The sequence below is a fragment of the Marmoricola endophyticus genome (assembly GCF_014644415.1).
GTDB classification, from domain to species: domain Bacteria; phylum Actinomycetota; class Actinomycetes; order Propionibacteriales; family Nocardioidaceae; genus Marmoricola; species Marmoricola endophyticus.
Genome location: NZ_BMKQ01000001.1, coordinates 2,321,345 through 2,379,015, shown reverse-complemented (window position 1 = coordinate 2,379,015; position 57,671 = coordinate 2,321,345). Strand labels below are relative to the sequence as shown.

At 71.8% G+C, this 57,671-nt stretch carries 49 protein-coding genes and 3 tRNA genes (2 of these 52 running past the window's edge); 27 read left to right on the top strand and 25 right to left on the bottom strand.

The window, feature by feature from the left end:
* From IEX42_RS11645 to IEX42_RS11635, 3 genes are all read right to left on the bottom strand, one after another.
* On the bottom strand, positions 1-227 hold the start of the coding sequence (locus tag IEX42_RS11645) for a DUF433 domain-containing protein (RefSeq protein ID WP_188779915.1). The gene continues 391 nt to the left of window position 1, outside the view; the window shows 227 of its 618 coding nt (coding positions 1-227); its start codon is at positions 225-227; its stop codon lies beyond the left edge, outside the window.
* Between the two features lie 261 nt (positions 228-488).
* Complete coding sequence (locus IEX42_RS11640; RefSeq protein WP_188779914.1) at positions 489-2,663, bottom strand: AAA family ATPase; 2,175 nt, start codon at positions 2,661-2,663, stop codon at positions 489-491.
* Positions 2,664-3,684: 1,021 nt separating this feature from the next.
* Entirely contained in the window at positions 3,685-4,893 is a 1,209-nt protein-coding gene (locus IEX42_RS11635) for a hypothetical protein (protein ID WP_188779913.1), read from the bottom strand.
* Between the two features lie 436 nt (positions 4,894-5,329).
* On the opposite strand from IEX42_RS11635, the gene mobF reads away from it, so the two are divergent.
* Positions 5,330-8,281, top strand: coding sequence for a MobF family relaxase (gene mobF, locus IEX42_RS11630; protein WP_229660808.1), 2,952 nt, complete (start codon positions 5,330-5,332; stop codon positions 8,279-8,281).
* Between the two features lie 138 nt (positions 8,282-8,419).
* Entirely contained in the window at positions 8,420-8,653 is a 234-nt protein-coding gene (locus IEX42_RS11625) for a helix-turn-helix transcriptional regulator (protein WP_188779911.1), read from the top strand.
* A gap of 153 nt (positions 8,654-8,806) precedes the next feature.
* Here IEX42_RS11625 and IEX42_RS11620 read toward each other — a convergent pair whose 3' ends face one another.
* From IEX42_RS11620 to IEX42_RS11610, 3 genes are all read right to left on the bottom strand, one after another.
* The gene (locus IEX42_RS11620; RefSeq protein WP_268236442.1) at positions 8,807-9,940 is read right to left on the bottom strand and encodes a tyrosine-type recombinase/integrase; all 1,134 of its coding nucleotides are present in this window, start codon (positions 9,938-9,940) and stop codon (positions 8,807-8,809) included.
* 100 nt (positions 9,941-10,040) lie between these two features.
* Positions 10,041-10,307 (bottom strand): helix-turn-helix domain-containing protein, encoded by a 267-nt coding sequence (locus IEX42_RS11615; protein ID WP_188779909.1) that lies wholly within the window; start codon positions 10,305-10,307, stop codon positions 10,041-10,043.
* Between the two features lie 231 nt (positions 10,308-10,538).
* A tRNA-Arg gene (locus IEX42_RS11610) sits at positions 10,539-10,611 on the bottom strand.
* Between the two features lie 285 nt (positions 10,612-10,896).
* On the opposite strand from IEX42_RS11610, the gene IEX42_RS11605 reads away from it, so the two are divergent.
* The 3 genes from IEX42_RS11605 to IEX42_RS11595 all read left to right on the top strand — a co-directional run bounded on the left by IEX42_RS11605 (position 10,897) and on the right by IEX42_RS11595 (position 14,478).
* Positions 10,897-11,298, top strand: a complete 402-nt coding sequence (locus IEX42_RS11605; protein WP_188779908.1) for a hypothetical protein — start codon at positions 10,897-10,899, stop codon at positions 11,296-11,298.
* A 191-nt stretch (positions 11,299-11,489) separates the two neighbouring features.
* On the top strand, positions 11,490-13,322 hold the full coding sequence (locus tag IEX42_RS11600) for a phosphoenolpyruvate carboxykinase (GTP) (RefSeq protein ID WP_188779907.1): 1,833 nt from the start codon (positions 11,490-11,492) through the stop codon (positions 13,320-13,322).
* A gap of 130 nt (positions 13,323-13,452) precedes the next feature.
* On the top strand, positions 13,453-14,478 hold the full coding sequence (locus IEX42_RS11595) for a LuxR family transcriptional regulator (protein ID WP_229660806.1): 1,026 nt from the start codon (positions 13,453-13,455) through the stop codon (positions 14,476-14,478).
* Positions 14,479-14,531: 53 nt separating this feature from the next.
* Here the strand turns inward: IEX42_RS11595 and IEX42_RS11590 are convergent, their stop codons facing one another.
* The 6 genes from IEX42_RS11590 to IEX42_RS11565 form a co-directional block, all read right to left on the bottom strand.
* Complete coding sequence (locus tag IEX42_RS11590) at positions 14,532-14,720, bottom strand: hypothetical protein (protein ID WP_188779906.1); 189 nt, start codon at positions 14,718-14,720, stop codon at positions 14,532-14,534.
* Positions 14,721-14,889: 169 nt separating this feature from the next.
* Positions 14,890-14,982 (bottom strand) — tRNA-Ser (locus IEX42_RS11585).
* A 69-nt stretch (positions 14,983-15,051) separates the two neighbouring features.
* Complete coding sequence (locus IEX42_RS11580) at positions 15,052-15,519, bottom strand: hypothetical protein (protein WP_188779905.1); 468 nt, start codon at positions 15,517-15,519, stop codon at positions 15,052-15,054.
* A gap of 35 nt (positions 15,520-15,554) precedes the next feature.
* Positions 15,555-15,643 (bottom strand) — tRNA-Ser (locus tag IEX42_RS11575).
* Between the two features lie 89 nt (positions 15,644-15,732).
* A complete protein-coding gene (locus IEX42_RS11570; RefSeq protein ID WP_188779904.1) occupies positions 15,733-15,969 on the bottom strand; it encodes a biotin/lipoyl-binding carrier protein in 237 nt (78 codons plus the stop codon).
* 35 nt (positions 15,970-16,004) lie between these two features.
* Complete coding sequence (locus tag IEX42_RS11565; protein ID WP_188779903.1) at positions 16,005-16,982, bottom strand: hypothetical protein; 978 nt, start codon at positions 16,980-16,982, stop codon at positions 16,005-16,007.
* Between the two features lie 124 nt (positions 16,983-17,106).
* Here IEX42_RS11565 and mobA point away from each other — a divergent pair, with 124 nt between their 5' ends.
* From mobA to IEX42_RS11545, 4 genes are read left to right on the top strand one after another with little or no spacing between them, the layout of a single operon-like run.
* Positions 17,107-17,694 (top strand): molybdenum cofactor guanylyltransferase, encoded by a 588-nt coding sequence (gene mobA / locus IEX42_RS11560; protein ID WP_188779902.1) that lies wholly within the window; start codon positions 17,107-17,109, stop codon positions 17,692-17,694.
* Between the two features lie 42 nt (positions 17,695-17,736).
* Positions 17,737-18,711 (top strand): NAD(P)H-quinone oxidoreductase, encoded by a 975-nt coding sequence (locus tag IEX42_RS11555; RefSeq protein ID WP_188779901.1) that lies wholly within the window; start codon positions 17,737-17,739, stop codon positions 18,709-18,711.
* 48 nt (positions 18,712-18,759) lie between these two features.
* A complete protein-coding gene (locus IEX42_RS11550; protein ID WP_188779900.1) occupies positions 18,760-19,398 on the top strand; it encodes a bacterial proteasome activator family protein in 639 nt (212 codons plus the stop codon).
* The gene (locus tag IEX42_RS11545) at positions 19,395-20,102 is read left to right on the top strand and encodes a pirin family protein (protein ID WP_229660981.1); all 708 of its coding nucleotides are present in this window, start codon (positions 19,395-19,397) and stop codon (positions 20,100-20,102) included. Before IEX42_RS11550 ends, IEX42_RS11545 begins: the two co-directional genes overlap by 4 nt.
* Positions 20,103-20,164: 62 nt before the next feature.
* On the opposite strand, the gene IEX42_RS11540 is transcribed toward IEX42_RS11545, so the two are convergent.
* Both IEX42_RS11540 and ppdK read right to left on the bottom strand, forming a co-directional pair.
* On the bottom strand, positions 20,165-20,338 hold the full coding sequence (locus IEX42_RS11540; RefSeq protein ID WP_188779899.1) for a CsbD family protein: 174 nt from the start codon (positions 20,336-20,338) through the stop codon (positions 20,165-20,167).
* 60 nt (positions 20,339-20,398) lie between these two features.
* Positions 20,399-23,104, bottom strand: coding sequence for a pyruvate, phosphate dikinase (gene ppdK, locus IEX42_RS11535; protein ID WP_188779898.1), 2,706 nt, complete (start codon positions 23,102-23,104; stop codon positions 20,399-20,401).
* 152 nt (positions 23,105-23,256) lie between these two features.
* Here ppdK and IEX42_RS11530 point away from each other — a divergent pair, with 152 nt between their 5' ends.
* The gene (locus IEX42_RS11530) at positions 23,257-23,952 is read left to right on the top strand and encodes a hypothetical protein (protein ID WP_188779897.1); all 696 of its coding nucleotides are present in this window, start codon (positions 23,257-23,259) and stop codon (positions 23,950-23,952) included.
* A 119-nt stretch (positions 23,953-24,071) separates the two neighbouring features.
* A complete protein-coding gene (locus IEX42_RS11525) occupies positions 24,072-24,971 on the top strand; it encodes an NAD(P)H-binding protein (protein ID WP_188779896.1) in 900 nt (299 codons plus the stop codon).
* A gap of 11 nt (positions 24,972-24,982) precedes the next feature.
* Here IEX42_RS11525 and IEX42_RS11520 read toward each other — a convergent pair whose 3' ends face one another.
* Positions 24,983-25,591 carry a TetR/AcrR family transcriptional regulator gene (locus IEX42_RS11520; protein ID WP_188779895.1) on the bottom strand — a complete coding sequence of 203 codons (609 nt, stop codon included), beginning with the start codon at positions 25,589-25,591 and terminating at the stop codon, positions 24,983-24,985.
* Between the two features lie 60 nt (positions 25,592-25,651).
* Here IEX42_RS11520 and IEX42_RS11515 point away from each other — a divergent pair, with 60 nt between their 5' ends.
* The 7 genes from IEX42_RS11515 to IEX42_RS11485 all read left to right on the top strand — a co-directional run bounded on the left by IEX42_RS11515 (position 25,652) and on the right by IEX42_RS11485 (position 32,371).
* On the top strand, positions 25,652-26,707 hold the full coding sequence (locus IEX42_RS11515; RefSeq protein ID WP_188779894.1) for an NAD(P)-dependent alcohol dehydrogenase: 1,056 nt from the start codon (positions 25,652-25,654) through the stop codon (positions 26,705-26,707).
* 103 nt (positions 26,708-26,810) lie between these two features.
* Entirely contained in the window at positions 26,811-27,248 is a 438-nt protein-coding gene (locus IEX42_RS11510; protein ID WP_188779893.1) for a nitroreductase family deazaflavin-dependent oxidoreductase, read from the top strand.
* A 66-nt stretch (positions 27,249-27,314) separates the two neighbouring features.
* Complete coding sequence (locus IEX42_RS11505; protein ID WP_188779892.1) at positions 27,315-28,406, top strand: CE1758 family FMN-dependent luciferase-like monooxygenase; 1,092 nt, start codon at positions 27,315-27,317, stop codon at positions 28,404-28,406.
* Positions 28,407-28,468: 62 nt separating this feature from the next.
* Positions 28,469-29,071 carry a CE1759 family FMN reductase gene (locus IEX42_RS11500; protein WP_188779891.1) on the top strand — a complete coding sequence of 201 codons (603 nt, stop codon included), beginning with the start codon at positions 28,469-28,471 and terminating at the stop codon, positions 29,069-29,071.
* A gap of 90 nt (positions 29,072-29,161) precedes the next feature.
* Entirely contained in the window at positions 29,162-30,829 is a 1,668-nt protein-coding gene (locus IEX42_RS11495; protein WP_188779890.1) for a lipopolysaccharide biosynthesis protein, read from the top strand.
* Positions 30,826-31,569 carry a sulfotransferase family protein gene (locus tag IEX42_RS11490; protein WP_188779889.1) on the top strand — a complete coding sequence of 248 codons (744 nt, stop codon included), beginning with the start codon at positions 30,826-30,828 and terminating at the stop codon, positions 31,567-31,569. The genes IEX42_RS11495 and IEX42_RS11490 overlap by 4 nt, the downstream gene beginning before the upstream one ends.
* A gap of 1 nt (position 31,570) precedes the next feature.
* On the top strand, positions 31,571-32,371 hold the full coding sequence (locus IEX42_RS11485; protein WP_188779888.1) for a sulfotransferase family protein: 801 nt from the start codon (positions 31,571-31,573) through the stop codon (positions 32,369-32,371).
* Between the two features lie 3 nt (positions 32,372-32,374).
* Here IEX42_RS11485 and IEX42_RS11480 read toward each other — a convergent pair whose 3' ends face one another.
* Positions 32,375-33,616 (bottom strand): DUF222 domain-containing protein, encoded by a 1,242-nt coding sequence (locus tag IEX42_RS11480; RefSeq protein WP_229660805.1) that lies wholly within the window; start codon positions 33,614-33,616, stop codon positions 32,375-32,377.
* A 345-nt stretch (positions 33,617-33,961) separates the two neighbouring features.
* On the opposite strand from IEX42_RS11480, the gene IEX42_RS11475 reads away from it, so the two are divergent.
* The gene (locus tag IEX42_RS11475) at positions 33,962-34,558 is read left to right on the top strand and encodes a hypothetical protein (protein ID WP_188779886.1); all 597 of its coding nucleotides are present in this window, start codon (positions 33,962-33,964) and stop codon (positions 34,556-34,558) included.
* Between the two features lie 946 nt (positions 34,559-35,504).
* On the opposite strand, the gene IEX42_RS11470 is transcribed toward IEX42_RS11475, so the two are convergent.
* Positions 35,505-36,410: a sulfotransferase domain-containing protein gene (locus IEX42_RS11470; RefSeq protein WP_188779885.1), complete on the bottom strand. Its 906-nt coding sequence runs from the start codon at positions 36,408-36,410 to the stop codon at positions 35,505-35,507.
* Positions 36,411-36,496: 86 nt separating this feature from the next.
* On the opposite strand from IEX42_RS11470, the gene IEX42_RS11465 reads away from it, so the two are divergent.
* A complete protein-coding gene (locus IEX42_RS11465; protein ID WP_188779884.1) occupies positions 36,497-37,786 on the top strand; it encodes an O-antigen ligase family protein in 1,290 nt (429 codons plus the stop codon).
* Here IEX42_RS11465 and IEX42_RS11460 read toward each other — a convergent pair.
* The 3 genes from IEX42_RS11460 to IEX42_RS11450 all read right to left on the bottom strand — a co-directional run bounded on the left by IEX42_RS11460 (position 37,720) and on the right by IEX42_RS11450 (position 40,766).
* Positions 37,720-38,850, bottom strand: a complete 1,131-nt coding sequence (locus IEX42_RS11460) for a pectate lyase family protein (RefSeq protein ID WP_188779883.1) — start codon at positions 38,848-38,850, stop codon at positions 37,720-37,722. The two genes, IEX42_RS11465 and IEX42_RS11460, sit on opposite strands and share 67 nt — an antisense overlap.
* 11 nt (positions 38,851-38,861) lie before the next feature.
* Positions 38,862-39,770 carry a Wzz/FepE/Etk N-terminal domain-containing protein gene (locus IEX42_RS11455; protein ID WP_188779882.1) on the bottom strand — a complete coding sequence of 303 codons (909 nt, stop codon included), beginning with the start codon at positions 39,768-39,770 and terminating at the stop codon, positions 38,862-38,864.
* 111 nt (positions 39,771-39,881) lie between these two features.
* A complete protein-coding gene (locus IEX42_RS11450; RefSeq protein ID WP_188779881.1) occupies positions 39,882-40,766 on the bottom strand; it encodes a M15 family metallopeptidase in 885 nt (294 codons plus the stop codon).
* 24 nt (positions 40,767-40,790) lie between these two features.
* Between IEX42_RS11450 and thpR the strand changes: the two genes are divergently transcribed.
* Genes thpR through IEX42_RS11435 form a run of 3 tightly spaced genes read left to right on the top strand, consistent with a single transcriptional unit; the run spans position 40,791 to position 42,780 of the window.
* Positions 40,791-41,372: an RNA 2',3'-cyclic phosphodiesterase gene (gene thpR / locus IEX42_RS11445; protein ID WP_229660804.1), complete on the top strand. Its 582-nt coding sequence runs from the start codon at positions 40,791-40,793 to the stop codon at positions 41,370-41,372.
* A gap of 32 nt (positions 41,373-41,404) precedes the next feature.
* Entirely contained in the window at positions 41,405-42,139 is a 735-nt protein-coding gene (locus IEX42_RS11440; protein ID WP_188779879.1) for an MOSC domain-containing protein, read from the top strand.
* Complete coding sequence (locus IEX42_RS11435) at positions 42,139-42,780, top strand: ACT domain-containing protein (RefSeq protein ID WP_188779878.1); 642 nt, start codon at positions 42,139-42,141, stop codon at positions 42,778-42,780. The genes IEX42_RS11440 and IEX42_RS11435 overlap by 1 nt, the downstream gene beginning before the upstream one ends.
* 3 nt (positions 42,781-42,783) lie before the next feature.
* Here the strand turns inward: IEX42_RS11435 and recD are convergent, their stop codons facing one another.
* The 5 genes from recD to IEX42_RS11410 all read right to left on the bottom strand — a co-directional run bounded on the left by recD (position 42,784) and on the right by IEX42_RS11410 (position 53,005).
* Entirely contained in the window at positions 42,784-44,565 is a 1,782-nt protein-coding gene (recD, locus tag IEX42_RS11430; protein ID WP_188779877.1) for an exodeoxyribonuclease V subunit alpha, read from the bottom strand.
* Positions 44,562-47,858 carry a UvrD-helicase domain-containing protein gene (locus tag IEX42_RS11425; protein ID WP_188779876.1) on the bottom strand — a complete coding sequence of 1,099 codons (3,297 nt, stop codon included), beginning with the start codon at positions 47,856-47,858 and terminating at the stop codon, positions 44,562-44,564. Before IEX42_RS11425 ends, recD begins: the two co-directional genes overlap by 4 nt.
* Complete coding sequence (recC, locus tag IEX42_RS11420; protein ID WP_188779875.1) at positions 47,855-51,202, bottom strand: exodeoxyribonuclease V subunit gamma; 3,348 nt, start codon at positions 51,200-51,202, stop codon at positions 47,855-47,857. Before recC ends, IEX42_RS11425 begins: the two co-directional genes overlap by 4 nt.
* Before the next feature lie 67 nt (positions 51,203-51,269).
* Positions 51,270-52,097, bottom strand: a complete 828-nt coding sequence (locus tag IEX42_RS11415; protein WP_229660803.1) for an alpha/beta fold hydrolase — start codon at positions 52,095-52,097, stop codon at positions 51,270-51,272.
* Entirely contained in the window at positions 52,094-53,005 is a 912-nt protein-coding gene (locus IEX42_RS11410; RefSeq protein WP_188779874.1) for a MaoC/PaaZ C-terminal domain-containing protein, read from the bottom strand. Before IEX42_RS11410 ends, IEX42_RS11415 begins: the two co-directional genes overlap by 4 nt.
* 46 nt (positions 53,006-53,051) lie before the next feature.
* Here IEX42_RS11410 and IEX42_RS11405 point away from each other — a divergent pair, with 46 nt between their 5' ends.
* The 4 genes from IEX42_RS11405 to IEX42_RS11390 all read left to right on the top strand — a co-directional run.
* Positions 53,052-53,648 (top strand): TetR/AcrR family transcriptional regulator, encoded by a 597-nt coding sequence (locus IEX42_RS11405; protein ID WP_188779873.1) that lies wholly within the window; start codon positions 53,052-53,054, stop codon positions 53,646-53,648.
* 91 nt (positions 53,649-53,739) lie between these two features.
* The gene (locus tag IEX42_RS11400; RefSeq protein ID WP_188779872.1) at positions 53,740-55,122 is read left to right on the top strand and encodes an MFS transporter; all 1,383 of its coding nucleotides are present in this window, start codon (positions 53,740-53,742) and stop codon (positions 55,120-55,122) included.
* Between the two features lie 36 nt (positions 55,123-55,158).
* Entirely contained in the window at positions 55,159-56,832 is a 1,674-nt protein-coding gene (locus tag IEX42_RS11395; protein ID WP_188779871.1) for an AMP-binding protein, read from the top strand.
* 33 nt (positions 56,833-56,865) lie between these two features.
* Positions 56,866-57,671, top strand: partial view of an acetyl-CoA C-acetyltransferase gene (locus IEX42_RS11390; protein WP_229660802.1) — the 5' portion only. Its footprint extends 430 nt past the window's final position; only the first 806 of its 1,236 coding nucleotides appear in the window; the start codon lies at positions 56,866-56,868; its stop codon lies off the right edge, out of view.

Sequence of the window (57,671 nt, the reverse complement as noted above, 5' to 3'; positions counted from 1 at the left end):
CGCACGTGCTGCAGGCTCACGTTCTGTCGCAGTGACGCGAGCACCATCGCGGTCATGGCGTCGGTGAAGTCATACAGCCGGATGCGGCGCGAGCCCGACAGGCGGTCGTCGACAGTCGAGGCGACCAGACCCGTCTTCTCCCAATAGTCAAGGCGGCGCTCCGAGACGCCGCCGATTCGAGCAAGCCGCGGGCGGGTGAGCATGACGAGTTGTTCTTCAGACGCCATAGCGGTCACCTCGCGGGACAGGTGGGACGGGTGGGTCCAAGCAGCGTAGGCCGCCGGTGACCGATAACGCAGTTTATTGGTCAGGTGCGACAGGCCGTGGACCCGGCCACGAGGCCTCCCGGAGACGGTCCAACGCCTCAAGGGCGCGTAGACGGGTGCCGGTGCGGGATGCCGCTGCGGGGACAGGCAATGACGGGCGTGCGGACGTCCGCAGCGCAGTAGACGGTTCTTCAGTCGGTGCGCTTGTCGACGAAGCCGTTCTTAGAGGTTCTTAACCTGGGTGTAGATGTCCCGCAATGCCGCGTCGGACATGTCGATAATGGGCTCGTACATGAACGAATTCACGTGGATGTTTTCCGGCGTCATTAGCACCACGCCGTCGAGCGTTTCCACGGCCTCAGATGTGCCGATGCCGCGGCTCTTGAACGCCTGGAAAAGAATCTGCGTCTGGTTCGCCACAATTGCACCCGTGAAGTCTGGGTCCGTCAGTTTGTCAACCATGTACTTCTCCGCGAGCATCCGAGTGGCGATCGACAGCACAATTTTGTTCTCGAAGTTCACGCCCTCGGGCGCCTCAAGGGCAAGGTCAGCCTGCTCGATCACGAGGTCCACCACGGAATCGCCGGGTGACACCCAGGCCTTGCCCTGCTGACCAGCGAAGGTGGCGTTGAAGATCCGGTCAAGGTCAGCATTGGTGATCGAGGCCGAGTCGGACTTCCAGTGCAGGAGCGACGTCAGCGCGATGTAATCGGAGTCATCCTCGCCCTTCGTGTACTCAAGGATGTTCCGCACGAACGGGATCGACGCGACGCGCTGCATGCCGTCTGAGAAGAAGTTTTGCTTGAAGCCGCGGATGAACGGATTGTTGACGTGTTGAGCCTGGTTGAGAACGACTTTGGAGTCGCCCTTTTGTGCCATGAAGCAGCGGTTGTAGCCCACGACGCCGCGACTGACGAGGGTCCGGAAGAAGTCGAAGTTGTGCGTGAGCAGCAAGAGCTTAAAGTCGGTGTGCTCGGCCATTTCCTTGAGGTATTGAATGATGGCGTACTTGTTCTTGTAGTCGAACGAGTCGGCGAGGTCGTCGATGATGAAGAGAGTCTCGCGGCCCGCCGCCTTGCGCGTCTCCATTTCGAAGAGCACGTTAAGGATATAGAGGGCCTTCTTTTCGCCGTTGCTGAGCACAGAGAGCAGATCATCCCGCTCCACCCCTCTTGACTCGCCACCCTCCTCGAACTTGAAGACTAGTTTGAGAATGGTCTCCTGGCCGAGTGCGACCCTGTGCTTGTTCTCAGCGCTGAGGCGGAACGGCACGAAGAAGCGATCGTTGAAGATCCGAATGACCCTTTCCCACTGCGTGCTTTCTTCAGCGGCCTGCTTCTCGATCTCCTTTCTGCGTTCCTCCGTGTCCTTGAAGCACCTGAGGACGCGTTGGTACAGGTCCTCGTGAGCCTTGAGATACGCTTTCCAGACCTTCTGCTGGAAGGAGCCGACGTTCGTGAGCTCCGGTAGAAGCTCCTCCCGGTTCGCGATGAAATCGAAGAACTTGCGCGCGTCGACGTTTTTCTGTGTGGCTCGCTCGACCGACTCCAGCTTCTTACGGAGGGCTTCGTCGTCCGTGATCCGCTTCTTCTCTTCGGCGATCAGCGCCTTCAGGTCGGCGTCGCTGGTCACCGTGCGCGGGGTATCTCCGCCGTGGAGAAGCAGTGAATGATTCGCAGAGAAGAACCCGTTGTCGCCCAGGCTTTTAGTGACGTTTGACGCGTTGTAAAAGGTGAACGATGTGCGGTTAAAGAACGCGGACTCGTCCAGCAGTTCGTTGAGGCGGGTGACGTATTTAGCCAGCTCCGCCTGGACGCCGGGGGTGCGTAAGACAGCGTCGACCTTGTCGTTAAAAAGAACGTCGTACGGCAGGCCTGCGAACCCGGTGTCCTCAAGCTGACCGACCTCGTACTCGACACGTATCAGCGCCTCAAAGAACTTGTCGGCCTCTTGGGTGAACACCCTCGACACGGTGCCGAGGATGTCCTGCCTCGTTCCGGACTGGTCGCGCAGTGCAGCCACCAGTTCGTCGCGCGCCTCTACGAGGTCAACCTGAAGTCCTTCGTACTCCCGACGCAGCTCGGGGTTTACGAGCAGAGTCGAGGTGGACTCGGTGGGACCCAATTCCTCGTCGTAGGAGAGCACGACGACGACATCGTCCGGGTCAAGCTCGTCGCCGTTCTCGTCGCTGATGCGCCGCTCAGTCTCTCTCGTTGGGAACATGCGGTCGGACGACTCCTGGCGGCTGGCGAGGTCCTCGAAGGTCTGGGCGAACGACGTCTTCATCGTGCCGTTGGGCGCGTAGACCGCGATGGCGCTGCCCTTCGCGAAGTCGAATGCTGCATCCAGTTCCCGGATGCCGTGGCAGTTCTTCAGCTCGACGTTCAGCTTCTTCATAGTGAGCAACCTAGAGGCCACCAGGGACAGGTCGGGGTCAACGGCTGAAGTCGTCAGCAGGCGATCCCCTGTGGGACGCCGATCGACGTGGCGGCGCGCTTGGGAGCGACGCCGGTAGGGGTTCGTCCTACGGGCGTGACTGCTAGCGCGTAACCCTGCTGCCCATCTTTCGTTTGGGTTAGTAGGTCTTTGAAAGGAGCAACACAATGACGGCATATCTCGTCAGTTACGACCTCAAGGCGCCCGGTAAAAATTACGACAGCCTAATCAAATATCTGAAGTCGCATACGAACTGGTGGCACCATCTGGGTAGTACCTGGGTTATTGTCACAAATCTGTCCGCTACGCAACTACGCGACGGAATCGCCGAACACGCCGACGACAACGACAAATTCCTTGTTGTGAAGTCGGGAGGAATTGGCGCATGGTCCGGTTTTTCGACCGAGGGAAGCGAGTGGCTGCGGAAGCAGCTATAACTTGTATGCCGAGCTAGTCAGCACGGCACAATCATCGCCGCGCACTGCGGCTGGTGGCGGCGCGCCCACGCGGTTATAGGGACGCCCGCGCGCGAGAGTGGACCGCAACTCGGGGCTATCGCGCAGCACCGGACGTCTTCCAATCGGGCCAATAGTTCACTTTTGATCCTGCCGACCCGACCAGAGACGGATTCATGGAGAAGGCGAGGATTTCGCCACTAGACGCAACCCTGTCTTTAAACTTAGGAAAGGCGTGCTCTTGCTTGAGACAATTGGCATCGTAGACAGCAAAGATGGTCAATAGGACCCATCACCGTGACAAACCATTGCTGCTTCGTCACGGCGTATACGTAGTTCAGTGTCACGATGGGAAGAGCCAGGTCTTGGCAGAAGAAGATGCCTGGGGATATACGGGTAACGACCGCTTGTAAAAACGCGAGGTGTTGACGTCTGTCTTCCGGGTTGACCTCAGCTTGCCAGAGGGAGGACGGATTGGACGAGGGTGAGAGTCCGTTCCTGTGCTCTGGCGAAATTCCGGAAATTCGTTACTCGGGTACTTCATTCAGCCAGCGCTCGTCATGGTGGCGCGCGTCGAGTTGGCGCCGCACGATTTGGTCAATCTCGGTCGCTACGACCTCAGGGTCTGGAAGGTCGGGCGGGGCAGGCAAACCTAGTCGCGTTGCGATGCGGGCGAGCAGAGCTGCGAGGTCTTCTCTGGCCAGGGCGCGGTCGCGGTGGTTGCCGTGGAGGTCCTCGGGTCGTCGACGGGCAGTGGCGGTCACTTTGTCGCCGTTGAGGCGCACCGATCTGCCGGTGCGGTAGTAGTCGGAGACCCCAAGGTAGAGGTGGAGCACGTTCGGCTCCGCCGCCGCCCACCACCGGGCGCAGTGCTGGTTGATCCAGGTGGTGACGACGAAGTAGGCCGCCTGGTATTCGCTGTAATCACCGGGCGTATCCGAGGTGAACCCGCCCGACATGACCTTCGGCTCATCCGTGCCCTCTCCCCACCACGTCACGACCTCTACGTCGAGATTCGACCGCGCGGTCGCGTCTTCGGAGAGCGGCGTCAGCTGTGCCGGCTCAGACGGATCAGCCGGCGTGGGCGCCGGCGTCGCCTCGTCGACGTCGAACTCCCTCACGCTCTCGCTCCACTGACCCTGGCCGTAGAACTCGTGGCGCCGCACTGCGATCCGCCCTGGTCCCTGCCAGCGGCTGGCTTCGAACAATCGCTGGAGCCGCAGGCGCCGGTTCTCCATCACCCACGTAGAACGGGTCACCCCAATGTCCTCGCCGGTGCGCGCGTCGGCCACCTCGTAGTGCAGGCGGGTCAGACCGTCGTCGGCGATTTCCGCGACCGGACGAGCCCGCAGCTTCCTGCTTCGGTTCGTCTTCCACGGCCCCACCTGGGTGTAGCGGAGGTTGTGGCTCAGGGCGTCGTCACGGATGCCGCTGAGTTGCTCGACGTTCTCCCATCCACGGAGGTCTGCCAGCGCAGTAATCACCTTATCCGCGACGTTGAGGACCAGCACGCCGCGTTCCTGGGCGGACAGATCAGCCACCGCGTCAGGGACCAAGACGGTGGCGCTGTCCCAGCCCTCATCACGGGTGCCGTTGATCTTGACCAGCACGCGGTCGTCCTCGCTCCGCGCCGCGTGCAGCCGAACCTCCGAGTGAGGGGTCACGATGTGTCTGTCCGACAGCGACCGTTCGACCAGCTCACACACGCGGCGCGAGGACCGCACGAAGGCGTCCACCGCAGGCCCGTCGCCCCACTTCCCGTAGACAGCCCCGCTATCAGGCCACACCCAGAACAATCGCAACCGCGACACCGCACACCCCCAGTCACCATTTCGCCGGCGCGCTGCAACCACCACCATCGCAGCACGGGACAGACAGACACTCTGTGGTTCGCCGCTCAGCGGGTCCCCACCCCTTTGGCGACGGTAACGCTCAACATAGCCCTGTCGCTTTGAAGTGCCTGGAAGAAGATTTCAACGTCGCCCAATCCTATTCACGCAAAGATTTCGACCAGCATCGACGACCGTCCTGCACCAAGCATTTCACTGCGTTCACTTCTATCGGCACGCATGCTACGAATATCCGTAGATGGGCCGCCCCACTGGGCGGCCTTGCTGCATTTCTCGGACTGTTGCTGGAAACCGTTGGAGATGGTGAGTCGTGCACGGTGGGGTGAAGGTCTACCGGGGCAACCCCGCCGCGGCGCGTTCCTACGTCGAGGCCGACCGTGGCCGGGTCGACGACTACTACCTGGCCGAGGGCACCGGCCTGGCCCAGCGCCTCGCCGCCTCGCCGGCAACCGGGATTGAGCCGGCCTCGGTGGTGCGGCTGGCAGACATGGACGGTGACGCCTACGAGGCGTGGGTCGCGGGCCTTGACCCGGACACCGGCGCGCCGCGGGGTCGGTTGCGGACCGATGACTCGGCGGTGCGGTTCGTGGAGGTCGTGGTCAACGGGCCGAAGACGTGGTCGCTGGCCGCGACCTTGCATCCGGAGGTCGCGGCCGCCTATGACGCGGCGATGGACTCCGCCGCGGAGCAGATCGTGGGCTGGCTGTCCGAGCATGCGACCACTCGGGTCGGGCCGCGGGGGCGGCAGGTGCAGGTCGGGGTCGAGCAGCTCGAGGCGGCGGTGGTGCGGCACTACACCTCCCGGGCCGGGGACCCGCACCGTCACCTGCATCTGCAGATCAACGCCCGCGTGTTCGCCGACCGCAGGTGGCGGGGGCTGCACACCGTCGGGGTCCGCGACTCCCTCGCCGCCCTCAACGGCATCGGGCACGCCGCGGTCGCCACCGACCCCCGCTTCCGGACCTCCCTGGCCGAGCGGGGACTGACTCTCGATCCCGCGACTGGGGAGGTGAGCCAGCTGGCCGGCTACGTGGGTGCGTTCTCTTCCCGTGCCCGCCAGATCGGCGCGACCATCGACCGCTACGAAGCCGACTGGCGGGCCGCGCACCCCGACACCGAACCCGGACCCGCGCTGCGACGCTCGTGGGACGCCCGGGCGTGGGCTGAGGCCCGCCCCGACAAGGTTGTCCCTACTGACGGCGACGCCATGGTGCAGCGATGGCGAGACGAGCTCACCGACCTCGGCTACACACCACCACCCGCGCCGACCGTCGCTGACCGACGACTCCCGTCAACGGGGTACCCCCCTCTCGAGACGGGTACCCCCCGGGTTCCCTCCCCCACCGACACCGCCGGCACCGCCGGCACCGCCGAGAGCCCCCGGGTGGGGCAGCTCGACCGGGCTGCGGCTGTCGACACCGTGCTGGCCCGGCTGGGTGCCCGGCGCTCGGCATGGAACAGCGCCGACATCCGCGGCGAGGTCGAGCAGTGGATCGCCCGGACCGGACTCGTCGTCGACAAGATCACCCGGCTGGAGCTGGCCGAGGACCTCACCGCACGTGCTGTCGGCGCCTGCGTGCCGCTGCTGGGCCGCGACTATGTCCCCGCCCACGTCCGCGCCCTGACCTCACCGGCGGTGTTGGCTGTCGAGGCCGACATCCTGGCCCGTCTCGCCCACCGCAACAACACCCAACCCGACCACCAGCCCGACCACCAGCCCGACCAGCCGCCCGATCAGTCACCGCCGGTGGTGCCGGCCGGGTTCGAGGACCTCGACCCCGGCCAGCGTCGTGGCCTCGCGCTACTGACCGGCACTGCACCGCTGGTCGTCATCGAGGGGGCCGCCGGGACCGGGAAGACCAGCGCACTGACCTCCACCCGGATCGCGCTGGCCCGCACCAGCAGGCGCCTGGTGGTCACCACCCCCACACTCAAGGCCGCCCAGGTCGTTACCGAGGAGACCGGCGCGCCCGCCTACTCCGCGGCCTGGCTGGCCCACCACTACGGCTGGCGATGGGACGACGACGGCCGCTGGACCCACCACCCCGACCACGACCAGGAACAGCCGCAGCCAGGTCGCGGGACGTTGCCGCTGCTAAGGCCCGGAGACCTGCTCGTCGTCGACGAGGCCGGGATGCTCGACCAAGACACCGCACGTGCGCTACTCACCATCGCCGACCAGACCGGCGCCCGCCTCGCCCTCATCGGCGACCGACACCAACTCCCCGCCGTCGGCCGCGGCGGAGTCCTCGACCACGCCACCCGCTGGACCACCCCAGGCACCACCTGGACCGACCTCGACACCGTGCACCGCTTCACCGACCCCAACTACGCCACCCTCACCCTCGCCATGCGCACCGGAACCTGGCCGAACAACAGCAGCCCCGCGGCCGCAGCCCGGCCAGAACGCGCTCCGTCCGAGCCTGCCGGCGACGTCAGCGCTGCGGTGTTCGACCAGCTCTGGGACCGCGGGCAGATCCACCTCCACGCCACCGAGGCCGAGCGCACCCAGAGCCTCGCCGCCCAGGCCGCGACCGACCACCTGCACGGCAAAGGCAATGACGCGGTGGTGATGGCCTCGACCCGTGACCAGGTCGCAGACCTCAACGCCGCGATCCGCGACCGGCTCGTCGCCACCGGACACGTCCACGGCCGGGTGCAGGACGACGGCCCGCACCAGCCGACCGTGACCACCCGCGCTGGACAGCAACTCGGCGTCGGGGACCGGGTTGCCACCCGCCGCAACGACGCCGGCCTCGGGGTCGCCAACCGCGACACCTGGACCATCACCGCCATCGACGAGGACGGAGCACTCACGCTGGCCAGAAACACGCAAGCGAAGACCCAGGGTCAGCGGACGGTCCCGCGCACATACGCGATCGCGCACGTCGAGCTCGCTTACGCCACCACCGTGCACGGCGCTCAGGGCCAAACCAGCGGCACCGCCCACGTCGCGCTGGACGAGACCGCGACCGCCGCGTCGGCCTACGTCGCGATGACCCGCGGCCGCGAGCACAACACCGCCCACCTCATCGCCGAGACCCGCGACCAAGCCCGAGCACAGTGGACCAGCATCTTCGCCCGCGACCCCGCCGACCTCGGCCCGGCCCACGCCGCCGACCGCGCCGAGCAAGTTATCGACCGCTACGGACCCACCGCACCACCCAGGTCTGCTCACGCGGAGCCAGCGCGCCGACCGGCAGGAGTACGCCGACCGCCAGACGAACACCGTCTCCCCCACGGTGATCCTCGAGGGCCCAGCGTCAGCCGTTAGAAGCATTGGGGGACGCCAACAAGATCCGGATTCCTTCGACCACGGTGAGCGGGTAGCGGTACCTGCGTGCCATTGGTGGATAAACCGACCAACCAAACCATCCGGGCGCGAAGGCCCGGAGAAGCCACGGGAGACGCCATGAGCAGCACGCACGACACCCACACCGAGACCACCTCCAGGCAGAACGGCCTCCACGACGGCGACCAGATGCTCACCCTCAAAGAAGTCGCCACCCTGCTCCGGGTGCCCGAAGCCACCCTGCGCTACTGGCGCCACCTCCACACCGGACCCCACAGCTTCCGCCTCGGCCGATCGGTCCGCTACTGGCGGACCGACGTCACCACTTGGCTCGAGGAGCAGTCCCGCGGGTGAGGTCGCGACCAACGAAACTGGCGAGTGATCTCGGTTCCCGCCTCCCGGCGGCGAGCACTCGAGGCGTCGTCGACGTGACGAGCCGATGCAGGGTCCGCCCGGGACGGCTTCGGGAGCTGCTTCGCGGCGTCACCGGTCCGATTCCCCAATCGCCTAGAAGCTGGACTGCTCCCACAGCAAGGATCCCATCTGTTGCGCCGCACGCCGACGCAGCTCGTCGACCGCATGGGTGTAGCGCTGCGCGGTGGCCATCTCGGTCCACCCCATGATCGACATGACCGTGCGGATGTCGACGCCCTGGACGAGCAGGAGGGTCGCCGCGGTGTGCCGGGCATCGTGCAGCCGCACGACGTGGACGCCGGCTCGTTTCAGCAGCGTCTTCCAGTCCCGGTGGTCGTCCTTCGGGTCGATCAGGCCCCCAGTGTTAGTGGGGAACACCAAGTCGTGAGTCGTGTCCCAGCTTGTCCCGGCCGCCAGTCGTCGCCGGTTGAGCTGAGCTCGGTGGGCGGCGAGCTCGTCGCGCAGGGGACCCGGGAGCACGATCGTCCGGCATGAGGCGTTGGTCTTCGGAGCGACCAGCACCAGACCACCGTTCGCCCGTCCAGGGCACTCGGCGCCGCGACGCTGGCCGCAGGTGGGACAACCATCGGAGCCTGCGCAGCCGTGCTCCCAAGTGTGACGTTGCACCGAGCGGCGGACCCGCAGCTCGCCTCGCTCCAGATCGACGTCTCCCCACAGCAGACCCAGCGCCTCTCCTTGCCGCAACCCGAGGGAGAGCGCGATCGACCATCGAGGCGGGTGCGGGGTGCTCTGTGCTGCGGCGAGCACCTTGCGGCTCTCGGCGATGGTGAGCGGTTCGACCTCCACGTCGTCCAGCCGCGGTGGGCGGGCGATCAGCGCGGGGTTGGCGCCGAGCCGCCGGCGTCGCACCGCCTCGTTCAGCGCAGAGCGCAGGACACGGTGGACAGCACGCACGGTGTGCACCGAGCACCCGTCGGCGCTCATCTGGCGGTAGTGCTCCTCCAGCTGCTCGGGCTGGAGCTCGCTGAGCCTCCACCCACCGAGAACGGGGATCACGTGACGCTGCATCTGGCTGCGGTAGGTCGACAGCGTCTTCCACCGGGCGGTCATCGGCAGCACGGTGCCTAGCCACTGCTCGAGCCAGGCGCTCAGGGTGCAGTCGTCATCGGTCCGGACGTACCTTCGTGTATCTCGCAAGCGCTCGAGATCGCGTACCGCGTCTCGCAGCTCAGTCTTCGTGCGGCGCTGGAGGTGCTTGCGGTCCACCGAGCCGTCTGGGCGCTTTCCCACCGTCACCCGGGCGTGCCAGGAGCCGTCCGCGCCTCGGTAGATCGTGGAAGTGGTCTCGCCGGCGGTCTTGCGTGGCCTAACCACGGGCGGTCGGTTCGCGGTGTCGGCCGATGAACCGCTCGAGCTCTCGGCGCTCGACGCGGACCGAGCGGCCGAGATGGACCACGGTCAGCTGCTGGTCGGCAACGTAGCGCTCAAGGGTGCGGCGGGCGCACCGCAGCTCGCGAGCAGCCTCGTCCAGGGTGAGGAGCAGCGTGTCCTCGGGGGCCGCCTCTGCGTGCTTCGGGTTCTGGCGGGTGAGGTCGCGCATGGCGGGCGTGGTGTCAGGTGTCGTCGTTGTCATGCCTCCAACGGGACGAGGACACCTCTCGGCGCTCACCGCACGGCCCAGAAGTCTTGACCCAGCCACCGGCAGGCATAACTGCACACGCCTTCGACCGACTCGGCGCGACCCACGCCGGCGAGCGTTGGTGGCCGAGTTCTTGAGCCGTATTTGAGCCGAACTGGGGTGGTGCTCGCCAGCGTCGACGACCCTGGGGACCGCGTTCACGCAGGTCATGGGCTGTCCGATCTGCGCGCCTGTAGGGATTCGAACCCCAAACCTTCTGATCCGTAGTCAGATGCTCTATCCGTTGAGCTACAGGCGCCCACACCGCTCGCGCGGTGCCCGAGCACTGTAGCGCGTGGGCACGGACGAGCCGAAATCCCTACCCTTGTGGACTGTGACGACCACCGGCGCCCATGTCGCCCGCTCCGCTGCGCTGAGTGTCGCAGCGCTGCTGCTGGTCGGCTGTGGCACCGACGAACCCGTACGGGTGCAGGACAGTCCTCCCTCCACGGGGCGGGAGTCCACGACTACTCACGAGCCCACCGCCCCGACGTCCTCGCGTCCAACCGCCCGCGCGGTCACCGGTAGGGGCGGGTCGTTCCTGGTGACGACCGTCCAGCGGACCACGGCGGGACCCTGCGTCGCCGAGCCGAAGCGGGGGATCGCCTGCTCCCGCGACGGCCGTACGGCGTATCGCTACCGACCGGGCGACGTCCAACGCGTCTCGCTGCGGTCGGCTCGCTCCCACCCCGGCACGATCGCTGGTCGCTACTGGCAGGTGGACCTCAGTGCCACGGCCTCCGGCGCTGTCGTGCTGGCGCGCCTCACGACGGCTCTGGCCGCGACCGAGAGGAGGCTCCTGATGCTCACTCCGCGCACACGCGCGCTCATCGCGGAGCTCGGGGTCACCGACCCCATCAGGGACGGCGAGCTGCAGATCACGGGCCAGCTCGAAGCCACCGACACGAACGAGATTGTGAATCAGATCACCTCTTCTCACGGTTGATCGATCCAAACCGACGCATCCGCTACTACCGCTCACCCACCGGTGGGGAGCACCCGCTCACGGGGCGTACTTTGGGCCGCACCCACCGCCCGCAACGGCGCGCGACGGTGGCTTCCACACCATCCGATCACCCCGCCGCACACCGGCGGACCGGCCCGTCCGACACGGGCCGCGACGTTCGAGAGGGACGCATGAGTGCCGAGACGCCCGAGCTGAGCAAGCCCACCACCCACCAGGGGATCCTGGCCTGGGTCGAGGAGATCGCCCAGCTGACCAAGCCCCGCGACGTGCACTGGTGCACCGGCTCCGACGACGAGTGGGTGCAGCTGACCGACTCCCTCGTGGAGACCGGCACCTTCGTCCGGCTCGACGAGTCCAAGAAGCCGAACTCCTTCTACTGCGCCTCCGACCCCTCCGACGTCGCCCGCGTCGAGGACCGCACCTTCATCTGCTCGGTCGACGAGAAGGACTGCGGACCCACCAACAACTGGATGGACCCGGGCGAGATGAAGGCCATCATGCGCAAGCTCTACGACGGCTGCATGGCCGGGCGCACGATGTACGTCATCCCGTTCGTCATGGGCCACCTCGAGGCCGACAAGCCGATGTTCGGCGTCGAGATCACCGACTCCGCGTACGTCGTCTCCTCGATGCGCGTGATGGCCCGCATGGGCAGCCACGTGCTGCGCCGCATGGAGGAGCTGGCCGACGCCGGCGAGGACGTCGAGTGGGTCCCGGCCCTGCACTCGGTCGGCATGCCGCTGGCCGAGGGGCAGGCCGACGTCGCCTGGCCGTGCAACGAGACCAAGTACATCGTCCAGTTCCCCGAGGAGCGGATGATCTGGTCCTTCGGCTCCGGCTACGGCGGCAACGCGCTGCTGGGCAAGAAGTGCTACGCGCTGCGCATCGCCTCGGTGATGGCGCGCGACGAGGGCTGGCTGGCCGAGCACATGCTTATCCTCAAGCTGACCAGCCCGCAGGGCGTCACGAAGTACGTCGCGGCGGCCTTCCCGAGCGCCTGCGGCAAGACCAACCTCGCCATGCTCGAGCCGACGATCCCGGGCTGGAAGGTCGAGTCGATCGGCGACGACATCGCCTGGATGAAGATCGGCGACGACGGCCGGCTGTGGGCGGTCAACCCCGAGTACGGCTTCTTCGGCGTCGCGCCGGGCACCAACGAGCACACCAACCCGAACGCGATGCGGACCATCAACAAGGGCAACTCGGTCTTCACCAACGTCGCGCTCACCGAGGACGGCGACGTCTGGTGGGAGGGCCTGGAGAACCCGCCGGCCAAGGCGACCTCCTGGAAGGGCGAGCCCTGGACCCCCGAGTCCGACGAGCTCTCGAGCCACCCCAACTCGCGCTACTGCACGCCGATCAAGCAGTGCCCGATCCTCGCCGACGAGTACGACGACCCGCGCGGCGTCCCGATCGACGCGATCCTGTTCGGTGGTCGCCGGAAGACCACGATCCCGCTGGTCACCGAGGCGCGCGACTGGGTGCACGGCACCTTCATGGGCGCCACGCTGTCCTCGGAGACGACCGCCGCCGCGGTCGGGCAGGTCGGCCTCGTGCGCCGCGACCCGATGGCGATGCTCCCGTTCATCGGCTACAACGCCGGCGACTACTTCAACCACTGGATCAACGTCGGCAAGGACAACGACGCCTCCAAGCTGCCGAAGATCTTCTACGTCAACTGGTTCCGCCGCGACGAGGACGGCGGCTTCCTGTGGCCGGGCTTCGGCGAGAACAGCCGTGTCCTCAAGTGGGTCATCGAGCGGATCGAGGGTCAGGCCGCCGCCGTGGAGACCCCGATCGGCCACGTGCCGACGCCCGAGTCCCTCGACATCGACGGCCTGGACATGACCCCGGAGGCGGTCACCGCCGCACTCGACGTCGACGTCGAGGAGTGGAAGGCCGAGCTGCCCGGCATCACCGAGTGGTTCGAGAAGTTCGGCGACCACCTCCCCGCGGTGCTGTGGACCGAGCTCGACGGCCTCAAGGCACGTCTCGGCGCGTAGCCCAGCCGAGATCACGGACACCTCGAACGCCGTCTGCTCCCGCCGGAGCGGGCGGCGTTCGACTCCAGCCACGAGCCAACCCGGGTGATGGTTGGATGACGAACCAAGTGCCGCTGTGGAGGGGGACCGCGTGCCGGAGTACGACGCCAGCAGCCGCGAGCTGATGGAGGCCCGCGCGGCGAGCCTCTACGAGGACGCCGTCGCCGTCGGCGGGCTGCGCGCGAACGACGCCCGGATCGCGGACGGCGTGGGCGGCGAGGACCGTGCGGCGTTCGACCTCCTGGTCGACCTCGGGCTGCTGCTCCTCGACGAGGAGACCGAGCGGTGGGTCGCCACCGACCCCGCCGCGGTCGGTCCGCGGATCGTCGGGCCGCTGGGGCACCGCGCGGTCGAGCTGCTCGAGGAGTCCCGCCGCTGGTCCGACCTGTTCGGCTCGATGGGTCAGAGCTACCGCCGCGTCGCGGCGGCCACCAACCCGGTGACGGAGATCCACGGGCTCGCGAACATCAACCGCTTCCTCTCGGCGACCATCGACGACGCGCAGACCGAGCTGCTCACGGCCCAGCCCACGCGCGGTCGCTCGGACTCCTCGCTCGACGCGGCGACCGAGCGCGACATCCGCGCCGTCAAGCGCGGCGTCTCGATGCGCACGCTCTACCAGCACTCGGCACGGCGCAACGCAGCGATCGGCGACTTCGTGGGTCTGATGAGCCCGCTCGGCGCGCAGATCCGCACGCTGGAGGAATTCTTCAACCGGATGATCGTGATCGACCGGGCCGTCGCGGTGGTCCCCAGCACCAAGGGCCCCGAGGTCGCGATGGCCGTGCACGACCCGTCGATCGTCGCCTACCTGGTCGACGTCTTCGACCGGTACTGGGAGCGAGCGCGGCCCTTCACCGACACCGCCGACAGCACGGCGCGGTCAGTGGCCAGCGACGTGCGCGACATGACGCTGCGGATGCTCGTCGAGGGTCACAGCGACCCGGCGTCGGCCAAGCGGCTGGGGGTCAGCACGCGGACGTACGCAGGCTACATCGCGGCGCTGAAGGAGGAGTTCGGCGTGCAGACGCGGTTCCAGCTCGGGTACGCGCTGGGTCGGTTGCCGAGGGACTCGGTCGAGATCGACGTCGGCGGGGACGAGCCACCGCAGACGTGACACAGGGGTCGGTCGCCGAACGGCGACCGACCCCTGCGTCGCGGGTCCGGGTCTCACCAACCGCTGTCCTTCTTGGCGGAGATCGCCTGGATCGACCAGCCGGAGTCCTTCTTCGCGCTGATCGAGCTCGGCGACCAGCCGGAGTCCTTCTTGGCGTGGCTGGCACCGGCCGTGCCGAGGACGACGGAGGAGGCGAGAGCGGCGCAGAGGGCGAGACGCGCGGCCTGGGGGACGAACTTCATGGTGTGTGGCTCCTTGAGCTGGGTCCGAGATCCGATGTGGACCAGACCAGTCTTCCGGAGTCAGCTGCAGATAGTTGCATTGTCAGGGGTGCCAGAAACCGCACTGCACAACAATGCAGTGCACACTTTTCCCGCCGTGAGCGACAAATCCGTATTTGACATTTGGTTGTGGCGGAGGTGGCGGGATTTGAACCCGCGAGAGGGGATTACCCTCAACCCGCTTAGCAGGCGGGCGCCATAGACCGGACTAGGCGACACCTCCGTGCACCGCACGCGGCGCGCTGCACAGGCTACCCATGTCGCGTCGCCGCGGGCGAGCCAGGTCTGTCCGTCACCGCCGGTGGTAGCCGTGCGCGGCGTCCAGATGACCTCGGACCGCACGGGCGAAGGCGTCGGCGTCCAGCGCGAGCACCGACACCGGAATCGTCGTCGACGTGCCGTCCTGCAGCCGGAGCACCACGCACCGCGCCCCGTGCACGGTCGTCGTGACGACGTCGTGCACGTCGTGCCACCTGGCCTGCCTCACCCCGGCCCCGCGCACCATGCGCACGCGGTAGCCGACCGGGTCGGCGCGGAACAGCCAGGTGCGGCGAGTGACGGCGTATCCCCCGCCGACGACCGCGACCAGCACGAGGATCACGAGGGCGGAGAGCACGTCGCGAGGCAGGTCGAGGAGGAACACTAGGATGCTCACCACGAGCAGCACCACCCCGACCACCAGCAGCAGCGCAGCCATCAGTCGCGCCCGTACGGGGGCGGCGACGGCGTACTCGGTGACCTGGTCGTCGCTCGCGCTCACCGGACCATTGAACCCGGCGACCACGAGCTGCGCGGCAGAGGGGGCGGGATTCGAACCCGCGGCTGACATCGCTGCCAGCGACCGCTTTCAAGGCGGTTCCGATAGGCCACTCCGGCACCCCTCCAGGTCGCAGGGGCAAACCGCCCCGGACCGGTGGTCGAGTCTACGGCGCGAGGGCCTCGCGGCGCTCGGCCCGGCCGGCGACGGAGGTCGTCAGGTCAGCAGGTCGAGGACCACCAGGACCTCGCCCTCCTGGACGACGTCGCCGGGAGCGACCTTCACCTCGCGCACCCGGGCCGGCTGCTCGACCAGGACGGGGATCTCCATCTTCATCGACTCCAGCAGCACCACGCTCGCGCCCGCAGCGACCTCGTCGCCCTCGGCGACAGGGACCTCGGCCACGCTCGCGACGAGCTCGGAGACGATCTGGATCGGGGTCGGGGCAGCCACCGGTGCAGGCTACCGCCGCCTGCCGTTCGCGGGGCTCAGGAGTGGGTGAGCCAGCGGTCGACGCGGACGACGAGAAGACCGATCAGCAGCCCGATGAGGGCCGAGTAGCCCAGGCCGAGGACGGCACGCGCCATCTCCAGCCGTGGATCGGCGAGAGCGGCCGCGACCGGGACGGTCGCGCCGACGCCGAAGGCGCACACCCACCAGCCCTGCCGGGCACGGCCGCGCAGCCAGGTGCCGTACACCAGTGCGGGGACACCGAGGAGCGCAGGGAGCGGGACGGGCACGGCGTACGCGACGTCCTGGACCGTGCGACGCGTGTCGGCCACCAGGTCGATCAGCCCGGCACTCCCCCAGCGCCCCAGGGCCTCGCCGTAGGCGACCGCACCCACGCCGACCAGCAGCCCCACCAGCAGCGCGGCACGGGCGAGCGTGCCCAGCCCGGCGAGACCGGGACCGAGGTGGTCGGCCAGCAGCAGCACGACGACCAGGGCGGCGGCGAGCGCGGCCAGCCGCAGTCGTGAGGGGTCCAGCCGGGCGGTGTACGCCGCCACGCCGAGCGCCCCTCCGGAGGCCACGACGAGCGCGAGCACCGCCTCTCTGACGGCCGCTACCGCGCCGGCGGCCGGCTCGGTGACGGCGACGGCGAACGCGCCGGCCAGGACGGCGGTCAGGACCGAGAGGCCGGCCAGCAGGGAGTCCTCCTGCCAGACCACGGCGACCACGGCGAGGACGCCGACCACCACCGTCGTCGCGAACGGACGGCCGCCCGCGCGGTGCGCGAGGGCCGCGGCGCAGGCGGCCGTGAGCACGACCGCGGCGGTGCGTACTCCCCCGGTCGACACCGGTCCCGGCAGCGTGGCCACCCGGTCCGCGACGAGGACGGCCAGCGCCGCCACCACGACCAGCACCCACGGCACCAGCAGCGCCGCACGCGTACGCCGTCCGCCCGACAGCTGCTCGAGCGTGGAGGCGGACACGGGCTCGGCGCGCCGGACGCGCGTCCCGCTCACGTGGTCGACGGGGCCGACGGGAGGGACACGTCACGCATGGGCCCAGGGTGCCAGGACGCCCGGCCGGCAGCCAGTCGACCCAGGAGCACTTGCGAGCGGGAGCCCGGACGGCCAGGGTCGCCAGGTGCCCGACCGTCCTCGCCCACGCCTCGTCCGGCCCGACGCAGCGGTCGTGCTCGCCGGTGGCACCGGCCGGCGCCTGGACCACACCGACAAGGCCGAGCTCGACCTCGGAGACGAGACCCTGCTCGACCGGGCGCTGCGCACGGTCGCGGGGATCGGGTCCGTGGTCGTGGTCGGACCGGACGCCCTGCCGACCGGTGGTCTGCGCACGGTGCGCGAGGAACCGGCGTACGGCGGGCCCGCCGCAGGGATGATCGCCGGGCTGCGCGCCGTGCCCGAGGCCGAGACGGTGCTGGTGCTCGCCGTGGACATGCCCGGTGTCGCCCCGGCGACCGTCGAGCGGCTCGTCGGCGCCCTCGACGAGCACGACGGTGCGGTCCTCCACGACGGTCGACGCCAACCGCTGTGCGGCGTCTACCGGCGCACAGCGGTGCTGGCGACGGCGCCCGCGGACGCCTCCGGTCTCGCGGTGCGCGACCTGCTCGCGGGCCTGAGGCTCGCCGAGGTGGACGCCCTGCCGGGCGAGGCGCTCGACGTCGACACCTGGGCGGACCTGGACGACGCGCGGGCGCGGCTGCAGGAAGGCTGAGCGACCGCTGGCGGCAGCGGGCGGCCGTCGTACGGTGGCGGCATGCGCGCCGTCACCGTCCCCGAGCCCGGCGGCCCCGAGGCTCTCGTCCTGGGTGAGCAGCCCGACCCGACCCCCGGACCGGGCGAGGTCGTCGTCGAGGTCGCCGCCACCGCGGTCAACAAGGCCGACACCCTGCAGCGCCAGGGCAACTACCCGCCGCCACCCGGCGCCAGCGACGTGCTCGGGCTCGAGTGCTCCGGCACCATCCGCGAGCTCGGTGCGGACGTCGAGGGCTGGTCGGTCGGCGACGAGGTGTGCGCGCTGCTGGCCGGCGGCGGGTACGCCGAGCGCGTCGCCGTCCCCGCCGGGCAGCTGATGCCGGTCCCCGCCGGGGTCGACCTCGTCACCGCCGGCGGGCTGCCGGAGGTGGCCTGCACCGTGTGGAGCAACGTCTTCATGGTCGCGGGGCTGCGTACCGACGAGGTGTTCCTCGTCCACGGCGGTGCCGGGGGCATCGGCAGCATGGCGATCCAGGTCGCGAAGGCGCTCGGCGCCACGGTCGCGGCGACCGCCGGGAGCGAGGAGAAGGTCGAGTACTGCCGTTCGCTGGGCGCCGACCTGGCGATCAACTACCGCGAGCACGACTTCGTCGAGGAGCTGAAGGGCCTGCCGCAGGGCGGCGCGGACGTCATCCTCGACAACATCGGCGCGAAGTACCTCGAGCGCAACGTCGCCGCGCTGCGGACCGGGGGCCGGCTGGTCGTGATCGGGATGCAGGGCGGGATCAAGGCCGAGCTCAACCTCGCCACGCTGCTCGCCAAGCGTGCGGCGGTCGCGGCCACCTCGCTGCGAGGTCGTCCGCTCGGCGAGAAGGCCGCCATCGTCGCGGCGACGGTCGAGCACGTCTGGCCGCTGGTCGCCGACGGCACGGTGCGCCCGACGATCGGGTCGACCTTCCCGATCGAGCAGGTCGCCGACGCCCACCGCAGCGTCGACGAGAGCAGCCACACCGGCAAGGTGATGCTCACCCTGTGAGGACCTGGACCCGCGGGTCCGCGCCACTGGGCTCGTAGGGTGGAGCGCATGAGCGAGCAGACGCCCGACGAGGGACAGCGGATCGTGGTGGTCGGGCCGGACGGCCGACCGGTCAGCGCCGAGGAGCTGAGCCGGGTCACCGGCCAGGACGTCGAGCGGATCGCCGAGCTCGCCGCGCAGCAGGAGACCCCCGAGGACGGGGGCGAGGACGACGGCCGCGGGCTCACCGACCTCGTGGAGCAGCCGGCGAAGGTGATGCGGATCGGCTCGATGATCCGCCAGCTGCTCGAGGAGGTGAAGGCGGCCCCGCTCGACGACGCGGGCCGCACCCGGCTGGCCGGCATCCTGCACACCTCGCTCGACGAGCTGAAGGACGGTCTGGCCCCCGAGCTCGACGAGGAGCTGACCCGGCTGGTCGCCCCGTTCGAGGACGAGATCCCCAGCGAGTCCGAGCTCCGCGTCGCCCAGGCCCAGCTGGTCGGGTGGCTCGAAGGGCTCTTCCACGGCATCCAGACGGCGATCTACGCCCAGCAGATGGCGGCCCGCGCCCAGCTGGAGCAGATGCGCCGAGCGCTGCCGGCCGGACAGGTGCCGGGGATGCAGCCGGGTATGCCCGGGCAGCAGCCCGGTGCGCCCGGCCAGCCGGAGCCGGACGAGGGCGCCGGTCGCGGCGGGATGTACCTCTGAACCACTCCCCCGGGGACCTCGAGCTACGCCGCGCCGCCGACCGCTCCTGCACCCGGGACGAGGGCCGTGAGACCTGGCACTCCTTCTCCTTCGGCGCGCACTACGACCCGCAGAACACCGGCTTCGGGCCGCTGGTCGTGCTCAACGACGAGCGGCTGCCGCCGGGAACGGGGTACGCGACCCACCGGCACGCGGAGCACGAGATCGTCACCGTCGTCCTCTCGGGCCGGCTGCACCACGTCTCCGACGTCGGCGACGCGCTCCTCGGCCCCGGGGACGTGCAGCGACTGACGGCGGGCAGCGGAGTCGAGCACAGCGAGATCTCGGCCGACGCCGAGGAGACGACCCGCTTCGTGCAGAGCTGGCTGCGCCCGAGCACGCCCGGGCTCGACCCGTCGTACGAGCGGCTCGGCGGGGCGCTGGTCGCCGGGGGCGAAGTGCTGCGGCCGGTCGACCTCGGCCCGGGGACAGCGGCCCGGCTGCACCTCGGTCAGGTCTCCCCCGGGGAACGGACCCGGTTGCCGCAGGCGCCCGCCCTGCACGTGCTCGTCGTCGGGGGGACCGCGACGCTGACGTCGTACGGGGAGGACGCCGAGCTCCGCGACGGTGACGCCGTCCGGATGAGGTCGGTGACCGAGGCGAGCGTCTCGGTGTCCCCGGACGCGTCGCAGGCGGTGTCGCTCGTGGTCTGGGCGCTGCCGTGAACCGGCCTCGAACGTGACGAGGGCCCGCCGCCGGGTCGGCGGCGGGCCCTCGCCCGGACAGATCACTTCTTGAAGGCGTCCTTGATGTTCTCGCCGGCCTTCTTCAGGCTCGACTTGGCCTGGTCACCCTTGCCCTGCGCCTTCAGCTCGTCGTCGTCGGTGGCGTTGCCGACGGCCTCCTTCGCCTTGCCGGTCAGGTCTTCCTTGGAGTTGTTGATCTTGTCGTCCAGTCCCATGCTTCGATCAAAGCACGCGGTACCGCGCAGCGGTAGCACCCGTGCGGGCCAAGGGGACTACTACTCGACACCCTCGGGCAGGATCGTGGCGCGGCCGGCCTCCAGCCGCGCGACGGGCACCCGGAACGGTGAGCAGGAGACGTAGTCGAGCCCGGCCCGGTGGAAGAAGTGGATGGACTCCGGGTCGCCACCGTGCTCCCCGCAGACCCCCATCTTCAGCGACGGCTTGGTCGCGCGACCGCCCTCGACCCCGGCCTCGACCAGCTTGCCGATGCCGTCGGCGTCCAGGGTCTCGAACGGGCTGATCGTCAGCACGCCGTTGTCGAGGTACGTCGCGAAGAACGCGCCCTCCACGTCGTCGCGCGAGAACCCCCACCCGGTCTGGGTCAGGTCGTTGGTGCCGAAGGAGAAGAAGTCCGCCTCCTCCGCGATCCGGCTGCTGGTCAGCGCGGCGCGGGGGAGCTCGATCATGCAGCCGATCGGCAGATCGAGCTTCTGACCGCTCTCCTCGCCGACCTCCGCCAGGACCGCCTCCGCCTCGTCGCGGACCAGCTGCAGCTCCCGCTGCGAGCCGATCAGCGGGACCATGATCTCCGGGCGCGGGTCCAGGCCCTCCGCACGCAGGTCGACCGTGGCCTTCGCGATCGCACGGATCTGCAGGGCGAAGAGCCCGGGCAGCCGCAGCCCGAGGCGTACGCCCCGCAGCCCGAGCATGGGGTTGGCCTCGTGCATCCGCTCCACGGCGGCGAGCAGCTCCACGTCGTGGGGATCGCTCTCGCCGCGCTCCTTGGCCACGGCGACCTTGACCGACAGCTCGGTGAGGTCGGGCAGGAACTCGTGCAGCGGAGGGTCGATCAACCGGATCGTGGTCGGCAGCCCGTCCATCGCCCGCAGCAGCTCGGTGAAGTCCTGCTCCTGCAGTGGCAGCAGCTCGGCGAGGGCGGCCTCGCGCTGCTCGGCGGTGTCGGCCAGGACGACCTGCTCGATCTGCACGCGGCGCTCGCCGAGGAACTGGTGCTCGGTGCGGCACAGCCCGATCCCCTCGGCGCCGTGCTTGCGCGAGCGCTCGGCGTCCTCGCCGGTGTCGGCGTTGGCGCGCACCCGGAGCCGGCGTACGTCGTCGGCGTGGCTGAGCAGACGGTGCACCGCGTCGACCAGCTCGAGGGTCTCCTCGTCGCCCTCGGCGGCGGCGTGGGCGGCGTCGAGCCCGTCGGCGATGTAGGTCATCACCGGTGAGTCGACGACCGGCACCTCGCCGACGAACACCTCTCCGGTCGACCCGTCGATCGCGATCGTGTCGCCCCGGTGCAGCTCGGTGTCGCCCACGCGCAGCACGCCCGCCGCCTCGTCGACGCCGAGCGACTCCGCGCCGACGACCGCGCACATGCCCATGCCGCGAGCGACGACCGCGGCGTGGGACGTCTTGCCGCCGCGGCTGGTCAGCACGCCGCGCGCGTCGACCATGCCGGGAAGGTCCTCGGGGCTGGTCTCGCGGCGGACCAGGATCACGTCGTTGCCCTTCGCCTTCTCCTCCGAGGCCTGCGCGTTGTCGAAGACGATGCCGCCGACGGCCGCGCCCGGGGAGGCGCCCAGACCCTTGCCGAGCAGCTCACGGTCGGCGTGCTGGTCGAACTGCGGGAAGAGCAGCTGCGACAGCTGGGCGCCGGTGACCCGCGCGAGCGCCTCGTCGGTGGTGATCAGGCCCTCGTCCTCGAGCTGGCAGGCGATCCGGAAGGCCGCCCCCGCGGTCCGCTTGCCGACCCTGGTCTGCAGCATCCACAGCTTGCCCTGCTCGATGGTGAACTCGATGTCGCAGAGGTCGCGGTAGTGGGTCTCCAGGCGCCGCATGATCCGGCGCAGCTCGTCGTACGACTTCTTGTCGATCCTCTCCAGGTCGGCCAGCGCGAGCGTGTTGCGGATCCCCGCCACGACGTCCTCGCCCTGCGCGTTCTGCAGGTAGTCGCCGTACACGCCGGAGTGGCCGGTGGAGGGGTCGCGGGTGAAGCACACGCCGGTCCCGGACGTCTCCCCCATGTTGCCGAAGACCATGGAGACCACGTTGACCGCGGTGCCCAGCGTGTGCGGGATCCGTTCCCGGCGGCGGTAGAGCCGGGCGCGCTCGGTGTTCCAGGAGGCGAAGACGGCCTCGATCGCCATCTCCAGCTGCGTCCGCGGGTTCTGCGGGAAGTCCTCGCCGGTGTGCTCGCGGACCTGCGCCTTGAACTCCTCGACGACGGCCTTGAGGTCCTCGGCGCCCAGCTCCACCTCGGTGCCCGCGCCGCTGGCCGCCTCGCGATCCTCGAGGACCTTGGCGAACGGCTCTCCGGGCATCCCCAGCACCGTGCGGCCGAACATCTGGATCAGGCGGCGGTAGGAGTCCCACGCGAAGCGCTCGTCACCGGCCTGGGCGGCCAGGCCCTCGACCGTCTCGTCGTTGAGCCCGACGTTGAGGACGGTCTCCATCATCCCGGGCATCGAGAACTTCGCCCCCGAGCGCACCGAGACCAGCAGCGGGTCCTTCGGGTCGCCGAACTCCCGACCCACGGCCTCCTCGACCTCGCGCATCGCCACGTTGGACTCGACGTACACCGCTCGCGGCACCGTGCCCTTGGACAGGTACGCCCGGCACGCGTCGGTGCTGATCGTGAAGCCGGGCGGCACCGGCAGACCGAGGTTGGTCATCTCGGCGAGGTTCGCCCCCTTCCCGCCGAGCAGCTCCTTCTGGTCCTTGTCGCCCTCGCTGAACCGGTAGACGTAGGTCGCCACGACTCCTCCTAGGGGTGCGGTGTTGGGGAATGACTACCACGTCGTGCGCTCAGGACGCGCGTGTGCCGCAGACCAAACCGCGAGCGCGCTCGCAGCGAACTCCTCATGGTTGCGGGGAGATTCCTCGAGCCGACCAAGGATGTGATCTCACGATGTTCTCCACCCGCAAGCGTCTCGCCACCGGCGCCGCTCTCGCGATGCTCGCCGTTCCCGCCATCGCGGCCTGCGGCTCCTCCGACGACAGCAGCGACGCCAGCGCGTCGAGCTCGAGCTCGTCCTCGAGCCAGACCCAGTCCGCTCCCAAGCCGGTCGCCTCGATCGACTCGCTGACGGGCAACACCACCGCCATCAAGCTGGACAGCGGCTTCACCGACGCGCTGACCTCCCTCAAGCTCACGCCGGGCACCGTCGGCACCGCGAAGCTGCAGAACGGCTCGCTGATCTTCCCGATCACCGGCGGCAACGTGACCTACTTCGAGCCGGGCACCGTCTCGCCGTACGTCATCGGCCAGGTCCAGCACGAGGGCTCCGGTCTCTCGCTGAGCGCCGGCGGCACCAAGGTCGAGCTGACCAACTTCAACGTCGACCCGGGCGTCTCGCGCGTCTACGGCGACGTCTCGGTCAACGGCAAGACCGCCGTGACCAGCGCGTACCTGTTCACCCTCGACGGCCGGACGCTGAACCCGCTCAAGACCGGCGACGGCACCGCGACCCTGCAGGGCACCAAGGTGGAGATCTCCCCCGTGGCCGCCCCGCTGCTGAACAAGACGTTCAAGACCGACGCCGTCAAGGCCGGTCTGCTGGTCGGCACCGCCACCATCACGGTGAGCACCACCCCGGGCGACTGACCACCCGAGGCCCCGAGCCGGCGGCGCCCGGACTCCCTTGCGGGGAGCCCGGGCGCCGTCGCCGTACTCCACCCCCTCGGGGACCGTGGGACCACGACGGCGCCACCTAGGCTGAGCGCATGGCGCGCATCCTGGTCACCGGGGCCACCGGCTTCGTCGGACAGCGACTGGTCCCCGCCCTCCTCGACGCCGGGCACGACGTCGTCGCGATGACCCGGCGGCCCGAGGAGTACGACGGGCCGGCCCGCGCCGTCTACGGCGACGTCGGCGACCGCGGGTCGCTGACCGAGCCGCTGGAGGGCGCCGACGTCGCCTACTACTTCGTCCATTCCCTCGACGACGACGACTTCGCCCGCAAGGACGCCGAGGCTGCGCGCACCTTCGCCAAGGCGGCCGAGGCGACCGGCGTACGACAGGTCGTCTACCTGGGCGGGCTCGGCGACGAGGCCCACGGCCAGCTGTCGGAGCACCTGCGGTCGCGGCGCGAGGTCGAGCAGATCCTCGCCGACGGCGCCGTGCCGGTCACGGTGCTGCGGGCCGCGATCGTGGTCGGCAAGGGCGGGATCTCCTGGGAGATGACCCGCCAGCTGGTGAAGAACCTGCCGGTGATGGTCGTCCCCAAGTGGGCCGGCACGAGGACCCAGCCGATCGGCATCGACGACGTGGTCGCGTACCTCGTGGGGGTGGCCGGCAACGAGGACGCGATCGGGCGGACCTTCGAGATCGGCGGCGCCGACGTGCTGACGTACGCCGAGATGCTGCAGCAGGCCGCGCTGGTCATGCACGGTCGCGAGCTGCCGATCCTCAAGGTGCCGGTGCTGACCCCGCGGCTGTCCTCGCACTGGCTGGGCCTGGTCACCGACGTCGACGCCACCACCGGACGCAACCTCATCGACTCGATGGGCACCGAGGTCGTCGTCGAGGACGACTCGATCCGCGAGGTCGTCCCCTTCGAGCCGGCGACGTACAAGGAGTGCGTCCGCCGCGCCGTCGAGGACGACCGCCAGGACGCGATCTAGCCGACGCGGCGTCACCGGCCGCGGGAACCGTCCTCGCGGTCGGCGACGGTCTCCAGCGAGAGGTCGAAGAGCTGGTCGAGGTCCGCGCCCGGACTCCGCTGCCACTCACCGAACGCGGCATCCAGGCAGGCGACCACCGCCCCGACGATGCTTCTGGCGCGCAGCGCACGGGTGTCCTCCGGAGGGTCGAGGCGCTCCCGGGCCGCCGCAGCGAGGGCTGTCGTCCACTCGTCGGTCTTGCCGGTCATCCTCGCGGCGAGCTCGGTCTCTCCCGTGAGCAGGTCCACGACGGCGTGCGCGTCCGCCGGTCGCTCCTGCCAGCGCCGCGTGCGCATCCTCAGCGCCGCTGCCGTCGCCTCCCAGACCGGCTCTCCGGGGGGACGCTCGGCGAGTGCGTGGGCGAGGTCGGCTCCGTAGCCCACGGGCGAGTCGACCACCACGTCCTCCTTGCACCGGAAGTACCGGAAGAAGGTCCGCGGAGACACGCCAGCGGCGTCGGCGATCTGCGCGATGGTCGTCGCGGCGTAGCCCTGGCGAGCGAACAGCTCCATCGCCGCGTCCCGGATCTCCCCCTCGCTCTGTCTGCGACGTCGCTGTCTCATCGTCGGCGGTGGGGGCACGGCACGAGTGTGCCATTGGCAGTTGTGCCATAGTGGCACTACTGCCTTAAGGAGTAGCCGATGCGCGAGACCCTCGCCCTGCTGTTCGACAGCGCCCACCCGTCGGCCTCGGTGGAGACGATCCGTCGCCGCGACCTGCGCGACGACGACGTCGCCCTCGACGTGTGGTTCTGCGGGGTGTGCGCCTCGGACCTGCACGCGATCGAGCACGCGCACTCCCACGACACCCCGCTCGTCCCGGGGCACGAGATGACCGGGCGGGTCAGTGCGGTCGGCCCGGGGGTGAGCGATCTCCGGCCGGGCGACCTCGTGGCGGTCGGCAACATCGTCGACTCGTGCGGGGAGTGCGAGGAGTGTCGAGCGGGGCTGGAGAACTACTGCCGCCATTTCCCCACGCCGACGTACGGCGGCACCGATCGCCGCGACGGCACCGTGACCTGCGGCGGGTGGTCCGGCGAGATGGTCGCCCGCTCCCGCTTCGTCCACCGGCTGCCGGCCGGACTCGACGCCGCGGCGGCCGCGCCGTTGATGTGCGCAGGGGTCACCGTGTGGGAGCCGCTGCGGAACTACGCCGTCGGGCGCGGCTCCCGGGTCGGCGTCGTCGGTCTCGGAGGTCTCGGTCACCTGGCGATCAGGTTCGCCGTCGCGCTCGGCGCGCACGTGACCGTCTTCACGACGTCTCCGACCAAGGTGGACGCGGCGAGCGCGCTCGGCGCCCACGACGTGGTGGTCTCCTCCGACACGGCCTCGATGCAGGCGCGCGGCCGCACCCTGGACCTCGTCGTCGACACCGGGTCCGGCAGCCACGACCCCTCGCCGTACCTGGACACGCTCCGCATCGGCGCGACGATGTGTGTGCTCGGCATCGCAGAGCGGATCGACGTCTCGTCGTTCAGCCTGCGGTGGGGCCGGCACCAGCTCACCGGCTCCGGCACCGGCAGTGTCCGCAGCACCCGCGAGATGCTGGCCTTCGCCGCCGATCACGCGATCACCGCAGAGGTCGAGCTGCTGCCGGCCTCGGCGCACGAGGAGGCGCAACGCCGGCTGCGCGCGTCCGACGTGCGCTGGCGCTTCGTGCTCGACCTGCGCACGCTCGGCCGGGACCGGTCGTCCTAGCGGCGTGCTTCCGGCGCCGGACGCACGCATCCTCGGGCGCTGATCCGGGTGACCTCCGGCACCAGCGACGGAATCCTGCGCGGGGTCTGCTCGTTGCCCGGACATGACACTGAGCGGAACGTACGTCCCCAGCAAGACCCAGTGGGTGCGAGAGAACGTCGCGGAGTACGAGGCGACCGACGGGCGCGAGGGGGGCGAGCTGGGCGGCTACCCGGTCGTCGTGATCACCTCGATCGGCGCCAAGTCGGGCAACCTGCGCAAGAACCCGGTGATGCGGGTGGAGCGGGACGGCTCCTACCTCGCGGTCGCGTCCAAGGGCGGTGCCGACGAGAACCCGGAGTGGTACCACAACTTCGTGGCCCACCCGGAGGTCGACCTGCAGGACCGCGGGCACAAGGCGACGTACTCCGTGCGCCGGCTCGAGGGCGCCGAGCGGGCCGACTGGTGGGAGCACGCGGTCGCGACCTGGCCGACGTACGCCGAGTACCAGACGAAGACCGATCGCGAGATCCCGCTGTTCGTGCTCGAGCCCCGCGACTGACCGGGCCGGGAACACAGCGAGGCCCCTTGTAGTTGAGTCGTCAACTACCTAGTCGGGAGGCGCACCATGCAGTTCGGCATCTTCACCGTCGGTGATGTCACGCAGGACCCCACGACCGGCCGGACTCCGTCGGAGCACGAGCGAATCAAGAGCACGGTCGCGATCGCCGAGAAGGCCGAGGAGGTCGGGCTGGACGTGGTCGCCTTCGGCGAGCACCACAACCCGCCGTTCGCGGCGCCGGCCAACCCGCCGGTCCTGATGGCCAACGTCGCCGCCCGGACCTCGACGCTCTCGCTGTCCACCGCGACGACGCTGATCACCACCAACGACCCGGTGCGCCTCGCCGAGGACTACGCGTACACCCAGCACCTCGCCGACGGCCGGCTGGACCTGATGCTCGGACGCGGCAACACCGGCCCGGTCTACCCCTGGTTCGGTCGCGACATCCGCGACGGCATCGAGCTGGCGATCGAGAACTACGCGCTGCTGCACCGACTCTGGCGCGAGGAGAACGTCGACTGGCAGGGCAAGCACCGCACGCCGCTCCAGGGCTTCACCTCCACCCCACGGCCCCTGGACGGGGTGCCGCCGTTCGTGTGGCACGGCTCGATCCGCAGCCCGGAGATCGCCGAGCAGGCCGCGTACTACGGCGACGGGTTCTTCGCCAACCACATCTTCTGGCCGGCCAGCCACACCGAGCAGATGGTGGGGCTCTACCGCAGGCGCTTCGAGCACTACGGGCACGGTCGCGCGGACCAGGCGATCGTCGGGCTCGGCGGTCAGGTCTACATGGCCCGCAACTCGCAGGACGCGGTGCGGGAGTTCCGCCCGTACTTCGACAAGGCGCCGGTGTACGGCTACGGGCCCTCCCTGGAGGAGTTCACCTCCCAGACCCCGCTGACCGTCGGCTCGCCGGCGCAGGTCGTCGAGCGCACGCTCTCCTTCCGCGAGTACGTCGGCGACTACCAGCGCCAGCTGTTCCTCATCGACCACGCCGGGCTGCCGCTGGACACCGTCCTGCACCAGCTCGACCTGCTGGGCGAGGTCGTCGCCGAGCTGCGGCCGGCCTTCGAGGCCGTACGCCCCGAGCACGTCCCGTCCGACCCGCCGGTCCACCCGCGGGTCGCTCCCGCTCCCGCCGAGGAGGTCCTCGCATGAGTACCCCACGACGTTCCTCTCTCCCGCTTCGCTCCTCCGAGCAACGCCGCGGGGACCCCGCAATGAGCCGCCGACTGGTCGTCGTCTCCGGCGGGCTCTCCGACCCCTCCTCGACCCGGCTCCTCGCGGACCGGCTCGGGGAGGCGGCTGCCGACACGCTGCGCAGCCGTGGTGTCGAGGTCGACGTACGCACCGTCGAGCTGCGCGCCGTCGCGCACGAGATCACCAACGCGATGCTCACCGGCTTCGCCGCCGACGAGCTGGCCGACGCCCAGGCGGCGCTGGCCGCCGCCGACGGCGTGGTGGCGGTGACGCCGGTGTTCTCGGCGTCGTACTCCGGGCTGTTCAAGTCGTTCTTCGACGTGCTCGACCGCGACGCGCTGAGCCGTACGCCGGTGCTGCTGGGCGCGACCGCCGGGACCGGGCGCCACAGCCTGGTGCTCGACCACGCGCTGCGTCCGCTGTTCGGCTACCTGCGCGCGAGCGTGGTGCCGACCGCGGTGTTCGCGGCCTCGGACGACTGGGGCAACGACGCGGACCTCGGCCCGCGCATCGAGCGCGCCGGGGCGGAGCTGGCCGACGCGGTCCTCGCCCGGCCGGAGAAGGGCGACCCGGTCGCCTTCGGTGACGACCTGCCGGACTTCGAGACCCTGCTGCGCGGCTGAGCCACCGACGGTCCAGACCACCCGCGCGCGGACCGACCGTCCGTCGCCACGCCGGAGCGGTGCGGCCCGCACCCCTCTATGCTCCGGTTCGTGGCCAGGACCGCTCGCGCCGGGAGCCGCCGCAGGGAGCCGGACCTCGGCCGCGGTGACCGGAGCCTGCGCGCCCGGACGGCGCACGGCATGGTCGTCATGGGCGCGTCGACCGGCGGCCAGGCGCTGCTGCAGCTCGGGTTCCTCACCGTCCTCGCCCGGCTGCTCACCCCCGAGGACTTCGGTGTCGTCTCCGGCGCCCTGATCATCGTCTTCCTGGCGACGGCGATCGCCGAGAGCGGCGTCGGGCAGGCGATCATCCAGCGCGCCGAGCTCACCGTCGCCCACATGCGGGTCGGCTGGACGCTCTCGGTGCTCACCGGGCTGATCTCCTTCGCCCTCGTCTTCGTCCTCGCTCCGGCGATCGAGGACCTGCTCCGGCTCGACGGCCTGGTGCCGATCCTGCGCGTGCTGGCCGTGATGTTCGTGCTGAACGGCCTGACCCTCAGCGACTTCCTGCTCTCCCGCAGGCTGCACTTCGGCCGGCTCGCCGGGGCCGAGCTCGCCTCGTACGCCGTCGGGTACGGCGGCGTCGCCGTCACCCTGGCGCTGCTCGGCTTCGGACCGTGGGCGATCGTGTGGGGCCAGCTCGGCCAGAGCGCGATGCGCGCGCTGCTGGTCACCGTGCTGGCGCCCTACCCGTACCGCCCGTCGCTGGAGCGCCGCGTCGCCGGCGAGCTGCTCAACTTCGGCGCAGGTCTGACCCTCGGTCGGATCGCCAGCTGGGCGGCCACCCAGGTCGACAACGTGGTCGTCGGGCGCTACCTCGGCGCGGCCGCGCTCGGGTTCTACGGGCGCGCGTACCAGCTCGTGCAGATGCCGGCGAACCTCTTCGGGCAGGTCGCCAACGAGGTGCTCTTCCCCGCGATGGCCGCACGTCAGGACGACCTGCGCACGCTGCGCCGGGTCTTCGGCATGGGTGTCGGGGTGCTGACGGCGCTGGCGCTGCCGGTCTCGGTGCTCGCCGCCGCCACCTCCGAGCCGCTCGTGCGGCTGCTGCTCGGCGACCAGTGGCTGCCGCTGCGTGCCGCCTTCGACATCATCATCTTCGGCCTGCTGTTCCGTACGACCTCCAAGCTGACCGACGCGTTGATGAAGGCGCGGGGCGCCGTCTACCGGCGCGCGGTGCGCAACACCGTCTTCGCCGTCCTCGTCTTCGTCGGGGCGTACGTCGGTCAGCGCTGGGGTCTGCACGGGGTCGCCGTCGGCGTGCTCGTGGCCCTCGGGCTGAACTACGCGTACTCCGCCCAGCTGTGCCTGCGGCTGATCGAGATGCGGTGGCGCGAGTTCGCCGCCGCCCACCTCCCCGCGCTCGCGCCGGCCGTGGCGGCCGGCGCCATCGGCCTCGGTGCCCGCTGGGCTCTCGCGCCGGCCGACGCGCCGCCCGCGGTCGAGGTCGCCGTGGCGTGGCCGCTGGCGATCCTCGTGTGCCTGATGCTGGTACGCCTCGCGCCGCGCTCCGCGCTGCTGCGCCCCTTGGCACGGCTCGGCGTCGAGCTGCACGCCACGCTCCCCGGCACGATGCGCCGCTGGTTCGGCCGCGTGCTCGGCGGGGCGTACGCGTCCTCGCTGCGCACGGTGCAGCCGCCCGACGCCCCCGCGGACCGGCTGGCCGGTCTCGCGGCCGACGAGCACGCGGAGACCCGCGTGGGGGGCGAGCTCGGATGAGCGACTCCTCGCCCGCACCCGGATCGCCGATCTTCGTCGTCGGCTGCCAGCGCTCCGGCACCACCGTGCTGCGCCTGATGCTGGACTCCCACCCCGACATCGCGTGCGGGCCCGAGACCCGGTTCCTGTCCTGGATGGAGCCGATCACCGGCGACAGCTGGGAGCGGCTGGCCCGTTTCGGTCCGCCTCGCGAGGCCTGGCTGGCGAAGACCCGGGAGTACTTCGGCTCCGTCCAGCGCGACTACGCCGCCTCCAAGGGCAAGCGGCGGTGGGCGGACAAGAGCCCCCTGTACGCGCTGATCCTGCCTTTCGTCTGGGAGCTGTTCCCCGACGCGCAGGTCGTCCACGTGATCCGCGACCCTCGCGACGTCGTCGCCTCGCACCGCACGGCCTTCGGCTACCGGTCGGCGCTCAAGGCGCCGGTGAAGTGGAAGCAGTACGTCCGCGCCGCACGGAGCGCAGGCGAGCAGGCGCGCCCGGGGCAGTACCACGAGCTGCGCTACGAGGCGCTCGTCGCGGACCGCGAGGGCACCATGCGCGCGCTGCTGGACTTCCTCGGCGAGCCGTGGGACGACGCGGTCCTCGACTTCGAGAGCCGGCCGCACGACGTGCCCGACCGCTACTGGCGACGTACCCAGCAGCGCCGCCAGGGGTCGACCGCCAAGAAGAAGCTCGACCCGCTGCTCGCCACCACCTCCCGGCTTCTCTCCCGGCCGCTCGCGCGCGAGCTGGGCTACTGACGTGGGCGAGCCCTGGGACGACCGGACCCTGGTCTTCATCAGCGGGCTGCACCGCAGCGGGACGACCCAGCTGCACGCCACCATGGCGACCCACCCCGACGTGGGCGCGCTGCTGGGGACCACCGCACCGCACGACGAGGGCCAGCACCTGCAGGACGTGTTCCCGACCGCGCGACGTCACGGCGGCCCCGGACGCTTCGCCCACGACCCGCGCTCCCACCTCACCGAGTCCGACGCGTCGCCCGGCGACGCCCGCCGGCTCTTCGCGCAGTGGGCGCGCGTCTGGCCCGACGACCGTCGGGTGCTGATCGAGAAGTCCCCGCCCAACCTGATCCGGATGCGCTACCTGCAGGGCCTGTTCCCCGACGCGCGCTTCGTCGTCGTCGTACGTCACCCCGCCGCCGTCGCGCTCGCGACGCAGAAGCTCGCCACCGGCTTCTGGCGTCGCCGGCTCGGGCGGGCCGCCCCGTTGGGCGGGACCCTGCGGCACTGGACCGCCGCCCACCGCCTGCTGCTCGAGGACCTGCCGCACGTCTCCTCGCGGGTCCTGTTCCGCTGGGAGGACCTCGGGCGGGACCCGGTGGGCGTGCTGGACGGTGTCGCCGATCTCGCGGGGCTCGGCCCCGGCTTCGAGCCGGTGGAGCTGGATCCCACCGTCGACGCGGCGTACGCCGAGCGGTGGGCGGCGACGCCGCGAGACCGCACGCTCGCTGCGGCGGTCGAGGAGGCCCGCGAGGTGGCGGCGTGCTTCGGCTACGACCTCGACGACCTCACCGCGCTAGGCCGGGTGCGGGCAGGGTGAGGCTCAGGCGGCGTACTCCACCGACCTGACACCGACGACCAGGTCGATCCCCATCGGAGGCCCGGCGCCGGGTGGCTTGCTCGGCTCGGAGACGTAGGTGTGGCCGGTGGGGGTGGCCAGGGTGACCCGGTGTCGGCCGCCGTCGGCGGCGGTCTCGGCGAGCGCCCGCCAGCCGATGACCTGGCGGGTGTAGTTGCAGCGCTCGCACGGCCCCTCGCCGTTGGCCGCGCTCGTCTCTCCGCTTGCAGCGTGCGGCTCGATGTGATCGGCGTGCCGGATCGGGGCTCCGCAGTACGGCGTGCGGCAGAAGCGGTCGCGAACGACGAGGAGCTGGCGCAGCTGGCCGGTGAACTCGCGCCGCCGGCTGTCGGTGGCGACCAGGTCCTTGGAGTCCGGGGACGTCCAGAGCCGGCGCAGCCACGCCCGGTGCGCCTCGGAGACGACCCGACGGGCCAGCCAGGCGGGCAGCGGCTCGCCGCCGACGACTTCGGCCGGCTCGTCGCTGTCGCCCAGCAGCGTGCGGTCGGTCATCACCAGGTGCACCTCGACCGGCGGCTTCACGCCGTCGCCGTCGTCGGGGAGGCCGGTCACCCGGGCGACGAGCAGGTCGGCCATCAGCTGACCCATCGAGCGTGGGTCACCCGCAGACCGCGCGGACTCCGCCTGCCGGCGGAGCGCCGCGTAGACCGCGACCCCCTGCGCCACCGGCAGCGTGCCGGTCACGTAGCTCATGGTCTCCGGCGCCGGGCGCACCGTCACGCAGCGGTCGCTCTCGGCACGCTTGATCCGGGTGATCAGCGACTGCGGGTCGAGACGGTAGCCCGCTGACCGGGCCTCGGCGGCGACCGCGCGGTGCTCGACGGACAGGGCCGCGGTCTCGCGGACCATGACTGTCGCGCGCCACTCGCTGGTCTCCCCGGCGGTGAGCGCTGCCAGGGTGTGCGGCATCTCGCCGACGAGCGCCCTGGCCAGGCCGAGGTGGGTCGAGCCGCGGTGCGGGGACTCGCGCCGCGCCAGCGCGACCTGGTCGGCGACGCCCTGGCCCTGCTTGGCGGCGGGGACTCCGCGCGCGGCGGCCAGCGAGCGCTGGCTGGCGTCGAAGGCGACCGTGATCCGCGCCTGGGCCGCGCTGGCGGCCGACTTGATCTGCTCCAGGAGGCCGATCTGGTCGATGCGCTCGGGGTCGGTGAGGTCGGCCCCGGTGAGGGTGGCGAGGTGGGCGAAGGTCTCGACGAGCTCGACCACCGCAGGCTGCTCGACCGAAGGGGGACGCAGCGTCGCGGTTATCGAACATGTGTTCGATTCTACTACGAGCCGTCGCTGGCGGCAAGGCCGGGCAGCAGGCTCTGCAGGTCCGTGCGCGCTGTCGTGTCCGAGGCAATGGCCGCGACGGCGCTTCGGCCCCGCACTGCATCCGCTTCGCCGATGCCGGTTGAGCGCAGACGGCAGCATGAAGGCCGAAACCGGGACACGCGGGGGTAGACGGCTCTACGGTTCGGATGCCTGGGCTGGCCGGGCGTCTCAATGGGGGAGCGGGCTGTGGTCTCTGGTCGTCGAGTTGTGCGCACTGTTGCGCCGTTGCTGCTGGGCGTGAGCCTGCTGGGGTCGGTGGCACCGGCGCTGGCGAAGAGCCACACCACCACGGATGCGAAGAACGACGTCGTGCGCTACGACGACGCCCTCGGTGACTCCGATAGCCGCGGTGTCCTCGACCCCACGCGCACTGCGGGCGACATCGTGTCGTTGAAGACCTTCCACGGTCCGCACCGTGTGAAGTTGACCATGACCTTCCAGGCGATGTCGCGGGCCAGTGAGAACTCGCCCGCCACACACGTCTTCAACATCAAGACCGCCGGCAACCGCCACTACGATCTGGTGATCTTCGCTACCGGCGGCAAGACGCAGCCCGATCGCTACTTCGCCCGCCGCAACGGCACCGAAGTGAAGTGCCGCAAGCTGACGTCGTCGATGGACTATGCCGCCAAGCAGGTCAAGGTCAGCATCCCTCGTGCGTGCCTCGGAAACCCGCGCTGGGTCCGGGTTGGTGCAGGCGAAGGCACTTTCACCGGAAGCTTCCTCGACGACAACCCGATCACACTGTTCGTCGACGAGGCCGGCCGCACCGGCCGCACCGGCGACAACTCCGACTCACTCCCCCCTCTGGGGCCTCGCGTTCGCCGCGGCTGAGCGCCCTGCGCAAGAAGCGTGGGGCGAAGCCGATTCGGAGCACCGTGTGGGCACCGACGCTGTCTCGCAACTCGGCTGCGACATGCTGCCCTCCGCCCGCTGAGTTCTCGAGGCCTACTTCGCGACGAGGAGTAGCCAGCCTGCTCGTCGCGTCGATAGCGCTCGGGATGGCTGGGACAGCGACATCGTGTGCCTTTCAGGCCGCTCCAGATGGAGAACCGATTGCTGGGGGCCCGCTTCGGCTTCAGATCTTGGACGGCACGATCCTTGCCACGCAGCCACCCGCGACGGCCCCGCAGAGGCATTTCGGAACCTTCGGCGCGTCTCATCTCTGCCTGATCAGGCCCGCCGCAGACTTGCAGATCACCTCAATCGAAATAGGGAGCGGGACACCTGACCCAAAGCTCGTGACCCCATACTTACGCGTTATCGACCCGCATCCATCAGCTGCTGCGTATCCAGACCCAGCAGACGGCACCTTCGATACCGCTCTAGCGAAGGTCGGTAAACCGTCGCTGAATCAGAAGGAATCCCCGGCACTGCTGGGCCGCTTCCTCGAACCGCCAGAATCGAAGCATCTCCGCATACCGACCTGCCGACAATCGGAATCGGCCTGGGCGGCCATTTCCGAGCGCCGGCAGACACGGTGGCCCGGGGTCGATCTGATGGCAGTAGTGCAGTCAGATGCCGGCGGAGCGGTGGCCAACGGCATCGTCGTCAACTACACGTTGAACGGAACCCGACACGTGCTCAAGAGGAGCGTCGACTTCGTAGTCTGCGGAGAAGAGACTCGCTCCTTGCAATCGTGCTAGCCGGACCTCTTGTCCCCAGGGCGTTGCCCTGACATCCCTCCCTGCGTCTCGACACCGGTTCAGGCCCCGGCCGGGGTTCGCCGTCGGTCTCGCGAGGCATCGCGGGGGCCTCACCACGAACCGGTCGTGGCGAGTCAGCCCAGCCACGCGGGCAGAGCGGTGGCTCCGTGTCGTACGAGCATCTCGCGCAGCGGCGGCAGGGTCGGGGCGTAGAACGCCTCCAGCTCGGCACGGACCGCGGGGTCGAAGGTCTCCGCCAGGGCGCCCGCGTTGACCCGCTGGTAGCTCCGGCGCAGCCCGCGGCGAGCGCCGTCGGGCAGCACCGACCCGAGGCGCTCGTTCACGGCGAGGGCCGCGCGGCGCAGCGCCCGGCTGCGCGGCTGGAACGTCGCGTTGCGTGCCGAGAGGTCGAACCCGGCGACCGGCGCGGGATCGAGCCCCACCCACTCGCACAGCGAGCGCAGCAGCGGCACCGGCTCCCGCAGGTCGTCGGCGAAGACCACGCGCAGGTCGGGGCCGAGCCCGTCGAGCCAGGCGGGCAGGAAGTCGGCGTACACCCCGACCGCCAGGGTCCGGTACGCCGCGTGGCCGGGGTCCCGGACCAGCCCCCGCTCGTGGACCGAGCGGCAGCGACGGACGAACTCCGCCAGGTCGACGTCGTCGGGAAGTCGGTCCTTGCTGCGCTTGTACGTGTAGCTGGACCACATCCGCGCCACCGGGTCCCGCAGCACGACGAGCACCTTCGGCGAGGCGAGGTCCGCGACGAGCCGGTCGACCAGTGGTGGACCGCCGATGAAGTACCGGGGCGACGCCTCCAGCAGCACCCGGCGGTCGCCACTGCCCGCGAAGTGGGCGGCGTACGCCTCGAGCGAGGGCGGCTCGCGTCCCTCGACCAGCGGAGCGTAGTGGTCGACCTCCTTGACGTCGGGAACTCCGACGTCCGGGTGCTGGGCGAGGTAGTGGAACAGCGAGGTGGTGCCCGCCTTCGTCACCCCCGCGATCACCAGGTCCGGCAGGCGCGGACTGCTCGGTTCCGCCACGAGCCGAGTCTAGGGACGGCTAACCTGCTGCGGAACCGCACCGCTGGCCGGCACCAGCCGGACCCCCGTCGACGCCAGGAGTCCAGGTGAGCACTGCGTCCGACTCCGGGCTGCTCCGGGTGGCGCGCTGGTCGCCTCGCGAGCTGGACCGGGACGGCGTACGCCGGCTCGCGCGCGGCCTGATGCTGCTGTTCTGGTTCACGCTGCCGTGGGAGGCCGCGATCCGCATCGGCGGCACCGCCAGCCTGGCGCGCGGGATCGGTGCGCTGTTCGCGATAGGCGGGCTGGCCGCCCTGGCCGTCGGCGGGCGCAGACGCCGGCCAGCCGAGCTGACCGGGCTGGTGCTGGCGATGACGGTCCTCGTGGTGGCGTCGCTGTGGTGGACGCTCACGCCGGCGGCGACCCAGGCGCGGGCGGTCACGATGGTCCAGCTGCTCGTGATGGTCGCGCTGACCTGGGAGTTCACCGACGACGAGCGCACCGTGCTGGCCCTGATGAAGGCCTGGCTCGCCGGGTGCGTGGTCGTGGCGCTGATCGCCGGGAGCGCCTTGGCTTCGGGGATCAACCAGGTCCGCTACACCGCGCCGGGGTCGAGCCCCGGCGACGTCGCGTACGCACTGCTGATCGGTATCCCGCTCGCGTGGTACCTCGCGCTGCGGACCACCGGACCGGTGATGGTGTGGGTCTACCGGCTGTTCGTGCCGCTGGCCTGCGTGAGCATCCTGCTCACCGCGTCGCGGGCCGGTCTGATCACGCTGGTCGTGGCCCTGCTGGTCGTGCCGCTGACCTTCGGGTGGCTGACGTCGCGCGCCTGGTCCGGCGTGGTCGCCGGCGTCGTCGTGATCGCGGCGGCGGCCGTCCCGCTGAGCCAGTCGCTCGCCGCGCCGCTCGCCCGGCTCTCGACCACCGGGACCGAGCTGACCAGCGGAACGCTGGACCAACGCACCACCATCTGGGGCATCGGGCTCGGGATCATGCGCGACCACCCCGTGCTCGGCACCGGTGCGGGCGGCGCGCGGGACCTGGTCAGCGGCCAGTTCTTCACCGGGCGCGGGCTGCACAACACCTTCCTCTCCGCCGCCGCCGAGCTCGGCGTCCTCGGGCTGGCCCTGGTGCTGCTCCTGCTCGTGGCCGCGTTCTACCCGGCGCTGACCCGACTCGCCCGTCTGGAGACGCGAGTCGTGTGGGTGCTCCTGGGTGTCTTCGTGCTCTCGCTGAGCACCCGGCACGCCGACTACGAGAAGTCGACGTACGCCCTGCTGACGCTGTTCGCGCTGATGGGGACGTGGCTCCCGCGTCGTGGTGGCGGCTACCGCGGGCCGGCGCCGGACTCGACCGAGGAGGCCAGCGAGCTGCCCGCAGGCTCCGCCTCGTAGCGGTAGGTCGCCGCCGGGTCGAAGACCGACCCCGGGTCGGACTCGCGGATCCGCTTCGCGCCGTCGACGACGTTGCCGACGGACCGCAGCGCGCCGGGGCTGGAGTCGCAGCGGGTGAGCGTGTCGTTGCACCCGTCCCCGCCGGGCTTGGTGACCACCGCCCGCTTCGAGCGTCCCGCCTCGAAGACGTTGTCCTCGAGGTAGACCTGCGCCCGCCGCTCGGCACGGACCGCGTACAGCCGCCAGTCGAGGTAGTAGTTGTCGAAGACGTGCGCCCTGCCGTAGCTGATCACCGGCATCCGGTAGCCGTTGCGGTCGAAGAAGTTGTGGTGGATCGTCACCGTCTGGTCGGCGGACTGCTCGGACGTGGCCTGGTTGCCGATCTGGAAGGTCTGCTCCTGGTCGTGGAAGTGGTTCCACGACACCGTCACGGCCGAGGACCCGCCGCTGACCGCGACCAGCTTGTCACCCGTGCGCGAGAGGTCGTTGTGGTCGATCCAGACGCCCTTCGCCCCCTCGAGGTGGATCGCGTCGGGCATGTCGTTCTTCTCGGTCTTCGCGGTGTCGCCGAAGTCGCGCAGGGTCAGGCTCTCGACCACCACGTTGGACACGCCGTCCAGCAGGAGCCCGTCGGTGCCCGGCCCGGTGAGGGTGACCGACCGGCCCCGGCCGTCGATGGTGGTGTTGCTCCCCACCGCCAGCCCTGAGTCGAGGCGGATCGAGGCGTCGCCGGAGAACACGACCCACTTCGGGTCGTCGCCCTGCACCGCCTCCCGCAGCGTCCCCGGCCCGTCGTCGGCGTCGCTGGTGACGCGCACGACCCGTCCGCCGGCACCGCCGGTGACGCCGGCGCCGTACCCGACCCGCTCGGCGAGCAGCGCCCGCTGCTGGGCCGGTGACCCGGTCGCCGGCACGCCGGTCGGCGCGGCGGAGGAGGGGGCGGGAGTCGGGCCCGCCTCGGGGGGCTCCCGGTCGTGGCGTACGACGACCACCACCAGCAACGCCACCAGCACGACGAGGACCAGACCGGCAAGGGTCAGCAGGCCTGCACGCCGGGTGGTCATCTCGGCCGAGGCTAGCGTCCGGCGGGCGAGCCGTGGCGGCGCGCGGCTGCGCGGTCCAGGCGACGCCAGGCCAGCACGGAGCCCACCAGCAGACCGAGCACCGCGCCGATCAGGATGTTGCGCACGAGGGTCGCGCCGAGGTTCCCGCGCGGCACCTCGGCCGGGTAGACGGTGGTCGTGCCCGAGCTGACCAGCTGGGTGTCGACCGCGTTCTGGCTCTGGCTGGTCTCGATCGTCTCGAGGGTCTCGGAGAGCCGGTCCTGCTGGTTCACCAGGCCCTGGTACTCCGCGTCGTTGCCCAGCGCCAGCTGGAGGAGCCGGTCGCGCTCGACGCCCTCGCCCGGCACGCCACGGCCGACCTGGGTCATCCGGGTCGTCTGCTGCTTCTTGACCGCCGCGATCTTCGTCCGGATCCGCTCCTCCTGACGCGCGAGCACGCTCTGGGCGCGCTGCCCCTGTGCGTCGGCGGCCTCGCCGCTGGTCTGGGTGTACGCCTTGACCAGCGCGTTCGCGACCTGCGCCGCCTGCTCCGCGTCGTCGCTGCGCGCCGTGACGGTCACGACGGAGGAGTCCTGGACCGGCGCGACGGTCGTGGTCCGCTCGATCCGGCGCGAGGCCACCTTGCCGTCGAGCAGGTCGCTGGCGGCCTTGGCCAGCTCGTGGGAACGCATCGCCACGGCCGCGGCTTGGGCGCGCGCCCCCGGCTGGGAGTTCTGCCCCTGCGCGTAGAGCGTGACGTCGGTGTTCGTGCCGACGACGACCTCGGCGCGGGCGGAGTACCCGGTCTCCCGCAGGAAGGTGAAGGCCAGGCCGAGAAGTGCGCCGACGACCACGACCGCGACGACCAGGATGGGTGAGCGACGGATCGCGTCCAGCAGCCCCGGCCCCTGGTCGGGTACCGCGGCGGTGTGGTCGGCCATGACGTCTCCTCGATCCGTGCACGGAATCACAGTGCTGCCGCCCCGGACGGCCGAGGACAGCGTAGAGGCGCCGCCGGGCAGCGCGCTGCGCTTCCCTTGATCGAGCCGGTCTCAGCGGCCGTTGGCCGAGAAGTGCTGCAGGTCCTTCAGCGAGCGGTACGTCCCGCCCCAGACCCAGCCGACCGACGCGAACGCGCTGGTCACCGGGCCGCCCGGCTCGATCATGCCGGGGCGACAGCGGGAGCGGTCGACGTACGACGTCGCGAGCTCGGGGATGACCCGGTCACCCTTGACGTACGGGTTCTGGAACGGGTCGACGTCGATCGCCAGGCCGTAGGCGTGCACGGAGTACGACGACCCGCCGGTCACCGGCCGGCACACGAAGGCGCTGGTGTTGTTGCCGTCGCCGGTCGGGGCCGCGTCGAGCTCGGCACGGCTGGTGACGTGCATCTGCTCGACGGGGAAGTCCGCGCGCCACAGCCTGCGGAAGACCGCGACCACGTCGTCGGCTGCCGACCGGTTCACCAGCAGCTCGCCGGTGTGCCGCTCGCCGTCGAAGCCGCGGAAGGTCAGCCGCACCCAGGCCAGGTCGTCGGCGGCCACCGGGCAGGCGGGCTGCCAGGTCGAGCGGGCGATCACCCTCGCCGGTGCCGGGGCGGCCACCCGGGACGCGAAGCCGCTGCCGGGCAGCGCCGCGAGCTGGTCGGGCAGCGTGAAGCGGCGGTTCCGCAGCGCCGGCGGTGTCGGCCGCGCGCTGACGTACCCGTCCGCGTTCGTCGCCAGCACCCTGGTGCCGAGCCACGGTGGCGGGACGGTGCCGAGCGGTGCTGCTCGGGTCGGGGTCGTGGCCGGCGCGCTCGGCGAGGTCGGGGCCGTCTGCGGCTGCGTGCGCGACGGCGTCGGTGTGCTGGCGTGGTCCGACGCGGCCTCCGGAGTCCCGCATGCCGCCGCGAGCAGCACGGCCGCCGCCAGAACCAGGAGGCGGGAGGGGCGCACGACTGCGATGCTAGGGCGGTGCGGATGTTCGCTGCTCTCGTGCCGCCGGAGGAGGTCGCCGAGGGCCTCGCCGACTTCCTGGCCCCGCGACGTGACGCCGCGCCGTTCCGGTGGACCTCGCCCGAGCAGGTGCACCTGACGCTGGCGTTCTACGCCGACGTCCCCGAGCACGACGTCGAGGCGCTGGCCGAGACGATCGCCGACACGTCCGCGCGGCGGCGCGCACTGCGGCTTCGCGTCGCGGGCGGGGGCGCGTTCCCCGACCCCGACCGCGGGCGGGTGCTGGTGGCAGGCGTGGAGGCCGAGGAGGACGACCGCGACGAGCTGTCCCGGCTCGCCGGTGCGTGCCGCCGGGCCGGGCCGCGGGTCGGCACCGAGGTCGACGGGCAGCGGTTCCGCCCGCACCTCACCGTGGCGCGGTGCGGCCGCCCGACCTCGCTGACCTCGTGGGTGCGGCTGCTCGACTCCTACCGCGGTCCCCCGTGGGCCGCCGGCGAGGTGTCGCTGGTCGCGTCGTACCTCGGTGAGGGCCCGAGGCGCAGGCCGCGGTACCAGGTGGTGGCGGTGGCCCCGCTGGCGCCGTCTCCAGGGGCGGAAGGGAAATGACGTCGTCACCGCGACGTGGGACAGTTCTCGCCGTGCTCGTCTCCCGTCTTGGCCTGACCCCGCTGAAGGGTGCCCGCCACGTCGCGCTCCCCTCGGTCGAGCTGGGGACCGATGGTCCGGTCGGCGACCGGGTGTTCTGCCTGGTCGACCCCGAGGGGCGCGACGGGGGGCCGCGTGTGCTGCGCACCGTGGAGAACCCGAGGCTGCCGGCCTTGAGGGCGTCGTACGACGGGACCGCGCTGAGCGTCCTGCTGCCGGACGGCACGGTGGTCGAGGGGGCTCCGCACGACACCGGCACCGAGCTGAAGTCGGACTACTGGGGCCGTGACGCGCTGCTGGTCGAGCAGGACGGCCCCTTCGCCGAGGCGATCGGCGCCTGGCTCGGCCGGCGCGTGGTGCTGGCGCGCGCGGCCGCCGGCGACGTGGTGTACGGCGGGCCCGTCACCGTCGTCACGACCGGCGACCTGCATCGGCTCGGGCTGGAGGGCCAGGACGCGCGGTTCCGCGCCACGGTCACGCTGGACACCGACCGGCGGGCCGACTCCTTCGCCCCGGGGTCCCGGCTGCAGCTCGGAGCGGCCGTGCTCGAGGTGCGCGGTGCCGTCCCGCGGTGCGCGGTGGTCGACCTCGACCCCACGAGCGGCGAGCGCGACGCGCGCGTCCTCACGTCGCTGCCCGTCGTGGCCGGTGAACCGACCTTCGGCCTCGACGCCCGCGTCTCGAGTCCCGGCCAGGTCCACGTCGGCGACCGCGCGGTGGTCGGCTGATGTCCTGGCTGCTGCGCGTCGCCCTGCCCGACGTCCCCGGCTCCCTGGGCCGGCTCGCCACCGCCATCGGCTGGGCCGGTGGCGACATCGGCGCCATCGAGATCATCGAGCACGGGACCGACGGGCGGGCGGTCGACGACGTGTTCCTCACCCTGGAGGACGGCGTGATGCCGGACTCCGTGGTCTCGGCGTGCCACCAGCTCGAGGACGTCGACGTGCTCTGGATCTCGCGCTACCCCGCCGGAGGGCAGCTCTTCCTCGACCTCGAGGTGGTCGAGACCATGACCGAGGAGCCGAGCCGGGCCGCGGAGGTGCTCCTGGAGGCCCTGCCGCCGGCGTTCCGCGTCGACTGGGCCGCCCAGGTGCGGCCGTCGGCCGACGGTGGCCGTGAGCTGGTCCGTCGTACGACGGCTGCTCCCGAGGAGGTGCCCGCCGAGGTGACCGGCTGGCCCGCGGCCGTGGAGGGCGGCGTACGACTCGAGCTGGCCGGCCCGTGGGACGACATGGTCCTCGCCGGTGCCGCCCTCGGCGAGGACCTGGTGGTGATCGCCCGCCGCGGTGGACCGGCGATCCTCGACTCCGAGATCGCCCGACTGCGCCACCTGTGCGCGCTGGCCACGACGATCAGCCGGGGCGTCTGAGGCTCACCCCAGCCGGCGCGCGAGGCCGGAGGCTCGTTGCACCCGCCGTGCGACCGCGGCCCGCACCGCGTCCTCCGTGCCAAGCACGCGCACGTGGTGCTGCGCCCGGGTGACGGCGGTGTAGAGCAGCTCGTGGGTGAGCAGCGGCGACTCGGGCGGCGGGAGGACGACGCTGACGTCGGCCGCCTGCGAGCCCTGCGACTTGTGCACCGTCATGGCGTAGAGGGTCTGCACGTCGGACAGCCGCGTCGTGGCCAGCTCCTGGGCGCCGCCCGCACCGGGCACCACCACCCGCAGCCGACCGTCCGGGCGGCGCACCGTGACCCCGGTGTCGCCGTTGTAGAGGCCCAGACCGGGGTCGTTGGCCAGCACGAGGACGGGACGACCGGCGTACCACTCCTCGTAGTGCGTGACGCCCGTGCGGTCGGCGAGCAGCCGCTCCACCCGCCGGTTCCAGCCGGAGACGCCCCACGGTCCGGTCCGGTGGCCGCACAGCAGCCGGTGCGCGTCGAGCGCCGCGACCGCCGCGGGCCCGTCACCCGCCTCGGCGGCGAGGGTGACGGAGTACGCCGCGTCCGCCGACACCTGCCCGAACGCCGCGAGCGCGTCGGCGTCGCCGGGATCGACCAGCTCCACACCGTCACCGGTGGTGAGCAGGTGCAGCACCGCGTCCGCGTCGTCGGCGCGCAGCGCCGCCTCCAGCGCAGCGATCGACCCCTGGAAGCGGTGCGTCTCGAGGAGCGAGGTGACCGGGGAGTCCGCACGTCCGGCGAAGCCGTCGACGAGATCGGTGAGGACCGCTCCTGCCTCGACCGGCGAGAGCTGACCCGGATCCCCGACCAGGACCAGCCGGGTCTCGGGCCGCAGCGCCTCCAGGAGCCGGGCCATCATCGTCAGCGGCACCATCGACGCCTCGTCGACGACCACGACCTCGAAGGGCAGCGGTCGGTGCCGGTCGTGCGTGAACCGGCTCCCGGTGCGCGGCTGCATCGATCCGAGCAGCCGGTGCAGGGTGGTCGCCCGCAGGTCGCGCAGGCGGGCCCTGTGCCGCTCCGGCAGGCGGCCGAGCTCGCGCTCGACCGACTCCTGCAGCCGGGCCGAGGCCTTGCCGGTCGGTGCGGCGAGCGCGATCCGGGCGTCGGGATCGAGCTCGGCGAGGAGGGCGAGCACGCCGGCGACGGTGGTCGTCTTGCCGGTCCCCGGGCCACCGGTGAGCACGGTCGTACGCCGGCGGGCCGAGCTCAGCGCCGCGGCCCGCTGCTCGTCGTAGCCGGCGTCGGGGAAGATCTCGGCCGCTGTCGGCTCCAGGTCGGGCGTGGGCGCCGCCGGCGCGGACAGCCGGGCCAGCAGGTCCTCGCAGACCTGCCGCTCCTCGCGCCAGTAGCGGTCGAGGTAGACCAGCGCCTGGTCGATGCGTACGACCGCAGCCGCGGCGAGCGGGCTGCTCGCCACGCGGTCGGTCCACGTGTCGGCGTCCGGCCAGCGCAGGGTTGGGGGCTCCTCGCCCTCGGCGTGCTCGACGGGCAGCTCGGCGGCCGTGGTGAGGTCGAGGCAGGTCGACCCGAGGCGTACGGCGCGCACCGTCAGCGCGAGCGCCAGCAGCACCTCCTCGTCGGTCTCACCCGTGGCAGCGCCCAGCCGCCGCGCGACGTGCACGTCGGCGACACCGAGCACACCGGCGCGGTTGAACTCGGCCAGCAGGCCGGCGGCGCCCAGGGCGAGCTGCCGGTCGTACCGGTCGTCGGCGGAGGCGGGGCGGGTCGGCCCGGTCGGTGTCGTCGTCACAGCCCACCTCCGGCGAGCAGGTCGGAGGCGGACGTGACCAGGGAGGCCGGCGGCTGCCAGGCGAAGCAGCCGCACGGGTGCCCGTCGACGACGGGCGTCTGCGGCCCGCACATCCCGCGCACGTAGAGGTAGAGCACGCCGCCCAGGTGCCGCTCGGGGTCGTACGACGCCACCCGCCACCGCAGGTAGCGGTGCAGCACGACGCTGTAGAGCAGCGCCTGGAGCGGGTAGTGGGAGTGCCGCATCGAGTCCGCCATCAGCGGCTGGGTGTAGTCCCACGCGGTCAGCGGCCGCTCCGGCTCGCCGAGCCGGTTGGTCTTGTAGTCGACGACCACGAACCGCTCCCCCGGCACCCGGAGCACGACGTCGATCGAGCCCGACAGGTAGCCGCGCAGCACCTGGTCGCCGAGCGAGGGGACGCGCAGACGGTCGGCGTACGGCAGGAGCAGGTCGTCGTCGGACAGCTCGCGCTCCATCAGGTCGGCCAGCCCGCCGAGGAGGACCTGGTGCGACCCGGGCCGCTCGCCGCCGGCCAGGGGGATCTCGAAGTCCAGCTCGCAGAGCCGGTCGCGCATCGGCAGCTCGGCCAGGGTGAGCCCGCCGGCGAGCGGCCCCATCGAGGTGTGCTGCATCGGCAGCAGCCCGTCGGCGAGGTCGTCCGCGGTCGCCGGGACCGGCCACCAGCGCAGCTGCTCCTCGATCCGCGACCGCAGCTCGCTCCGCAGGTCGGGCGCCTGCGGGTCGGCGTGCTCGAGCACCCCGTGCACCAGCGAGCCGAAGGTGGCGCCGCCGGGCAGCGCGTCCATCGGCGAGACCGGCTCGGCCGGCGCCTCGGGCACCGCGAGGCCCAGCGGCTGCTCGGCCTCCTCCGCCTCCACCCCCTCGTCGTCCGTGCCGCCCTCCTCGGGCTCGGACCCCGCCTCGACGAGCAGCTTCTCGTCGGCGCGGATCAGCCCGGAGTACGACGTGCGCCGCCAGTCGGTGTCGAGGTCGCGGTCGAACCCGCGCGACCGCAGGTCGAGGCGCTCCTCGGAACGGCCGGGGAGTACGGCGGTGGACGGCCGCGCCGGGGTGACGCTCACCGACACCGCACCGGCCGACGCCCAGGCGGTCAGCCGCGCGTCGACGGCCTCGTCGGACATCCCGACGTCGACCGAGGTGGGCACCTCGCGCTCGCCCGGACCCCGGCCGAGCAGGAGGCGGCTGATCCCGGAGGCGTCGGAGTCCTTGGACTGGGCCGTCCAGATCGTCACCTGCACCTCGGCCCGGGTGAGCGCGACGTAGGTGAGCCGCAGCTCCTCGGCGAGCTCCTCGGCCCGGGCGGCACGGCGGACGGCGGCCGTCGGTGCCCCGGACACGTCCAGGCAGCGCCGGCCGTCCTGGTGGTGCAGCATCCCCGCGGCGTCGAAGCCGAGGCTGCCGTGGAAGGAGGTGGGGAGGTAGACGAAGGGGAACTGCAGGCCCTTGCTGCCGTGCACGGTGAGGATCTGGACGGCGTCCTCGTCGGTGTCGAGGCGTCGCGAGCGCTCCGTGGCCGACGTCGGGTCGCGCTCCTCGTGCAGCCAGGCGAGCAGCGCGTTGGTGCCCAGCCTGCGCCTGCGGGTCACCTCGTGCAGCGTCTCGGCGACGTGGGCGAGGTCGGTGAGGTGCCGTGCGCCGTCCTCGGTCGCGAGCACCCGCTCGGCCAGCCCGGTGCTGCGGATCGCCTCGAAGACCCCGGCGACGCCTCGGGTGCGGAACAGGTCGAGCCAGCGGCGGACCCGCTCGGCGAGCTCGTCGGTGAGCTCGTCACCTCCGGCGTCGAGCTCCTCGGGAGTGACCCCGACCAGGGAGGTCAGGGCGGCCGCGCGCACCCGCCGGGGCGACTGCGGCTGGTCCAGCGCCTCGAGGAGGGTCAGCCACTCCCATCCGGCCGGGCCGGTGAGCACGTTGCTCGCCGCGGTCACCACGCTGGGCACCGACCGGGCGGCGAGCTCGGCGCGCAGCACGTCGAGCCCGCCACGGGTCGGCACCAGGATCGCGACGTCCCTCGGCTCGACCGGTTCGCCCGCCACGGTGGCCCCCGAGGAGAGCAGGGCCACGACGTCCGCCGCCAGGTCGGCGGCGATGTGCCGGCGCAGCAGGTCGATGCGGACGTAGCCGTCACGGGTCGTGCCGAGCGGCTCGCTGTGCACCGTCCGCACGCGTACGGCGCTCGGGTCGGGGGCGCCCGCGAGCCGGCGCTCCTGGTGCCGGGCGCGCACCGGGTGGACCCGGATCTCGTCGTCGCCCAGCGCGACCCCGTCGAGCAGCACGCCGAGGCCGTCGACGACGGCGGCGTCGCTGCGCCAGTTGGTGTCGAGTGTCCGCGTCTCCCCCGCCTTGTCCCGGGCGGTGAGGTAGCTGGGCACGTCGCCCCCGCGGAACGCGTAGATCGCCTGCTTCGGGTCACCGACGAGGACCATCGTCGCGTGGCCGTGGAAGGCACGGTCGAAGACCTGCCACTGCACCGGGTCGGTGTCCTGGAACTCGTCGACGAGCACGACGCTCCACCGCTCGCGCATCCGGCGGGCCGCCGCGGAGTCGGGCTCGGCCAGGCTGTCGCGCAGCCGGCTGAGCAGGTCGTCGTAGCCGATCAGGCCCCGCTCGCGCTTGCGTCGGGCGAACTCCTGCGCCACCTCGCGGGCCAGATCGACCCGCTCACCCGGCGTGGAGTCCGGGTCGAGGCCGTCGGGCGTGATCACGGCCTGCGGGTCGGCAGTGACGGCGCGACCGAGGTCGAGCGCCGTGCCGAGGTCGAACGGCGCCGCCGTGCGGTCGGCGTACCGCCGCAGGTAGACGTCGTCGACGACCTCCCGCACCAGCTCGGTGAAGTCCTCGACCAGCGTCACTCCCGGGTCCAGGTCGCCGGCCACGCCGAGCGAGCGGAGCACCAGCTGGCAGAACTCGTGGATGGTGGCGATGGTCGCGGCGTCGTAGGAGGTGAGAGCCCGCGCCAACCGCCCTCGGCGCAGCGCGCGCTCCTCGGGCGAGGCGTCGAGGAGGTGGGACAGCAGCGCGTCCGTCCCACCCTCGTGCTCCCCGGCGAGCGCCCGCTCGGCCAGCATCATCTGCGCACGCACCCGGGCGCGGAGCTCCCTGGTCGCCGCACGTCCGAAGGTGACGACGAGCAGGTCGTCGAGGTCGGCGACGCCCTCCGCGACGTAGCGGGTGACCAGCGCCGCGATGGCGTACGTCTTGCCGGTGCCGGCGCTCGCCTCCAGCACCGTGGTCCCGCGCGGGAGCGGGCCGACGACGTCGAACGCCGCGCTCACGAGCGCACCGCCCGGGTCAGCGCGCGGCCCCACACCGCGCCGGCGAGCGCTCCGAGCCGCGAGCTCTCCCCCTCGCGCTCCTCACCGGGAAGCGGCGCGATCCGCAGCAGGTCGTCGATCTCGGCACGATCGCCCCACACCCGACGCTGGGCCTCGTCGTCCCGCTCGGCGGGGAAGCGGAACGACTTCCACTTCCGGTCGGCCTCGAAGCGGCACTTGGCGTCGCTGCCCCGGCCCGCCCGTGCGAGCGCGAAGGCGTACGACGTCTTCAGCGGCAGCGGCAGCGGGGTGCACAGACCCGCGTCGAGCACCCGGACCAGCGAGACCAGCTCGCCGACCGCGTCCTCGGGCGGGGTGAAGACCACCCTCGAGGTCGGCCGGTCGCGCGGTCCCCGGCCGATCGCCCCTGCCGACCAGCCGCGCCCGGGCTCACTGGCCTCGAGCGCGAGCAGGTGGACCCAGGCGTCGAGCTCCTGCTTGGCGCCGACCTGCGAGAAGCCGCCGGTCACCCGGCGCAGGTCGTGCAGCCCGCCGACCGTGCCGACCAGGCGACGCGGACGCCCGTCGGCCGTCGTGAGCGGCAGCGTGATCTCCACCGTCCGACTGCGCTCCGGCACCTCGCCCCGGGCCTCGCGCACGGCCTCGGCGATCGGCGTCGTCTGGGTGGCCAGCTGCATCAGCACCTCGCCGCCCAGGGCACCCGGGGGCAGCAACCCGCGGCGCAGCTCGCGCTGGAACGCATCGCGCGGCGGCAGCCCGGCCAGCAGGTGGCGCAGCAGGCGGTCGCCGACGCCCCACTTCTCGAGCCCGTCGAGGCTGATCGGCATCCGGTCGGAGACCTCGTCCTGGTCCCGCAGCAGACTCACCTCGAGCCGCTGCCGCAGGAAGCCGCCGACCGGGTCGCGGAGGAACCGCACGAGGTCGGCGAGCTCGACGTCCCCCACGGCCATCGGCGGGAGGGAGACGCTGCCGATGGCCGGCGTCGCGACCGGCTGCCGCACCGCCGCCCGCGCGCCACCGGCCGAGAGCCGATCGAAGGAGAACGGCGGCGCGGAGCCGGAGTAGTAGGAGGGGTGGAAGGGCTGGATCCGGTGCGGGGTCACCACGCGCTCGCGGGCTCCGGCCGCGGTGCGGTCCAGCGCGTCGAGCAGCTCCCCCAGGGGCACCGCGGGGGGACGCTCGGCGCCGGTGGTCTCGTCGTACCCGCTGTAGGTGACCACGAGGGTCTCCGTCGTCGCCATCACGGCGTCGAGCAGCTGCTGCCGGTCCTCGCTGCGCCGGTCGCGCTCGCCGGTCAGCGGCCGGCGGGCCAGGACGTCGTCACCGTCGGTGGTGCCCCCGCGCGGGAAGGCGCCGTCGTCGACCCCGAGCAGGCACACCACCCGGTGCGGCACCGACCGCATCGGCACGAGGGTCGCCACCGTCATGGACCCGGTGCGGAAGTTCGCCCGCGTCGGGCGACCGCCGAGCCGCTCGCCGAGCAGCGACCGGACGTCGCTGAGCCGCAGGTCCGGCGCGTCGGTGCCCGCCGCCAGCGCCACGCCGCCGAGCTCGGTGTGCAGCTGCGCGAGCTGCCACTCCTCGCCGGGCTCGGCCGCGGTCAGCGCGACCGTGCCCTCGCGGAGGTTCTCGAGCCAGTCGCCCATCGGTCGCAGACCGGTCAGCCTGTCGATCGTCCGCTCGAGCCGGTCCACCAGCTCGGCGAGCCGGCCGGCGAGGTCGATGCTGCTCGACGGCACGTCGTCGAGCGGGAGAACCGTGTCGACGTAGCCGGCACCGTCGGCCTGCGCGTCGTCGGAGACCGCGACCCCGGCCAGCACCCGATCCAGGCCGAACCGCCAGGTGTTCTGCGGGTACGCCGCCAGCCCGTACGCCGAGCGGTGCGCCGCGTCGAAGGCCCACCGCACCCCCGACTGCTCCACCCAGCGGTGGACGGTCTCCAGCTCGGACTCCGCGATCCGGAACCGGCGGCGCACCGGTTCGCTCGCCAGCAGGTCGAGCACCCGGCTGGCCGGCGCCCGGCCGTCGGCGAGGTCGAGCAGGGACCCCGCCACCGCGAGCAGCGGGTTGGTCCGGCTCAGCGCCCGGTCGGCCAGCCTGACCTGCAGCTGGTGCCCGGGGTGCGCCCCGGCGACCGCGTCACCGAGGCCGAACGCCGCCTCGACCAGCGGTGCGTACGCCTCGATGTCCGGGCACATCACCATGATGTCGCGCGGCTCGAGGGTCTCGTCGTCGGCGAGCAGCCCGAGGACGACCTCGCGCAGCACCTCTACCTGACGCGCCGGACCGTGGCAGGCGTGCACCTGCACCGACCGGTCGTCGGGGTCGAGCAGGAGCGAGCCGTCCGGCGCCCGGTCGGCCGCGATGTCGGCCTGCAGCCGGCCGAGCAGCCCCGCGGGGCGCGCCGGCTCCTCGGCGGCGCCGGCATCGAGGGCGTACGGCGCCAGGGTGCGCTCCAGCTCGCGGACGTCGCGGCCCAGCGACGCCAGGAGCGGGTGCCGGGCGGCGTCGTACGAGCCGTCCTCGTCGCGGGGCACGACGCCCCCGTTGTCCGACAGCGCGTCCCACAGCGCGGGCGACGGGTGCGGGAGCCACAGGTGCACCTCGTGGTGCGCGCCGAGCGCGGCGAGCAGCTCGGCCTCGGTGGCCGGGACCCGGGTGTGGCCGAACAGCGAGACCCGCGCCGGCATCCCCGCCGCCGGGCCGGCCTCAAGCCGGGCCAGCACCTCGGCGTGCCGGCGGGTCGGGGACGGCTCGCCGGCCACGGCCAGCAGGCGTCGCCACAGCTCGGGCTGCCAGCTCAGGTCGTCGGGCAGCGGCTGGCCCGCGCCGTCCTCGTCGTGGTCGTCCTCCCAGGCCCGCAGCAGCGCCGGCCGCTGGCGGGCGTACGAGGAGAACAGGCCCGCGAGCCGGCGCGCGGTGGCGTAGCGCCGACCCCGGCGCAGCTCGTCGCCCTCGCCGTCGTGGAGGAGAAGGCCCAGGTGGCGGCTCAGCGGGGCCGCCCAGTCCTCTCCCGCCGCGGCGTCGAGGGCCCCGAGCAGCGGCCAGACCATCCGGTCCGGCGACCACGGGTCCTCCTCGGGCCGGTCGGTGAGCTCGGCGACCAGCGAGGCCGGCGAGCGCAGCTCGACCCCGGCGCAGACGCCGTCCTCGGCTCCCGGCGCCGCCCCGAGCGTGTGCGAGAGCCGCTGGCTGAGCCAGCGCTCGACGCCCTTGGCGGGCACGACCACCAGCTCTGCGGCGAACGGGTCCGCCGGCGGGGTGCCCGAGACGTCGCACAGCAGCGCGGCCAGCTCGTCGGCGAGCTGGTCGGCGCGGGTCGCGCGGTGGATCGTCAGCGGCACGCCGCGAGGCTAGCGGCCGCCGCCGACAGCGACCGCGGGTCACCGCCGCTCACGGTCAGCGCAGCCGTCAGCGGTCCGTACGCAGGTCCGCCAGCCACGCCGCGGCGACCCGCCCGAACTCCGGCAGCTCCTCCATCGGGTAGTGGCCGACACCGTCGAGGACCGTGCAGCGGGCGTGCGGGACCGCCGCGGCGGTCGCCCGGACCGCGCGCTGGTCGATCCAGTAGTCCTCCGCGCCGGCGACCACGTGCAGCGGGCAGGTGACGCGGTCCAGCCGGCCGGACACGTCGTGCCGGCTCCAGGCCACCAGGTCGGTCGTCGAGACGACCGGGTCCTCGCGGCGGTGCATCGTGGCGACCATCCGTGCCTCCGACTCCGGCAGCGCGCCGCCGACGGAGGCCAGGGTGCCGAGGTAGGTGCGGTCGCCGCGGCTCGGCGACGCCGAGTCCTCCAGCTCGCGCCGCTGCCCGGCCTCGGAGAGGCCCGGCCGGCCGCCCACCGCAGCCATCGCCACGGCGGCGTCGATCCGGTCGGGTGCCCGGCAGGCGAGGTCGAGGGTGATCTTGCCGCCGATCGAGCAGCCGACGACGGCGAACCGGTCGACACCGAGCTCGTCCAGCAGGTCCAGCAGCCACGCGGCGTACTCCCCGAGGTCGTCGACCGGCCCCGCCGGGTCCGGCTCGGAGCGGCCGTGACCGGGCAGGTCGGGGACGACGACGCGGTAGCCCGCGGCGACCAGGTCGGGGGTCGTACGCCGCCACTGCACGCCGGACTGACCGGCGGTGTGCACGAGCAGCACCACCGGCCCCTCGCCGACGTCCTCGACGAAGGCGAGGGCTCCGCGCAGCTCGACGTACCCCGTCCGCACGCTGGTTCCCGTCAGGGTCGCGGTCACTGCTCCTCCTTGCCGGCCAGCTCGCGCACCGCGTCGACCAGCAGGTGCACCGCCTTGGTCATCCGGATGTACTCGTAGGCGTCGCCCGAGGTGGTGACCTCGCCGCGGTTCGCGCGGCGGATCAGGTCCGCCGCCGGCGCGAGCGCGAGGTCGGTCCAGGTGCGTGCCGACGCGTGCAGGCTGAACGTCGGTCCCCCGGGCGTGCGCCGCACCGCCTCGAGCACGCGCCCGCGGTAGACCCGCAGCTGGACCTGCTGCTGGGCGTGCCCGTGGTCGCAGACCAGGCCGATGCTGCCGTCCCAGGTCGCCGTCGCGGCGGCGAAGGCCTCGTCGCCCGCGAGCAGGTCGGCCAGCGCCTCGCCCCAGGCGAGCGTCCCGAAGGCCCGGGCGGGGTCGTCCGCGGAGCCGTCCGCCTCGCGGGCGCGCACCATCACCGGCAGGGCCCCACGGCCGACGACCGTCCCGGTGCTCGTGCGCAGCTCGATGTCGCGCCCGACGGCCCCCGTCGTGCCCTGGCGAGAACGTCGCGCCTCGGTGACGGTCACCTCGGCGAGCACCACGTCCCCGGCCCGCAGCGGAGCCAGGTACGTCCACTGCGTACCGAGCAGCGCGACCACCGTCTCGTCGACGAGGCGCAGCTCGTGCAGCAGCCCCATCGTGACCGCGATGCTCAGCGGGCCGTGCGCGATCGGCTCGCCGAAGCGCGTCGTCGCGGCGTAGTCCGGGTCGGTGTGCAGCGGGTGCGTGTCGCCGCTCAGCGTCGCGAAGGCGGCGATGTCCGCGGCGGTGATCTCGCGCTCCGGCGTGGTCCAGCGCTGACCCACCCGGAAGTCCTCGAGGTGCCAGCGTCCGGGCTCGGGCTCGCCGACGGGGAGCGCCGCTGAACGGCGGCCTGAACGATCGTTCATACAGTCGACCCTACATCGCCGGCACCTCCCGCGATAGCCTCCGCTGGTGACCGACACCCAGGTGCAGCGCGGAAGGGCCACCGAGCAGGCGATCCGCGAGGCCGCCCTGAGCTGCTTCAGCGAGCGCGGCTACCACGGCGCGTCGATCCGGTTCATCGCCGACCGCGCCGGCACCAGCCTGTCCAACGTCTACAACTACGTCGCCTCGAAGGACGAGCTGCTCGCCCAGCTGCTGCGCCGGGCCAGCGAGGCCCAGTACGCCCAGGTCCTCGAGGCCCTCGATGGCGCCGGCGAGGACCCGGCCGAGCGGCTCCGTGCAGCGGTCGAGGCCTACGCCCGCTACGTCATCGAGCACCGCGACGAGCTGGTGCTCAGCAACACCGAGTTCCGCTACCTCAGCCGGCCGCACCGCACGGAGGTGGTCGAGCTGCGCGACCGGATGCAGCGTCTGGTCGACGACCTCATCGAGGACGGCGTGCGCCGGGGCGCGTTCGCCACGCCGTACCCCGCCGACGTCAGCCGCAGCCTGCTCACGATGGTCTCCAACATCACCGCCTGGTTCCAGCCCGAGGGCGCGCTCTCCGCGACGGAGGTCGCCCGCCGGCACGCCGGGTTCGCGCTCGCGCTCGTCGAGGCGGGCTGAGCCCTCCGCGCACCACGTCCGGCCGAACCGCTTGACGTGGTGCACGTCACGCCCTAGGTTCCTGAACGATCGTTCGTACTCAGGAGGACCGATGTCCCGTCCCAGCGCCGCAGCCCCCCAGGGCGCCGACCCGCGCCCGATGACCAAGATCGCCGCCGCCGGCGTCGCCGCCTCTGTCGCCGAGTGGCTCGACTTCTTCATCTACACCACCGCCGCGGCGCTGGTGTTCGGCCAGCTGTTCTTCCCCGAGTTCAGCAGCTCGGCCGGCACGATCGCCTCCTTCGGCACGCTGGCCGTCGGCTTCGTGGCCCGTCCGATCGGCGGGATCATCGCGGGCCAGCTCGGGGACCGGTACGGCCGTCGCCCGGTCCTCGTCGGCGCGATGGTCCTGATGGGCCTGGCGACGCTGCTGATCGGCTTCCTGCCCACCTACGCCTCCATCGGCGCCTGGGCACCGACGCTGCTGATCGCCCTGCGCTGCGTCCAGGGTCTCGGCGTCGGGGCCCAGTGGGGCGGGGCCGCGCTGCTGCTCACCGAGCACGCCCCGGTCGAGCGCCGCGGGTTCTTCGGCAGCATGGTGCAGGTGGGCGCCGTCGCGGGCTCCGCCATCGCGACCGGCATCTTCTACCTGCTGACCAGCCTGATGTCCGACAGCGCCTTCGAGTCGTGGGGCTGGCGGCTGCCGTTCTTCGCCGGGGTGGTCGTGGTCTTCGTCGGCATCTACATCCAGCGCCAGATCGAGGACACCCCGGTCTTCCAGGAGATGCAGGCCGCTGCGGCGGACGAGGCCGCCGAGACGCCCGCACCGCGCAAGCAGCCGGTGCTCGACGTGCTGCGGCACCACCCGGTCGCGGTGCTGCAGGCGGCCGGCGCGTTCCTCGTCGTCAACGCCGCGTTCTACGTGCTCTCCACCGGCATGGTCGACTTCGGCACCCGCATCGTCGGTCTGTCCCGCGGGGAGATGCTCGGCCTCGTGCTGGGGGCCGGGATCACCCAGGTGGTCACCGTCCCCCTCTTCGGCCGGCTCAGCGACAACCCGCGGATCCGGCGGCGCCGGCTGTTCCTGCTCGGCGCGGTGCTGATCGCGATCTGGGTCTACCCGATGTTCCTGCTCGTCGAGACCGGCAGCGGCCCGCTGGTCTTCCTCGGCCTGGTCGTCGCGTACACCGTGCACTCGATGATGTACGGCCCGCAGGCCGCGCTGTACGCCGAGATGTTCCCCAGCGAGGTCCGCTTCTCGGGCGCGAGCCTCGGCTACCAGGTGGCCTCCGTGCTCGCCGGCGGCCTCGCCCCGATCATCATGACGGCTCTGCTGGCCGCCACCGGCGCCAGCTGGTCCGTGGCGCTCTACCTGGTCGGGATGGCGGTGCTCACCTTCATCGCGGTCTACTCGATCAAGGAGGTCTTCCGTCGCAGCTTCCTCGCCACCCCCGCCCGCACCGCCGAGGTCCCCGACCCCGACCCGGTCGGCTGACCGCCACCAGCCCCTCACGAGAGGACCCGCGAGAACGTGCTCGACCAGCCCGGCCAGTCCCCGCTCACCCTGCACGACCGGTTCGCCGCCACCGCGGCGCGCCACCCCGACGTCGTCGCCACCATCGAGTCGGTGGCCGGCACCCCGGTGCGCACGACGTACGCCGAGCTCGCCGCCGAGGTGGCCGACGTACGCCGGCGGCTGGCCGCCCACGGGGTCGGGCGGGGCGACCGGGTGGCGTACTGGGGGGAGAACCGGCGCGAGCTGCTGGTCTGGCAGGTGGCGGTGGCCGCGACCGGCGCCGGGCTGGTCGGGACCAACACCCGCTACCGGGCACCCGAGGTCGGTCACGTGCTCGAGACGGCCCGACCGGTGCTCGTCGTGATGCCGCGGTCGCTGGTCGGCCTGGCGCTGACCGACCTCCTGCACTCCGCCGTGGACCGGGCGGCGCAGGCGGTCGGCGCGGACTGGGTCGCACCGCAGGTCGCGGTGATGGACCTGACCCGGCCGACCGGCGTCCCGGCTCCCGCTCGCGGGGCCGAGGACCTGGCGGCGTTCGACGCCGGCGCCGGCGCCTGGTGGGCCGACGAACCGGCCGTGGGCGACCTCCCGGATCCGGTCGGGACGCCCGAGGACCTGGCGATGACGTTCACCACGTCGGGCTCCACCGGCCTGCCCAAGCTCGCGGCCCACGCGCAGCGGGGCATCGCCCGGCACGCGGAGGAGGTCGCCGCGGCGACCGGGCTCGGCGTCGGTGACGTCATGTGCGCGGCGTTGCCGATGACCGGGGTGTTCAGCTACGTCCCCGCCGTCTCGGCGCTGCTCGCCGGCGCCAGCACCCTGCTGGTGCCGGTCTTCGACGGCGCCGGCACGATCGCGCTGATGGCCGAGCACGGCGTGACCCACACGGCCGGCGGCGACGACTTCTACCTCGGCCTCGCGACGGGCTGGGAGGCCGAGCGCCCCGCGCTCCCTGCGTGGCGGGTGGCCGCGGAGGCCAGCTTCATCGGCCGGGTCGAGCAGCTGAACGGCTGGCTGCAGGAGTGCTCGGGCGCCAGCATGCGCGGCGTGTACGGCTCCTCGGAGGTGTTCTCCCTGGTCAGCATCCGCGACGCCGACGCCGACCCCACGACCCGGCACCTCGGCGGCGGACGACTGGTGTCGGCGGACCTCGGCGTCCGAACCGTGGACCCGGTCGGCGGCGAGCCGCTCGCGCCGGGCGAGGTCGGCCTGCTCCAGTTCCGCGGCTACAACGTCGTGGACGCGTACCTGCGCGGCGCCGAGCAGGTCCCGCCCCCGCTGGTCGACGGCTGGTTCGACTCCGGCGACCTCGGCTCGGTCGACGCCGACGGGCGGACCTTCACCTACGAGGGACGTGCCGGCGACGCGATGCGGCTGCGCGGCTTCCTCGTCCAGCCCGCCGAGATCGAGCACTTCCTCATCGAGGACCCGAGCGTGGGCATGGTCAAGGTGGTCGGCGCCCAGGTCGAGGGCCGCGACGTCGCGGTCGCGTTCGTGACCGCCGCCGAGGGCCGCGACGTCGACCCCGAGGCGCTGCGGGCCGCGTGCAAGGCCGAGCTGGCACCGTTCAAGGTGCCCGAGCGCGTCGTGGTCATCGACGAGATGCCCGTGACGTCGGGGACCAACGGCAGCAAGATCAAGGCCGGCGTGCTCCGCGAGCGCGCCGGCGAGCTGCTCGCCCCTCGCTGACCCGTACCCCACACTCCGCCGGAGGCCCGTCCCGTGTCGTCACCGTCCCTGCCCGACGCCGTCATCTGCTCCCCCGTCCGGATCCCGGTCGGCCGCTACGGCGGGATGTACCGCGACGTCCCGGTCGCCGATCTCGCCTCCGCCGTGGTCCGCGGGCTGGTCGAGCGCACCGGCCTGGCCTCCGGTGATGTCGACGACGTCCTCTTCGGGCAGGGGTACGCGAACGGGGAGGCCGCCGCGATCGGCCGCGTCGCCGCCCTGGACGCCGGCCTCGACGTCGACGTGCCCGGTCTGCAGCTGGACCGTCGCTGCGGCTCGGGCCTGCAGGCCGTCGCGTACGCCGCGATGCAGGTGCAGACCGGGGTCAGCGACCTGGTCCTCGCGGGCGGCGCCGAGAGCATGTCGCAGGCGGAGTTCTACGCACCCGCGCTGCGCTGGGGCGTCAAGCGCGACGGTGTGAACCTCGTCGACCGGCTCTCGCGACCCCGGGTCAGCTCGGGCGGTCGGCGGTTCCCCGTCGAGGGCGGGATGATCGAGACCGCCGAGAACCTGCGCCGGGAGTACGCGATCCCCCGCGAGGAGCAGGACGCGTACGCCGTGCGCTCGCACCAGCGCGCCGTCGCCGCGATGGAGGCCGGCCACTTCGACGCCGAGACCGTGCCGATGACGCTGCCCGCGACCCGGAAGGCCCCGGAGACGGTCGTGACCCGCGACGAGCACCCGCGCCCGGACGCCTCGATGGACTCGATGGCCCGGCTCCGGCCGATCCGCGCCAAGGCCGACCCCGAGGCGACGGTGACCGCCGGGAACGCCTCGGGGCAGAACGACGGCGCCTCGGT

Bases quoted from the DNA above. Each gene is read 5' to 3' on its own strand.
- IEX42_RS11640 (WP_188779914.1), bottom strand. From the start codon at position 2,663: ATGAAGAAGCTGAACGTCGAGCTGAAGAACTGCCACGGCATCCGGGAA.
- IEX42_RS11625 (WP_188779911.1), top strand. From the start codon at position 8,420: ATGAGCAGCACGCACGACACCCACACCGAGACCACCTCCAGGCAGAAC.
- IEX42_RS11615 (WP_188779909.1), bottom strand. From the start codon at position 10,307: ATGACAACGACGACACCTGACACCACGCCCGCCATGCGCGACCTCACC.
- IEX42_RS11600 (WP_188779907.1), top strand. From the start codon at position 11,490: ATGAGTGCCGAGACGCCCGAGCTGAGCAAGCCCACCACCCACCAGGGG.
- IEX42_RS11590 (WP_188779906.1), bottom strand. From the start codon at position 14,720: ATGAAGTTCGTCCCCCAGGCCGCGCGTCTCGCCCTCTGCGCCGCTCTC.
- IEX42_RS11555 (WP_188779901.1), top strand. From the start codon at position 17,737: ATGCGCGCCGTCACCGTCCCCGAGCCCGGCGGCCCCGAGGCTCTCGTC.
- IEX42_RS11550 (WP_188779900.1), top strand. From the start codon at position 18,760: ATGAGCGAGCAGACGCCCGACGAGGGACAGCGGATCGTGGTGGTCGGG.
- IEX42_RS11540 (WP_188779899.1), bottom strand. From the start codon at position 20,338: ATGGGACTGGACGACAAGATCAACAACTCCAAGGAAGACCTGACCGGC.
- IEX42_RS11530 (WP_188779897.1), top strand. From the start codon at position 23,257: ATGTTCTCCACCCGCAAGCGTCTCGCCACCGGCGCCGCTCTCGCGATG.
- IEX42_RS11525 (WP_188779896.1), top strand. From the start codon at position 24,072: ATGGCGCGCATCCTGGTCACCGGGGCCACCGGCTTCGTCGGACAGCGA.
- IEX42_RS11515 (WP_188779894.1), top strand. From the start codon at position 25,652: ATGCGCGAGACCCTCGCCCTGCTGTTCGACAGCGCCCACCCGTCGGCC.
- IEX42_RS11510 (WP_188779893.1), top strand. From the start codon at position 26,811: ATGACACTGAGCGGAACGTACGTCCCCAGCAAGACCCAGTGGGTGCGA.
- IEX42_RS11505 (WP_188779892.1), top strand. From the start codon at position 27,315: ATGCAGTTCGGCATCTTCACCGTCGGTGATGTCACGCAGGACCCCACG.
- IEX42_RS11500 (WP_188779891.1), top strand. From the start codon at position 28,469: ATGAGCCGCCGACTGGTCGTCGTCTCCGGCGGGCTCTCCGACCCCTCC.
- IEX42_RS11490 (WP_188779889.1), top strand. From the start codon at position 30,826: ATGAGCGACTCCTCGCCCGCACCCGGATCGCCGATCTTCGTCGTCGGC.
- IEX42_RS11460 (WP_188779883.1), bottom strand. From the start codon at position 38,850: ATGACCACCCGGCGTGCAGGCCTGCTGACCCTTGCCGGTCTGGTCCTC.
- IEX42_RS11455 (WP_188779882.1), bottom strand. From the start codon at position 39,770: ATGGCCGACCACACCGCCGCGGTACCCGACCAGGGGCCGGGGCTGCTG.
- thpR (WP_229660804.1), top strand. From the start codon at position 40,791: ATGTTCGCTGCTCTCGTGCCGCCGGAGGAGGTCGCCGAGGGCCTCGCC.
- IEX42_RS11435 (WP_188779878.1), top strand. From the start codon at position 42,139: ATGTCCTGGCTGCTGCGCGTCGCCCTGCCCGACGTCCCCGGCTCCCTG.
- IEX42_RS11410 (WP_188779874.1), bottom strand. From the start codon at position 53,005: ATGAACGATCGTTCAGGCCGCCGTTCAGCGGCGCTCCCCGTCGGCGAG.
- IEX42_RS11400 (WP_188779872.1), top strand. From the start codon at position 53,740: ATGTCCCGTCCCAGCGCCGCAGCCCCCCAGGGCGCCGACCCGCGCCCG.